The sequence below is a fragment of the Scandinavium sp. NPDC088450 genome, from assembly GCF_044900545.1.
Classification (GTDB): Bacteria; Pseudomonadota; Gammaproteobacteria; order Enterobacterales; family Enterobacteriaceae; genus Scandinavium.
This window is the reverse complement of record NZ_JBJDNI010000004.1, coordinates 1-57,671: the sequence shown is the minus strand read 5'-3', so window position 1 is coordinate 57,671 and position 57,671 is coordinate 1. Positions and strand designations below refer to the sequence as shown.

46 protein-coding genes (1 of these 46 running past the window's edge) are annotated in these 57,671 nt (G+C 52.9%); 32 read left to right on the top strand and 14 right to left on the bottom strand.

The annotated features are described in order from the left end of the window. The 8 genes from ACI2I2_RS05420 to ACI2I2_RS05385 all read left to right on the top strand — a co-directional run. Window positions 1–165, top strand: partial view of a DNA translocase FtsK 4TM domain-containing protein gene (locus ACI2I2_RS05420; protein ID WP_404656969.1) — the final stretch only. The gene continues 3,696 nt to the left of window position 1, outside the view; the window shows 165 of its 3,861 coding nt (coding positions 3,697–3,861); its start codon lies off the left edge, out of view; it ends in the stop codon at window positions 163–165. A gap of 129 nt (window positions 166–294) precedes the next feature. Beyond that, on the top strand, window positions 295–906 hold the full coding sequence (lolA, locus tag ACI2I2_RS05415) for an outer membrane lipoprotein chaperone LolA (RefSeq protein ID WP_330984293.1): 612 nt from the start codon (window positions 295–297) through the stop codon (window positions 904–906). A gap of 9 nt (window positions 907–915) precedes the next feature. Further along, entirely contained in the window at window positions 916–2,259 is a 1,344-nt protein-coding gene (gene rarA / locus ACI2I2_RS05410; RefSeq protein ID WP_404656968.1) for a replication-associated recombination protein RarA, read from the top strand. A gap of 89 nt (window positions 2,260–2,348) precedes the next feature. Next, a complete protein-coding gene (gene serS, locus ACI2I2_RS05405) occupies window positions 2,349–3,641 on the top strand; it encodes a serine--tRNA ligase (protein WP_404656967.1) in 1,293 nt (430 codons plus the stop codon). A 201-nt stretch (window positions 3,642–3,842) separates the two neighbouring features. Further along, a complete protein-coding gene (gene dmsA / locus ACI2I2_RS05400) occupies window positions 3,843–6,287 on the top strand; it encodes a dimethylsulfoxide reductase subunit A (protein WP_404656966.1) in 2,445 nt (814 codons plus the stop codon). A 10-nt stretch (window positions 6,288–6,297) separates the two neighbouring features. Beyond that, window positions 6,298–6,915, top strand: a complete 618-nt coding sequence (locus ACI2I2_RS05395; protein WP_404656965.1) for a DMSO/selenate family reductase complex B subunit — start codon at window positions 6,298–6,300, stop codon at window positions 6,913–6,915. Between the two features lies 1 nt (window position 6,916). Next, on the top strand, window positions 6,917–7,780 hold the full coding sequence (locus ACI2I2_RS05390) for a dimethyl sulfoxide reductase anchor subunit family protein (protein ID WP_404656964.1): 864 nt from the start codon (window positions 6,917–6,919) through the stop codon (window positions 7,778–7,780). A 275-nt stretch (window positions 7,781–8,055) separates the two neighbouring features. After that, window positions 8,056–9,204 carry an MFS transporter gene (locus ACI2I2_RS05385; RefSeq protein WP_330984300.1) on the top strand — a complete coding sequence of 383 codons (1,149 nt, stop codon included), beginning with the start codon at window positions 8,056–8,058 and terminating at the stop codon, window positions 9,202–9,204. A gap of 39 nt (window positions 9,205–9,243) precedes the next feature. Here ACI2I2_RS05385 and ACI2I2_RS05380 read toward each other — a convergent pair whose 3' ends face one another. From ACI2I2_RS05380 to ACI2I2_RS05360, 5 genes are read right to left on the bottom strand one after another with little or no spacing between them, the layout of a single operon-like run. Further along, window positions 9,244–9,675 carry a PTS sugar transporter subunit IIA gene (locus ACI2I2_RS05380; RefSeq protein WP_404656963.1) on the bottom strand — a complete coding sequence of 144 codons (432 nt, stop codon included), beginning with the start codon at window positions 9,673–9,675 and terminating at the stop codon, window positions 9,244–9,246. Continuing rightward, entirely contained in the window at window positions 9,676–10,593 is a 918-nt protein-coding gene (locus tag ACI2I2_RS05375) for a transketolase family protein (RefSeq protein ID WP_404657106.1), read from the bottom strand. It abuts the gene before it with no gap. Beyond that, window positions 10,593–11,390 (bottom strand): transketolase, encoded by a 798-nt coding sequence (locus tag ACI2I2_RS05370; RefSeq protein WP_404656962.1) that lies wholly within the window; start codon window positions 11,388–11,390, stop codon window positions 10,593–10,595. Before ACI2I2_RS05370 ends, ACI2I2_RS05375 begins: the two co-directional genes overlap by 1 nt. Before the next feature lie 12 nt (window positions 11,391–11,402). Then, window positions 11,403–12,668 (bottom strand): PTS ascorbate transporter subunit IIC, encoded by a 1,266-nt coding sequence (locus ACI2I2_RS05365; protein ID WP_404656961.1) that lies wholly within the window; start codon window positions 12,666–12,668, stop codon window positions 11,403–11,405. 17 nt (window positions 12,669–12,685) lie between these two features. Then, the gene (locus ACI2I2_RS05360) at window positions 12,686–12,961 is read right to left on the bottom strand and encodes a PTS sugar transporter subunit IIB (protein ID WP_404656960.1); all 276 of its coding nucleotides are present in this window, start codon (window positions 12,959–12,961) and stop codon (window positions 12,686–12,688) included. A gap of 123 nt (window positions 12,962–13,084) precedes the next feature. Here ACI2I2_RS05360 and ACI2I2_RS05355 point away from each other — a divergent pair, with 123 nt between their 5' ends. Together ACI2I2_RS05355 and ACI2I2_RS05350 are read left to right on the top strand one after the other, a co-directional pair. Next, window positions 13,085–13,933 (top strand): MurR/RpiR family transcriptional regulator, encoded by an 849-nt coding sequence (locus ACI2I2_RS05355; RefSeq protein WP_404656959.1) that lies wholly within the window; start codon window positions 13,085–13,087, stop codon window positions 13,931–13,933. A gap of 19 nt (window positions 13,934–13,952) precedes the next feature. Next, window positions 13,953–14,825: a LysR family transcriptional regulator gene (locus ACI2I2_RS05350; protein WP_404656958.1), complete on the top strand. Its 873-nt coding sequence runs from the start codon at window positions 13,953–13,955 to the stop codon at window positions 14,823–14,825. 37 nt (window positions 14,826–14,862) lie between these two features. Here the strand turns inward: ACI2I2_RS05350 and pflA are convergent, their stop codons facing one another. The 4 genes from pflA to ycaO all read right to left on the bottom strand — a co-directional run bounded on the left by pflA (window position 14,863) and on the right by ycaO (window position 21,178). Continuing rightward, on the bottom strand, window positions 14,863–15,603 hold the full coding sequence (pflA, locus tag ACI2I2_RS05345; RefSeq protein ID WP_404656957.1) for a pyruvate formate lyase 1-activating protein: 741 nt from the start codon (window positions 15,601–15,603) through the stop codon (window positions 14,863–14,865). 218 nt (window positions 15,604–15,821) lie between these two features. Continuing rightward, window positions 15,822–18,104 carry a formate C-acetyltransferase gene (gene pflB / locus ACI2I2_RS05340; RefSeq protein WP_404656956.1) on the bottom strand — a complete coding sequence of 761 codons (2,283 nt, stop codon included), beginning with the start codon at window positions 18,102–18,104 and terminating at the stop codon, window positions 15,822–15,824. Window positions 18,105–18,155: 51 nt separating this feature from the next. Continuing rightward, entirely contained in the window at window positions 18,156–19,013 is an 858-nt protein-coding gene (gene focA, locus ACI2I2_RS05335; RefSeq protein WP_404656955.1) for a formate transporter FocA, read from the bottom strand. A gap of 398 nt (window positions 19,014–19,411) precedes the next feature. After that, window positions 19,412–21,178, bottom strand: coding sequence for a 30S ribosomal protein S12 methylthiotransferase accessory factor YcaO (gene ycaO / locus ACI2I2_RS05330; protein WP_404656954.1), 1,767 nt, complete (start codon window positions 21,176–21,178; stop codon window positions 19,412–19,414). Between the two features lie 135 nt (window positions 21,179–21,313). Between ycaO and ACI2I2_RS05325 the strand changes: the two genes are divergently transcribed. The 14 genes from ACI2I2_RS05325 to ACI2I2_RS05260 all read left to right on the top strand — a co-directional run bounded on the left by ACI2I2_RS05325 (window position 21,314) and on the right by ACI2I2_RS05260 (window position 37,143). Beyond that, window positions 21,314–22,006: a DUF421 domain-containing protein gene (locus tag ACI2I2_RS05325; protein WP_404656953.1), complete on the top strand. Its 693-nt coding sequence runs from the start codon at window positions 21,314–21,316 to the stop codon at window positions 22,004–22,006. A gap of 178 nt (window positions 22,007–22,184) precedes the next feature. Then, the gene (gene serC / locus ACI2I2_RS05320; protein WP_404656952.1) at window positions 22,185–23,273 is read left to right on the top strand and encodes a 3-phosphoserine/phosphohydroxythreonine transaminase; all 1,089 of its coding nucleotides are present in this window, start codon (window positions 22,185–22,187) and stop codon (window positions 23,271–23,273) included. 69 nt (window positions 23,274–23,342) lie between these two features. Continuing rightward, window positions 23,343–24,626, top strand: a complete 1,284-nt coding sequence (gene aroA / locus ACI2I2_RS05315) for a 3-phosphoshikimate 1-carboxyvinyltransferase (protein WP_404656951.1) — start codon at window positions 23,343–23,345, stop codon at window positions 24,624–24,626. Between the two features lie 136 nt (window positions 24,627–24,762). Next, window positions 24,763–25,530 (top strand): M48 family metallopeptidase, encoded by a 768-nt coding sequence (locus ACI2I2_RS05310; protein ID WP_404656950.1) that lies wholly within the window; start codon window positions 24,763–24,765, stop codon window positions 25,528–25,530. 168 nt (window positions 25,531–25,698) lie between these two features. Beyond that, window positions 25,699–26,382, top strand: a complete 684-nt coding sequence (gene cmk, locus ACI2I2_RS05305; RefSeq protein ID WP_404656949.1) for a (d)CMP kinase — start codon at window positions 25,699–25,701, stop codon at window positions 26,380–26,382. A 123-nt stretch (window positions 26,383–26,505) separates the two neighbouring features. Next, the gene (gene rpsA / locus ACI2I2_RS05300) at window positions 26,506–28,179 is read left to right on the top strand and encodes a 30S ribosomal protein S1 (RefSeq protein WP_404656948.1); all 1,674 of its coding nucleotides are present in this window, start codon (window positions 26,506–26,508) and stop codon (window positions 28,177–28,179) included. Between the two features lie 129 nt (window positions 28,180–28,308). After that, window positions 28,309–28,593, top strand: a complete 285-nt coding sequence (gene ihfB / locus ACI2I2_RS05295; RefSeq protein ID WP_154158149.1) for an integration host factor subunit beta — start codon at window positions 28,309–28,311, stop codon at window positions 28,591–28,593. A 239-nt stretch (window positions 28,594–28,832) separates the two neighbouring features. Continuing rightward, entirely contained in the window at window positions 28,833–31,094 is a 2,262-nt protein-coding gene (locus tag ACI2I2_RS05290; protein WP_404656947.1) for a ComEC family protein, read from the top strand. Between the two features lie 36 nt (window positions 31,095–31,130). After that, complete coding sequence (gene msbA / locus ACI2I2_RS05285; protein ID WP_404656946.1) at window positions 31,131–32,879, top strand: lipid A ABC transporter ATP-binding protein/permease MsbA; 1,749 nt, start codon at window positions 31,131–31,133, stop codon at window positions 32,877–32,879. Next, window positions 32,876–33,856: a tetraacyldisaccharide 4'-kinase gene (gene lpxK, locus ACI2I2_RS05280; protein ID WP_404656945.1), complete on the top strand. Its 981-nt coding sequence runs from the start codon at window positions 32,876–32,878 to the stop codon at window positions 33,854–33,856. Before msbA ends, lpxK begins: the two co-directional genes overlap by 4 nt. 40 nt (window positions 33,857–33,896) lie before the next feature. After that, window positions 33,897–35,126, top strand: a complete 1,230-nt coding sequence (locus tag ACI2I2_RS05275) for a winged helix-turn-helix domain-containing protein (protein ID WP_404656944.1) — start codon at window positions 33,897–33,899, stop codon at window positions 35,124–35,126. A gap of 54 nt (window positions 35,127–35,180) precedes the next feature. Then, window positions 35,181–35,363 (top strand): protein YcaR, encoded by a 183-nt coding sequence (gene ycaR / locus ACI2I2_RS05270; RefSeq protein ID WP_330984319.1) that lies wholly within the window; start codon window positions 35,181–35,183, stop codon window positions 35,361–35,363. After that, window positions 35,360–36,106, top strand: a complete 747-nt coding sequence (gene kdsB, locus ACI2I2_RS05265; RefSeq protein ID WP_404656943.1) for a 3-deoxy-manno-octulosonate cytidylyltransferase — start codon at window positions 35,360–35,362, stop codon at window positions 36,104–36,106. The genes ycaR and kdsB overlap by 4 nt, the downstream gene beginning before the upstream one ends. A 143-nt stretch (window positions 36,107–36,249) precedes the next feature. Continuing rightward, window positions 36,250–37,143: a YcbJ family phosphotransferase gene (locus ACI2I2_RS05260; RefSeq protein WP_404656942.1), complete on the top strand. Its 894-nt coding sequence runs from the start codon at window positions 36,250–36,252 to the stop codon at window positions 37,141–37,143. Here the strand turns inward: ACI2I2_RS05260 and elyC are convergent. Next, window positions 37,120–37,899: an envelope biogenesis factor ElyC gene (gene elyC, locus ACI2I2_RS05255; protein WP_404656941.1), complete on the bottom strand. Its 780-nt coding sequence runs from the start codon at window positions 37,897–37,899 to the stop codon at window positions 37,120–37,122. The two genes, ACI2I2_RS05260 and elyC, sit on opposite strands and share 24 nt — an antisense overlap. 122 nt (window positions 37,900–38,021) lie before the next feature. On the opposite strand from elyC, the gene cmoM reads away from it, so the two are divergent. The 7 genes from cmoM to ACI2I2_RS05220 all read left to right on the top strand — a co-directional run bounded on the left by cmoM (window position 38,022) and on the right by ACI2I2_RS05220 (window position 48,654). Continuing rightward, window positions 38,022–38,816, top strand: a complete 795-nt coding sequence (cmoM, locus tag ACI2I2_RS05250) for a tRNA uridine 5-oxyacetic acid(34) methyltransferase CmoM (protein WP_404656940.1) — start codon at window positions 38,022–38,024, stop codon at window positions 38,814–38,816. Next, window positions 38,809–40,131 carry a chromosome partition protein MukF gene (gene mukF / locus ACI2I2_RS05245; protein ID WP_404656939.1) on the top strand — a complete coding sequence of 441 codons (1,323 nt, stop codon included), beginning with the start codon at window positions 38,809–38,811 and terminating at the stop codon, window positions 40,129–40,131. The genes cmoM and mukF overlap by 8 nt, the downstream gene beginning before the upstream one ends. Then, the gene (gene mukE, locus ACI2I2_RS05240; RefSeq protein ID WP_404656938.1) at window positions 40,112–40,822 is read left to right on the top strand and encodes a chromosome partition protein MukE; all 711 of its coding nucleotides are present in this window, start codon (window positions 40,112–40,114) and stop codon (window positions 40,820–40,822) included. Before mukF ends, mukE begins: the two co-directional genes overlap by 20 nt. Then, window positions 40,822–45,270, top strand: a complete 4,449-nt coding sequence (gene mukB / locus ACI2I2_RS05235; protein ID WP_404656937.1) for a chromosome partition protein MukB — start codon at window positions 40,822–40,824, stop codon at window positions 45,268–45,270. The genes mukE and mukB overlap by 1 nt, the downstream gene beginning before the upstream one ends. Window positions 45,271–45,454: 184 nt before the next feature. Continuing rightward, the gene (gene ldtD / locus ACI2I2_RS05230; RefSeq protein WP_404656936.1) at window positions 45,455–47,260 is read left to right on the top strand and encodes a L,D-transpeptidase; all 1,806 of its coding nucleotides are present in this window, start codon (window positions 45,455–45,457) and stop codon (window positions 47,258–47,260) included. A gap of 179 nt (window positions 47,261–47,439) precedes the next feature. Continuing rightward, window positions 47,440–47,991, top strand: coding sequence for a DUF882 domain-containing protein (locus ACI2I2_RS05225; protein WP_404657105.1), 552 nt, complete (start codon window positions 47,440–47,442; stop codon window positions 47,989–47,991). Between the two features lie 15 nt (window positions 47,992–48,006). Continuing rightward, complete coding sequence (locus ACI2I2_RS05220) at window positions 48,007–48,654, top strand: MBL fold metallo-hydrolase (RefSeq protein WP_404656935.1); 648 nt, start codon at window positions 48,007–48,009, stop codon at window positions 48,652–48,654. A gap of 55 nt (window positions 48,655–48,709) precedes the next feature. On the opposite strand, the gene ACI2I2_RS05215 is transcribed toward ACI2I2_RS05220, so the two are convergent. From ACI2I2_RS05215 to pncB, 4 genes are all read right to left on the bottom strand, one after another. Continuing rightward, complete coding sequence (locus ACI2I2_RS05215; protein WP_404656934.1) at window positions 48,710–49,900, bottom strand: amino acid aminotransferase; 1,191 nt, start codon at window positions 49,898–49,900, stop codon at window positions 48,710–48,712. 184 nt (window positions 49,901–50,084) lie between these two features. Beyond that, entirely contained in the window at window positions 50,085–51,278 is a 1,194-nt protein-coding gene (locus ACI2I2_RS05210) for a porin (RefSeq protein WP_404656933.1), read from the bottom strand. A 603-nt stretch (window positions 51,279–51,881) separates the two neighbouring features. Continuing rightward, window positions 51,882–53,282: an asparagine--tRNA ligase gene (gene asnS / locus ACI2I2_RS05205; RefSeq protein WP_330984332.1), complete on the bottom strand. Its 1,401-nt coding sequence runs from the start codon at window positions 53,280–53,282 to the stop codon at window positions 51,882–51,884. 172 nt (window positions 53,283–53,454) lie between these two features. Then, window positions 53,455–54,657 (bottom strand): nicotinate phosphoribosyltransferase, encoded by a 1,203-nt coding sequence (gene pncB, locus ACI2I2_RS05200; RefSeq protein ID WP_404656932.1) that lies wholly within the window; start codon window positions 54,655–54,657, stop codon window positions 53,455–53,457. A 264-nt stretch (window positions 54,658–54,921) separates the two neighbouring features. On the opposite strand from pncB, the gene pepN reads away from it, so the two are divergent. Then, window positions 54,922–57,534, top strand: coding sequence for an aminopeptidase N (gene pepN, locus ACI2I2_RS05195; protein WP_404656931.1), 2,613 nt, complete (start codon window positions 54,922–54,924; stop codon window positions 57,532–57,534). The last annotated feature ends 137 nt before the right edge of the window (window positions 57,535–57,671 follow it).

The window sequence follows — 57,671 nt, the reverse complement described above, 5'->3', positions numbered from 1 at the left end:
GTGACGGAAAAACGCAAAGCGTCCATTTCCGGCGTGCAGCGTCAGTTCCGTATCGGCTATAACCGTGCGGCTCGCATCATCGAACAGATGGAAGCACAGGGCATCGTCAGCGAAGCGGGGCATAACGGTAACCGTGAAGTGCTTGCCCCACCGCCGTTCGATTAAACGCCACGATTGAAAAGTTGCGTAAATAGCCAAAATTTAAGTATTTTCTCCTGTCCCGCTGTTGGCGAGAAGCCTACAGTGGGGGCAGAGAGACTCCCGCGTCGGGAGTGACGCATTTAAGGAATCAAGATGAAGAAAATTGCCATCACCTGTGCCTTACTGACCAGTTTTGTTGCAAGCCACGTCTGGGCGGATGCGGCGAGCGATCTCAAAAGCCGTCTGGATAAAGTGAGCAGCTTCAACGCCAGCTTCACGCAAAAAGTCACCGATGGTAGCGGCAATGCGGTACAGGATGGGCAGGGCGACCTTTCCGTCAAACGGCCCAATCTCTTCAACTGGCACATGACCCAGCCAGATGAAAGCATCCTGGTGTCCGACGGCAAAACCCTGTGGTTCTATAACCCGTTTGTTGAACAGGCCACCGCAACCTGGCTGAAAGATGCGACCAGCAATACGCCGTTTATGCTGATTGCCCGTAACCAGTCCAGCGACTGGCAGCAATACAATATCAAGCAGAATGGCGATGATTTCGTACTGACGCCGAAAGGCAGCAACGGCAACCTGAAGCAGTTCACCATCAATGTGAGCCGCGATGGCACCATCCATCAGTTCAGCGCCATTGAACAGGACGATCAGCGCAGCAGCTACCAGCTGAAATCCCAGCAAAACGGCGCTGTAGAGGCATCTAAATTTACCTTTACTCCGCCTAAGGGAGTAACTGTGGACGATCAGCGTAAATAAGAGGCGTGCGTGAGCAATCTGTCGCTCGATTTTTCTGATAATGCGTTTCAACCTCTGGCCGCCCGTATGCGGCCAGAAAATTTAGCGCAGTACATCGGCCAGCAGCATCTGCTGGCCCCAGGTAAACCTTTGCCACGGGCGATTGAAGCAGGCCATCTGCATTCAATGATCCTGTGGGGGCCGCCTGGAACAGGAAAAACAACGCTGGCAGAAGTGATTGCCCGTTATGCCAACGCTGATGTTGAGCGCATTTCTGCGGTAACGTCAGGCGTCAAAGAGATCCGCGAAGCTATCGAACGCGCTCGTCAGAATCGTAACGCCGGGCGGCGTACCATCTTGTTCGTCGACGAAGTTCACCGTTTCAATAAAAGCCAGCAGGATGCGTTTCTTCCGCATATTGAAGACGGCACCATTACCTTTATCGGTGCGACCACCGAGAACCCTTCCTTCGAACTGAATTCGGCATTGTTGTCGCGGGCCCGCGTTTATTTACTGAAATCACTGACCACTGAAGACATTGAAAAAGTGCTGACTCAGGCGATGACGGATAAGGCACGTGGCTATGGCGACCAGGATATTGTGTTGCCCGATGACACCCGAAAAGCCATTGCAGAACTGGTTAACGGTGATGCCCGCCGTGCGTTAAATACGCTGGAAATGATGGCGGATATGGCTGAGCTGGACGGCGCGGGGAAGCGAGTCCTTAAGCCTGAACTGTTGACAGAAATTGCCGGGGAACGCAGCGCTCGCTTTGATAATAAAGGCGACCGTTTTTACGATCTGATTTCGGCATTGCATAAATCAGTACGCGGCAGTTCACCCGATGCAGCACTTTACTGGTATGCACGCATCATCACGGCTGGCGGTGACCCGCTGTATGTCGCTCGCCGCTGTCTGGCTATTGCGTCAGAAGATGTGGGCAATGCCGATCCTCGTGCAATGCAGGTCGCTATCTCCGCGTGGGATTGTTTCACTCGCGTGGGGCCGGCAGAAGGGGAACGCGCGATTGCACAGGCCATCGTCTATCTTGCTTGTGCGCCGAAAAGTAACGCTGTTTATACCGCGTTTAAAGCCGCAATGGCGGATGCGCGCGAACGTCCTGATTACGATGTGCCTGAGCATTTACGTAATGCGCCGACCAAACTCATGAAAGAAATGGGCTACGGTCAGGAATATCGTTATGCGCATGACGAACCGAATGCGTACGCCGCCGGGGAAGTCTATTTTCCGCAAGAAATGTCGCAAACGCGCTATTATCAGCCGTCCTCTCGCGGCCTTGAAGGCAAGATTGGTGAAAAGCTCGCCTGGCTCGCCGAACAGGATCAAAATAGCCCCACAAAACGCTACCGCTAAACAGGGCGTTGCGGTAAGGTTGTCACTGTATCTCTATGACCGCAGGCTGCGGTCTTTCCTAATTTCAATTCGATAAGCACAGGATAAGCATGCTCGATCCCAATCTGCTGCGTACCGAGCCAGACGCAGTCGCTGAAAAACTGGCACGCCGGGGCTTTAAGCTGGATGTAGATAAGCTGGTCGCTCTTGAAGAGCGTCGTAAAGTTCTGCAGGTAAACACTGAAAATCTGCAGGCCGAACGTAACTCGCGATCGAAATCCATTGGCCAGGCGAAAGCGCGCGGGGAAGATATCGAGCCGTTACGCCTGGAAGTGAACAAACTGGGTGAAGAGCTTGATGCCGCGAAAGCTGAGCTCGACGAGCTGCAGGCTGAAATTCGCAACATCGCGCTGACCCTGCCGAACATCCCTGATGACTGTGTGCCTGATGGCAAAGACGACAGCGAAAACCAGGAAGTCAGCCGCTGGGGCGAACCGCGTAAATTCGATTTCGAAGTCCGTGATCACGTCACCCTGGGTGAAATGGCGAAAGGCCTGGATTTTGCCGCTGCGGTTAAACTGACCGGTTCTCGCTTCGTTGTGATGCAGGGGCAAATTGCGCGCATGCACCGTGCCCTGAGCCAGTTCATGCTGGATTTGCATACCGAACAGCACGGTTACATGGAAAACTATGTCCCGTACCTGGTGAACCAGGATACGCTGTATGGCACAGGCCAACTGCCTAAATTTGGCGGTGATCTGTTCCACACTCGCCCGCTGGAAGAAGAAGCGGACGCCAGTAACTATGCCCTGATCCCAACGGCTGAAGTTCCGCTGACTAACCTCGTGCGTGACGTTATCCTGGATGAAGATTCTCTGCCGCTGAAAATGACCGCCCATACCCCATGCTTCCGTTCCGAAGCGGGTTCTTACGGTCGTGACACTCGCGGTCTGATCCGTATGCACCAGTTCGACAAAGTTGAGATGGTGCAGATAGTGCGTCCGGAAGACTCTATGGAAGCACTGGAAGAAATGACTGGCCACGCGGAGAAAGTGCTGCAGTTGCTGGGCCTGCCATACCGTAAAGTCCTGCTGTGCAGCGGTGATATCGGGTTTGGTGCGCGTAAAACCTATGACCTCGAAGTCTGGTTGCCAGCGCAGGACACCTACCGTGAAATTTCTTCTATTTCCAACTGCTGGGATTTCCAGGCTCGCCGTATGCAAGCGCGTTGCCGCAGTAAAGCAGACAAGAAAACCCGTCTGGTTCATACCCTGAACGGTTCTGGTCTGGCTGTCGGCCGTACTCTGGTTGCGGTACTGGAAAACTATCAGCAAGCTGACGGCCGCATTGAAGTGCCGGAAGTGCTGCGTCCTTACATGAACGGTCTCGAGTTCATCGGCTGATCCCGTCAAAATCTTCTTCAAAAAGCGCCTTCGGGCGCTTTTTTTATGCCTGTCTTGATACTGAACAATAACCCTTCAGTCGAAAGCGGGGATACTCCTTCCGAATTATAAGCTGCATAAAACTCTAAAAAAGACTGATTTCGTTATATACACAACTATATAACGAATGATTCATTTCAATGAGCAATGAAGTGAGTATCCATGAAGATTAAAGCCCCCGACGCTTTGCTGAGCGCAGAAGTCAGCCGCCGAGGTTTAATGAAGACCTCTGCGATAGGTGGGCTGGCCATGGCCAGCAGCGCCTTCACATTACCCTTTACACGAATCGCTAATGCGGCTGAGGCTATCGCCCCCGCAGGTGTTGCAGAGAAAGTTATCTGGAGCGCCTGTACGGTCAACTGTGGTAGCCGTTGCCCGCTGCGTATGCACGTCGTGGACGGTGAAATCAAATATGTCGAAACGGACAACACCGGTGACGACAACTTTGATGGTTTGCATCAGGTTCGCGCCTGTTTGCGTGGGCGTTCTATGCGCCGCCGTGTCTACAACCCGGATCGCCTGAAATACCCGATGAAGCGTGTAGGTAAGCGTGGGGAAGGTAAATTCGAGCGCATCAGTTGGGAAGAAGCGTATGACACCATTGCCAACAACATGCAGCGTCTGATTAAAGATTACGGCAATGAATCCATCTACCTGAACTATGGCACCGGCACGCTCGGTGGCACCATGACGCGTTCCTGGCCACCAGGCAAGACGCTGATTGCGCGCCTGATGAACTGCTGTGGCGGCTACCTGAACCATTACGGTGACTACTCAACCGCGCAGATTGCGATGGGCCTGAACTACACCTATGGCGGTTGGGCCGACGGCAACAGTCCGTCAGATATCGAAAACAGTAAGCTTGTGGTGCTGTTTGGTAACAACCCAGGCGAAACACGTATGAGCGGCGGCGGGGTGACTTACTACCTCGAGCAAGCACGTGAGAAATCCAATGCCCGAATGATCATCATCGATCCACGCTACACCGACACCGGTGCAGGTCGTGAAGATGAGTGGATCCCCATTCGCCCAGGCACTGATGCAGCGCTGATTTCAGCGATTGCCTGGGTGATGATTAACGAAAACCTCGTTGATCAGCCCTTCCTCGATAAGTACTGCGTTGGCTACGACGAGAAAACCCTGCCAGCAGGCGCGCCAGCCAACGGTCACTATAAGGCTTATATTCTGGGGCAGGGCAATGATGGCATTGCTAAAACGCCAGAATGGGCTTCCGCGATCACCGGTATTCCTGTCACGCGTATTGTTCAGCTTGCTCGTGAAATTGGCACCGCCAAACCGGCCTTCATCAGCCAGGGTTGGGGTCCGCAGCGTCATGCGAATGGCGAACTGGTTTCCCGTGCGATTGCGATGCTCTCAATTCTCACCGGTAACGTTGGCATCAATGGCGGTAACTCAGGGGCTCGTGAAGGCTCTTACGATTTGCCGTTTGAACGCATGCCGACTCTGGATAACCCGGTTCAGACCAGCATCTCCATGTTTATGTGGACAGATGCAATTGAACGCGGCACAGAAATGACCGCATTGCGTGACGGTGTGCAGGGCAAAGATAAGCTTGATGTGCCGATTAAGATGGTCTGGAACTATGCAGGTAACTGCATTATCAACCAGCACTCTGATATCAACCGCACACACGACATCCTGCAGGATGACAAGAAGTGCGAGCTTATTGTGGTGGTGGATTGCCACATGACGTCCTCTGCGAAATACGCCGATATCATTCTGCCGGACTGCACAGCTTCCGAGCAGATGGACTTCGCGTTGGATGCCTCGTGCGGCAACATGTCGTACGTGATTTTTGCCGATCAGGCGATTAAACCACGCTTCGAATGCAAAACCATCTATGAGATGACCACCGAACTGGCGAAACGCATGGGCGTGGAGCAGAAGTTCACAGAAGGTCGTTCTCAGGAACAGTGGATGCGCCATCTGTATGAGCAGTCCCGCAAGGCTATCCCGGAGCTGCCTTCCTTCGACGAATTCCGCCAGCAGGGCATGTTCAAGCAACGTGATCCAGAAGGGCATCACGTGGCTTACAAAGCGTTCCGTGAAAACCCGGCGGCTAACCCATTAACAACGCCATCAGGGAAAATCGAGATTTACTCCGCTGAGCTAGCCAAAATTGCGGCTACCTGGGAGCTGGCACAGGGCGATGTTATCGACCCCCTGCCTATCTACGATCCTGGTTTCGAAAACTATAACGACCCGTTGACCAAACAGTATCCGTTGCAGTTAACCGGTTTCCACTACAAGGCGCGTGCGCACTCCACCTACGGCAACGTTGATGTGCTCAAAGCTTCTTGCCGTCAGGAAATGTGGATTAACCCAATGGACGCGAAACAGCGTGGTATCAGCAATGGCGACCGCGTGAAAATTTTCAACGGCCGTGGCGAAGTGCACATTGAAGCGAAAGTCACTCCGCGCATGATGCCGGGTGTTGTGGCTTTAGGTGAGGGGGCCTGGTATGCGCCGGATGCGAAAGGTATCGATCAAGCCGGTTGTATCAACGTGCTGACGACACAGCGTCCATCGCCATTAGCGAAGGGCAACCCGTCGCACACTAACCTCGTCCAGGTCGAAAAAGCGTAAGGAGTAACCGATGACCACTCAGTATGGATTTTTTATTGATTCCAGTCGCTGCACCGGTTGCAAAACCTGCGAGCTGGCTTGTAAAGACTACAAAAACCTGACGCCAGATGTCAGCTTCCGCCGTATTTACGAATATGCCGGTGGCGACTGGCAGGAAGACAACGGCACCTGGCATCAGAACGTTTTTGCCTATTACCTTTCCATCGCTTGTAACCATTGCGAAGATCCGGCCTGTACTAAGGTCTGCCCGAGCGGTGCGATGCATAAGCGCGAAGATGGTTTCGTGGTGGTGAATGAAGATGTTTGCATTGGCTGCCGCTACTGCCATATGGCGTGTCCGTACGGTGCGCCGCAGTATAACGAAGCCAAAGGTCACATGACCAAGTGCGACGGTTGCCATGACCGCGTAGCAGACGGCAAAAAACCGATTTGCGTTGAGTCTTGCCCACTGCGTGCACTGGACTTCGGCCCAATTGAAGAGCTGCGTAAAAAGCATGGTCAGTTAGCGGCTGTCGCACCGCTGCCGTCTGCGCACTTCACCAAACCAAGTATCGTAATCAAACCAAACGCCAACAGCCGCCCGACGGGAGATACCACCGGCTACCTGGCAAACCCGAAGGAGGTTTAAGATGGGAAGTGGATGGCATGAATGGCCGCTAATGATCTTCACGGTCCTCGGGCAGTGCGTGGCTGGCGGTTTTATTGTTCTGGCGCTGGCGCTTATCAAAGGCGGGCTCTCTCGTGAGCAGCAGCGTCTGGTGGTGCTGACGATGTTTGGTCTGTGGGTGTTAATGGGGCTTGGCTTTATCGCTTCTATTCTGCACCTTGGCTCACCGCTGCGCGCGTTTAACTCCCTGAATCGCATTGGCGCCTCTTCGCTGAGTAACGAAATTGCCAGTGGCTCCGTGTTCTTTGCGGTGGGGGGCATTGGCTGGTTGCTGGCTGTTATCAACAAGCTGCCTCAGGCGCTCCGTAACGTCTGGCTGGTGCTGACGATGGTGCTGGGCGTGGTGTTCGTGTGGATGATGGTACGCGTGTATAACACCATCGATACCGTACCGACCTGGTACAGTGTCTGGACGCCAATGAGCTTCTTCCTGACACTCTTTATTGGCGGGCCGCTGCTGGGTTATCTGCTGCTGCGTGTTGCCGGGGTTGAAGGTTGGGCGATGCGTCTGCTTCCGGCTATCTCGCTGGCAGGGCTGTTGGTCAGCGCGATTGTAGTGGTGATGCAAGGCAGCGAGCTGGCGACCATTCACAGCTCGATTCAACAGGCTTCGGCTTTAGTACCCGCCTATGGCTCGCTGATGGCCTGGCGTCTGGCCATTCTCGCGCTGGCGCTGGTGTGCTGGATTGCACCACAGGTGAAAGGGCGCTTGCCAGCGGTACCGCTGCTGAGCCTGGCCTTTGTGCTGGTCGTAGTGGGTGAGCTGATTGGTCGCGGTGTGTTCTACGGTCTGCATATGACGGTGGGCATGGCTGTCGCCAGTTAACGCAATGTATTGTCCCGGGCTGCAACGGCCCGGGGCAATAAAAAATGCTTTCTTTCCATGAAATTTTTCAACTGAAAATAAGTCGCTGTTTTTCTCCTTTCTTAATAAAAACAATGGAATAATTTAAAAATAAATTCCATTGCCGCTGCGCTGAATAAAAAACTTCAATTGTTCCTCTGAAAGCCGCGTCAGCACTGGCTTCGCGCCGATTGACTTTGCCGCAAAGAGTGGCATGATGCGCTCGAATTCTGATCATCCTCACGGTTTTTTAACTCATGTCCACGTATTCCCGCCCAGTGCTTTTATTGCTCTGTGGCTTACTTTTGCTGACTCTGGCTATCGCGGTGCTTAATACGCTGGTGCCATTGTGGTTGGCTCACGATCATCTGCCCACCTGGCAAGTCGGAATGGTGAGTTCGTCCTATTTCACGGGCAACCTGGTTGGCACGCTACTTTGTGGACGCCTGATTAAGCGCTTCGGCTTCAATCGCAGCTATTATGTCGCCTCACTGATCTTTGCTCTCGGGTGCGTAGGGCTTGGCTTTAGCATCGGCTTTGTCAGTTGGATGGGCTGGCGATTCCTGGCCGGCATCGGCTGCGCCATGATTTGGGTGGTGGTGGAAAGTGCGCTGATGTGCAGCGGCACGTCCCGCAATCGCGGACGTCTGCTGGCGGCTTACATGATGGTCTATTACGTGGGGACCGTGCTGGGGCAGTTGATGGTCAGTAAATTGCCGACAGATTTAATGAGCGTCCTGCCATGGGTCACTGGCATGGTGCTGGCGGCGATCCTGCCACTGCTGTTTACCCGCATCATGAATAACCAAAGCGAGCATGAGGCACCCACGCAGGTCTGGCCGATGCTGAAACTTCGCCAGGCACGTCTGGGCGTGAACGGTTGCATTGTTTCCGGGATTGCTCTCGGCTCATTATACGGCCTGATGCCACTGTGGCTGAACCATCAGGGTTACAGCGATTCAGGCATTGGCTTCTGGATGGCGGTGATGGTGAGCGCGGGGATCGTGGGGCAGTGGCCGATTGGTCGCCTGGCCGATCGCTATGGCCGTTTGCTGGTATTGCGAGTACAGGTGTTCGTTGTCATTCTGGGCAGTCTTGCGATGCTGAGTGGTGCGGCAATGGCACCGACTTTGTTTATCCTTGGTGCCGCGGGTTTCACACTGTATCCGGTAGCCATGGCCTGGGCGTGTGAAAAAGTTGAACATCATCAACTGGTCGCGATGAATCAGGCGTTGCTGTTGAGCTATACGATTGGCAGTCTGCTGGGCCCAACGTTTACCTCGATGTTGATGCAAAATTTCTCTGATAATTTGCTGTTCGTGATGATTGCCAGCGTCGCCTTTATCTATCTGTTGATGCTGCTGCGCAAAGCCGGGCATCACCCGACGCCAGTGGCACACGCCTGACGGCATATCCGGCCTGAATATCCAGGCCGGACGTTTTCCCTAATGAATGGCGTTCAGCAATGCTGTTTCGTTATCGGTTGCCAGAAGCTCCTCCAGTCGGTTTTCCTCATCCAGCCACTGTGTCAGTTGTTGAATTTTTGCCAGATGATCGCTGCCATTGCCTGCAGCCAGGACGATCAGCAAGCCTACGGCATCGTGGCCCTCAAAGAGCACGTTATCGCGAATGCGTAGCAGTGAAAGATGTGTTTCCTGACTCAGCACGCCTTGTTCGGGCCGGGCATGCGGCATTGCAAATCCTGATGTGAGGATATACCAGGGACCGCTTTCTTCCGTTTCCGCAATGATAGCTTCTGCATACTCCTGACTGACAAGACATTGCTCCTCAAGTGGCTTACAGGCCAGGCGCACAGCCTGTTGCCAGTTCGAACAGCGCTGAACAAATTGTACGGCGCGAAAGGCAAATATTGGCATTCAGGCCTCGCTTAACGCCTTAAACAACGCTTCTCCGCTTATGCCATATTTTGCCTTTAGTTGCCGACTGTTTCCGGATTCAGTGAAGGTATCCCGGGTGCCGAGACGGATGAGTCTTGCTCCGCTCCCAACGTCTGCCATAGCCTCTGCAATCTGACCTCCCAGCCCACCGTTAATGGTGTGGTTTTCAAGCGTCGCGATGAGCGGGCATGAGCCCGTGAGTTGTAAAAATGCCTCGCTGTTAAAGGGTTTCAGGCAGGCTACGTGAATGAGTTTGCCGTGCCGCCCGCTGGCTTCCAACTGCTCAAAACCATCACTGGCCTGTTCCAGCACCGTTCCCTCATACAAAATGGCAAAATCGTTACCGCTGTCGCGAACGGCAGCGATATCCGTGACGCGTGGAACCTGAGATTTGTCCCTTACAGGCATCGGTTCGCGGGCGACACGGATGTACACGGGCCCCTTTATGCTGGCTGCTTGCTCAAAAGCTGCTTCTATTTCTTCCGCATCTGCAGGGGAGAGAATGGTGATCCCCGGTAATACGCGAGTTAACGCCAAATCTTCCAGGGCATGATGCGATGCCCCATCCGGGCCGTCATCCATGCCAGGATGGCTGCCAACCAGTTTGATATTCGCTTTGGCGTAACAGGCTTGCCGCAACTGAGTCCAGGCGGTGCCGGTGACGAACATCGCAAAATTGACATAGAAGGCAATATTTCCTTCTAGCGCCTGGCCCACGGCGAAGCTCATTGCCGAACCTTCGGCGATGCCCATCTCAAAAAATGCTTCGGGAAACTGCGTCTGGAATTGATCTGTTCGGGTTGAGCTGGCCAGGTCGCTGTCGATGACCACGACGGGATAGCCTTTGTGTTTGAGGCTTATCAAAGCATGGCCGATTTCATCACGGGGGGCTTTCATCATTGCAATTCCTCCATTGCCTGCTGATACTGTTCTGTGGTCGGCGTTTTTGAATGCCAGTCGCCATTGTTCTCCATATAACTAACGCCACATCCTTTGGTTGTATGGGCCACAATTGCGACGGGTTTGTCCTTAAGATGGCGCGAAAGCATTAGCGCGTCGGCGACCTGATGCATATCGTTGCCGTTATGCAGTTCAAGAACATGCCAGCCAAAGCAGCGGATTTTGTCTGCCAGGGGTTCGAGGTTGATCACGCTGTTGACCGGGTCGTGTGAGGAAAAACCGTTGTAATCGATTATCGCTACCAGATTGTCCATTTTCATGTGGCCTGCTTGTTGCAGTGATTCCCAGATTTGCCCTTCATGCATCTCCCCATCGCCCAGGATGGCAAATACGCGATGGGGATCGCCTGCGAGTTTTTTTGCCGCCGCCATGCCCAGCGCAACGGATAGCCCTTGCCCCAATAATCCGGTTGTGGCATCGACTTCGGGGAGGGATTTGATGCTGGGATGGCCCTGCAGACGTGAATCTATCTGTCGAAAGGTGTTGAACTCAGTGCGGTCAATGACTCCCAACTGATGCAGAAAGGCATATTGCGCCGCAACGGCGTGACCCTTGCTCATCACCAGTCGTGCCCGGGGAGAGGCAGTCAGGTCGATTTCACGGTGATACAGCCAGGTCAGGATCTCCACAATGGAGAGCGCACCACCCGGATGCCCAATACCCGATTCATAAATCATGCTGACGATATCGCGCCGCGCCGTCAGCGCATGCAGTTTTAGTTGCTCAATAGTCATAGCCACTCCTGATTACGGCAGCATTTTGCCGATGTAGTACACAACGAGACCGAGGGCGACGAAGTCTGTTTCCGGGAAGCTGGTGCCCGAAAGACCAACAGACTCCATAATGGGATAGATAAGTGCCGGGCCAATCCCAATCAAAATGCCGGTGACAAAGCTGCCAGCCATGGCACCTTTCCAGCCGCCAGAGGCGTTACCGAATACCGCCGCGGTGGCACCAATAAAGAAGTAGGGGATAGCCACAGGGATAATGACTGTCTGACCAATCATCGCCAGTACGCCCATCACCACCAGGCCGCCAATAAACGACGAGATGAATCCCAGCACAGTCGCCGTTGGGGCATAAGGAAAGACCACCGGGCAATCAAGGGCTGGTTTGGCATTAGGAATGAAGCGCTCAGAGATACCGAGAAATGCCGGGACAATTTCTGAGAGCAGCAAGCGCACGCCGGTAATGATGATGTAGAGCGATGCCGTAAACGTCAGAGACTGGAACAGCGGATACACCAGCCAGTGCATGCCTCCGGCCGCCGCTGTCACGGCTGTTTTACCTGCAGCGAGCGCCGCAATGTAATAGAAGATACTGACCGAAATCGAGACTGAGACAATGTAGTCTTTGAAAATCCCAAGCCAGCCGGGAAGATTCAGCTTTTCGGTTGAATCCTTAGGGTCACCGACCTTCGAGCCAATCCAGCCAGAGGCCGCATAGGCTAGCGTCACATAATGCCCCATCGCAATTTCATCGTTGCCGGTTATTTTGCGCATCCAGGGCTGAGCAATCGCCGGATAGATACAGGCCGCCAGCCCCAGCAGGATTGACCCGGTAAGGATGGTCACCGCATCGCTATAGCCAAGGGCTTTTAAGGTGACGGTCAGCAGAGCAGAGAGATAGAGATTATGTTGCCCGGTCAGGAAGATATATTTAAACGGGGTGATGCGCGCAAAGACCAGATTCCAGCCAAACCCGACGACCATAATCAACGAGACGCACATCGCGAATTTGGTCTGTGCAAGACCGGTCAAGGCTTCTGCCAGCGGCATGACGCCCTTCAGGCCAAATCCTTGACTGAACAGCGTCTGAAAGTTGCCCAGAGAAGTGACTGCAAGCCCGGCGCCCCCGGCGAAGACCAGAAAACCGACGATAGTCTTGAAGGTACCTGACAGGACTTTCTCAATCGGCTTGCGCTGTGTGATTAAGCCGATAAGTGCAATAAAACCAACTAAAAGTGGGGTTACACCGAGAATGTCGAATACAATAAACCTGAGGAGTTCCATATTTCCTCCATGAGGAATTAGTGTGGTTGAACGACGCGGGTCAGCGCAGCTTCCATTTCATCACTGTTCATCAAATCGGTGATGCCGATAGCGTTAAACCCAGCGGCTTCAATTTCGTCGGTGAGGTCACGCATGGTCAGAACAAAATCGATGTCTCGCCAGGTATTGAGGCCGGAGAGGACGTCATGCTCAAGCTCAATATCCCAGCCGTGCTTATCGATAATCTTCTGGGCTTTGATTTTCAGCATCATCGAGCTGCCCATGCCGGTACGACAGACGATAAGACCTTTCATAGGGTGTTCTCCTGCGGTGTGAAAATAATTATTTTTATTTAAATTGCTTTGGAAAATAATTATTATCTCTACCAGTGTGGAAATGATGTGACGTTGATTGCATTTTGTGCAAAAAGGCTAAAAATGAGTCATCCTGATGTTAACTTGCTGATAAACATACGAAATAGTTCATCCGGCCTCAGTCCGATACTGGGGCGTGTGGGGCATTTCATTACTGAAAATCCCGATTATGTGATGCGTCATACGATTTCTGAGCTGGCGGATTCCATCGAAACCAGTGAAGGCAGCATCACGCGTTTTTGCCGCGCCTTTGGGTTTAAAGGCTTTTCTGACTTCCGCACGGCGCTGGCAATGGAGCAGGGGGCTGCACGTCCTGACCAGGACAATCAGGATGAAATGTCGGCCGTGATGTCCAGCATCCGCGACAGCAATGCCATTATTGACAGTAAAGAGCTCCAGAGCGCGGCTGTCTGGCTTAACCAATTGGACCAGGTTGCGTTGTATGCCGTGGGGACCGCAGTGCCTGTCGCCCTGTTTTTACAGATGAACTTGCTGCGAATGGGGAAAGCGGCCAGTTTCATCGATCGCTTCTACCCGACCACCTTGCCGCTCTACGGTACCGAGCAGAAAACCGGCATCATCGTGGTGCATACCGAACAGGCTTCGGCCGATCTTTTGCAGATGCTGGCACAGGCAAAACACCAGGGGGTAGAAATCCTGTCAATTACCCGCGGTACTTTTACGCCTCTGGGCCGCCTTTCGGATAGAAATCTTCAGGCTGCGGTTGCGCTGAAAGGGGAAGGTGAATTTGGGTTTGCCGAGGTGGCTGGCTCGATGATGGTGGCCGATCGTCTGCTGCTCGCCCTGGAAGAGCAAGATGAGCGTTATGCCGCCTGTCGAAAATCACAGCAGAAAAGTATTTTCTCGATTGAGAGCGTCGCGAATAAGCTGTCTGAATACTTTATGTCTTAGGTGAGGATGCGAAGTCACGATGGAGTTGTTGCGTTTTACCCTTGCCCAGATAGAAGCTTTTGCCTGTGTTTGCGAGAGCGGCACGCTGACAAAAGCGGCCAGGAAGCTCAACAAGGACCGTACAACGGTCAGTGAGTTGCTGGAATATCTGGAACTCGATCTGGGCTACAAACTGTTTGATCGTGCCACTCGTCCTTTAACGCTGACACCGCAGGGACAATTACTTTACCGACAGGCGAGGCTCTTTTTGCATGAGGCAGAAGCCTTTTCTCGCGTCGCGAAGCAAATCCCTGACAGCATCGAAACGCAGCTCACGCTGTGTTATGACTTGTTCACGCCCAGGGCGCTCTTACTGCGCCTCGCCCGGCAGCTTGAAGCCCAGCAAATTCAGCTCAATATGATTGCCTGCGAGCGTGCTCAGGCCGAATGCTGGCTTGATGAAGGGAGTGCAGATATCGGCCTTTTTCAGGCCATCAACCGTTCGGTAAACGATCATCTTCACTGGCGGGCGGTAAGCAGTGTCTCGTTGGCTGTTTATGCCCAAAAAGGCTACTTCCCGAAACAACCCGTGTCATTACTGCATTTGGCTTCTCAACCTCAGCTCATGCCGTTTCACGATCTTTCGCCTTCGCTGGCAGGGCGGTTACAGATAGCGGACCGGCTCATTAACGTGAATGAAATCGCGTTACTGAAAGGGTTGCTTCAACAGGGAAGCGGCTGGGCTTTCTTGCCTGAGCATTTTGCGGCAGAGCGACTCAATGGTGTAGAGAGAGTGGACACTGAAATGGGCACAAGAGGATTGACGCACCCGCTGGTGGCGCTCTGGAAACCGGGAATGATCAGTGCGCCGGTACTGGCGTTGCTTCTGAATGCGATGGAGGAAGAAGGGTAAAAACAGCCTCCTGAGAGGCTGTAGACGAGCAGGCCAGTTAGTACATCACTTTGTGACCATACTGCTCAAGAATGCCTTTTACGCGCTCCATGGTCTCTTTCTTCGGCGGATGCACGCCATCGAGTTTGTACTCTTCGCCCATCGCCACCCATTTGTGTTTACCAAGCTCATGGTAGGGCAGGAGTTCGATTTTCTCGACGTTACCCATATCGCGGGTAAATTCACCAAGACGGTGCGCAGAGTCGTCATCGTCAGACCAGCCTGGCACCACTACGTAGCGGATCCAGACGTTAATGTTTTTGTTCGCCAGGTAGCGGCAAAATTCCAGAGTACGGTGATTCGACACGCCGACCAGATTCTGGTGGATGTCGTCGTTCATCTGCTTGAGATCGAGCATGACCAAATCGGTTACTTCCAGCAGTTCGTCAATCACCGGGTCGTAGCGACGGACAAACCCGTTGGTATCCAGACAGGTGTGGATGCCTTCTTTGCGGCAGGCGCGGAACCAGTCGCGGACAAATTCAGCCTGAAGAATGGCTTCACCGCCTGATGCCGTAACGCCGCCACCGGACGCATTCATAAAGTGGCGATAGGTCACCACTTCTTTCATAAGCTCTTCAACCGTAATCTCTTTGCCGCCGTGGGTGTCCCATGTATCGCGGTTGTGGCAATACAGGCAGCGCATCAGGCAGCCCTGGAAGAAGGTAATAAAGCGGATACCTGGGCCATCGACGGTGCCACAGGATTCAAAGGAGTGGATGCGACCAATTGCAGACATTGCGGTGTTTTCTCCAGATACGGCCCATCCGGGGCCAGTGTATGCACAGCTCAATACCGGCTGTGTTAAGTCTGTTTTGACAGAAACCCAATACCCGATAGTCGAAGTATAGATGGCTGGCAAAGCAGGCTGGGGTTGGAGAGTAGTTGTTAAAAAGGCCCCACTTGCGTGGAGCCTTTATTGTACGCTTTTTACAACGTATTTTCAGTCAAAACCACTTACATGGTCTGAGTGAAGGTACGAGTGATAACGTCCTGCTGCTGTTCTTTCGTCAGGGAGTTAAAACGTACTGCGTAACCAGAAACGCGGATGGTCAGCTGAGGATATTTCTCAGGATGTTCCATCGCATCAAGCAGCATTTCACGGTTCATGACGTTGACGTTCAGGTGCTGACCACCTTCGATAGTCGCTTCGTGGTGGAAGTAACCATCCATCAGACCCGCCAGGTTGGTTTTACGTACTTCGTCGTCTTTACCCAGTGCATTCGGCACGATAGAGAAGGTGTAAGAGATACCATCTTTAGCGTAAGCGAACGGCAGTTTAGCAACGGAAGTCAGAGAGGCAACAGCACCTTTCTGGTCACGACCGTGCATTGGGTTAGCACCTGGGCCGAATGGCGCGCCAGCACGACGACCGTCTGGGGTGTTACCGGTTTTCTTACCATAAACCACGTTAGAGGTGATGGTCAGAACAGACTGAGTCGGGATAGCGTTGCGGTAGGTAGTGAGTTTCTGAATTTTCTTCATGAAACGTTCTACCAGGTCAACCGCCATGTCATCAACGCGAGAATCGTTGTTACCAAACTGCGGGTATTCGCCTTCGATTTCGAAGTCGATAGCCAGACCGTCTTCGTCACGAATTGGTTTAACTTTCGCATATTTGATGGCAGACAGGGAGTCAGCAGCAACAGACAGACCTGCGATACCACATGCCATGGTGCGAACCACGTCACGGTCATGCAGAGCCATCAGAGAGGCTTCGTAGCTGTACTTGTCGTGCATGTAGTGAATCACGTTCAGTGCAGTGACGTACTGTTTAGCCAGCCAGTCCATGAAGTGATCCATGCGATCCATCACTTCGTCGAAGTTCAGCACATCGCCTTTGATTGGTTCAGACTTAGGACCAACCTGCATTTTCAGTTTTTCATCAACGCCGCCGTTGATAGCGTACAGCATGGTTTTCGCCAGGTTAGCGCGAGCACCGAAGAACTGCATTTGCTTACCAACAACCATTGGGCTTACGCAGCATGCGATAGCGTAGTCGTCGTTGTTGAAGTCCGGACGCATCAGGTCATCGTTCTCATACTGCAGAGAAGAGGTATCGATAGATACTTTAGCGGCGAATTTCTTGAAGTTCAGTGGCAGTTTTTCAGACCACAGAACGGTGATGTTTGGCTCCGGAGAAGGACCCATGGTGTACAGGGTGTTCAGGAAGCGGAAGCTGCTTTTGGACACCAGAGTACGGCCGTCAACGCCCATACCACCGATGGACTCAGTTGCCCAGATTGGGTCACCAGAGAACAGCTCATCGTACTCAGGAGTACGCAGGAAGCGAACCATACGCAGTTTCATGACCAGGTGGTCAATCATTTCCTGAGCGTCGGTTTCAGTGATTTTGCCTGCTTTCAGGTCACGTTCGATGTACGCATCCAGGAAGGTGGATACGCGACCGAAGGACATTGCTGCACCGTTCTGAGACTTAACCGCAGCCAGGTAGCCGAAGTAAGTCCACTGGATAGCTTCCTGAGCGTTAGTCGCTGGGCCAGAAATATCGCAGCCGTATTTCGCTGCCATTTCTTTGATTTGACCCAGAGCACGATACTGCTCGGAGATTTCTTCACGTAGACGGATAGTCGCTTCCAGGTTTACGCCGTTTTCCAGGTCAGACTGCAGGGAAACGAACTGAGCGTATTTGTCTTTCATCAGGAAGTCGATACCGTACAGCGCAACGCGACGGTAGTCACCGATGATACGACCACGGCCGTAAGCATCTGGCAGACCAGTCAGAACACCGGATTTACGGCAGTTCAGAATGTCTTTGGTGTAAACATCGAAAACGCCCTGGTTGTGGGTTTTACGATATTCAGTGAAGATTTTTTTCAGCATTGGGTCCAGCTCGCGATCGTACGCTTTGCAAGAACCTTCAACCATTTTGATACCACCGAACGGGATAATCGCACGTTTCAGTGGTTTTTCAGTTTGCAGACCAACAATTTTCTCGAGCGCTTTGTTGATGTAGCCAGCGTCGTGAGAAGTGATGGTAGAAGCAACGGAAGTGTCGAAATCAACTGGCGCGTGAGTGCGGTTTTCCAGTTTTACGCCTTCCATGACGTTATCCCACAGGACGGTGGTCGCGTCAGTAGCGCCAGCCAGGAAGGACTCATCGCCTTCATACGGGGTGTAGTTTTTCTGGATGAAGTCACGGACGTTGACTTCGTTCTGCCAGTCACCTTTGGCAAAACCTTCCCAGGCTGTGGCTAACTTTTCATTAAGTTCGGACATGTAACACCTACCTTCTTAAGTGGATTTCTTATTTACTGCCTGAAACAACCCTTAGTGCTGATCGTTGCCACGCAGGTAAATGACCCAGTACGTCAACCCAACCAGCAGACCACCGCCAATAATGTTCCCGATAGTGACCGGAATCAGGTTATCAGTGATGAAGTTCATGACAGTCAGGTGAGAGAAATTGTCCGGAGAAGACCCAATTGCTGTCCAGAATTCCGGGCTGGCGAAGTTGCGAACCACGATACCCATTGGGATCATAAACATGTTCGCAATACTGTGTTCGAAGCCGCTGGCGACGAACATCGCGACAGGCAGAACCATGATCATGGCTTTATCCATCAGGCTGCGGCCAGAGTAGCTCATCCACACAGCGAGACAGACCATCAGGTTTGCCAGGATACCGAGGCAGACGGCCTCAATAAACGTATGATGCATTTTGTGGTCAGCGGTTTGCAGGACGTTGAGTCCCCAGCCGCCGTTGGCGGTCATATATTCGCCGGAAAGCCACATCAGCAAAACAAAGAGCAGACAGCCTACCAGGTTACCAACATAGACGTTGAACCAGTTCTTCGCCAGTTGAAGCCAGGTGATTTTGCCACTTGCTTTTGCGACCACGATAAGCACCGTGGAGGTGAAAAGGTCTGCGCCGCAAATCACACACAGGATAAGGCCCAGTGAGAAGCAGATACCACCAATCAGCTTGGCAATACCAAACGGCATACCCGCAGTGCCTGTCGTGGACGTGATGTAGAAGACGAAGGCAATGGAGATGAAGACACCCGCAGTAATCGCCAGGAAAAAGGTTTTAAGCGGTTGTTTCGTTGCTTTATAGACACCCGCTTCCTCGGCCACTTTGGCCATCTCAGCTGGGAGTAAAAGATCAAAAGGGTTGTCAGCTTTCACACTAACTCTCTCTTTATTAAGTCGGCGACGAGATACTAACAAAGCATTATAGAAGAGAAATTGATATAGATCATATCTCGCCTGGCTTATAGGCCCGCAAAACGCGTGGTTTTTCAACGAATGCGGCGTAACTTTTTGATTATCAAAATAAAAATAAATTTTAAAATTTGCAAATCGAGTTGAATTTTTTCAGTAACCCCCTTTTTAACGGTTAATTAAAATGGAGTAATATGCATTAAAATTAACATTTTTGGTAAGCTACTAATAATAGTGTTTACGCATAATTAACTTAATTATTACAAAATAAAGTTGACGCCGGGGAAAATAAAAACGGGGCCCACTTTGTGGCCCCGTAATATAGCGCAGGCGAATAATTTCGCCATAAATTTATTGTGGTTTTACTGCTGGGCAGACCAGAAGTGAGCTTTTGCTCGTTGCAGCTTCTCGTAAGCTTTTAACAGGCTCTGGTGCGCCGGGAAGGCTTCCAGATCGCTGTCAACAGGCTGCAGACCGTAGAAAGCCTCTTCGCTGCTGAGGGCTGCGCTGGCTGCTTCAACCGCCTCTGCGCCGTACATACGAACAAAGGCGTTCAGATACTGCAGAGGCTGACGCTCTTCTTCCTGTGACAGCAGCAGCAGGGTTTGCAGACAACGGTAATAGTTAGCTCGCTCAGCACTGAACACGGACGCGTTGAATTCCATGGTCCATTCAGTCCAAATCAGGGCTTGTTCCAGATCGCCACCGGCCAGCGCCAGCATTGCTTTCAGCTCGCCAACGCGCAGGGTATACCAGCCATTGTCTTTTCCGGTCGCCATGCCCAGCAGTTCGCGGACGCGGGTGAAATCGTCCAGACCTTCGTCGTCCATCTGCTCAATCAGCGCCAGGTAATCTTCTTTTTCCCAGTCACTGTTCGGCAGAGAAAGAATAGTTTCACGCAGATGGCTGCCCATGTTGTTATTTGCCAGCCACAGGTCTTCGGCTGGATAAATATCAGACATGCCTGGCACCAGAATACGACAAGCGTAAACACTCAGGTGCTCGTAATCGGCAATATAAACTTCTTTATCTTCTGCCTTGAAAATAGCCATCAGGGTGGCGAATTCTTCTTCGGTGGTGCCGGAGAAATTCCAGTCAACAAACGGATAATCTGCATCCTGTTTGAACATATCCCAGGAGATCAGACCGCTGGAATCGATGAAGTGGGTTTCGAGGTTCGCGTGTTCAGCGACTTCTTCATCATCGAAGGTTGGCGGGGTGAAGACGTCGAGATCTTTCAGGCCACGGCCCTGCAGCAGTTCTGTAACGGTACGCTCCAATGCCACGCCAAAATCAGGATGCGCGCCGAAAGAGGCGAAACAGGTGCCGTTTGCCGGGTTGAACAGAACTACGCAGATGACCGGATAGTTGCCGCCGAGTGAACCGTCGTAGGCAAAAATAGGGAAACCTTCCGCTTCAAGCTTGGCGATGGATTCCACGACGCCTGGGTAACGTGCCATCACTTCAGCCGGGATCTCTGGCAGGCTGATGCTTTCTGCGATGATGCGGTTCTTGATATGACGTTCAAAAACTTCTGACAGACCCTGAACACGGGCTTCGTTTGCCGTGTTACCTGCGGACATCCCGTTGGACACGTACAGGTTACCCACGATATTCATCGGAATATAAATGGTCTCGCCATCTGACTGACGAGTGAAAGGCAGGCCGCAAACGCCGCGATCCTCATTCCCAGACTGAAGATCGACCAGCAGGCTCGCGGTCAGTTGATCGTCAGGATCGTAGAAAGCGCGCAAACGAGTATCGAGCAGGCCTTCCGGCACTTCGTCATCGTCTGTCAGTGGGAACCACTTTTCGTTCGGATAATGAACAAATGGGCCGTTAGCGATGGTTTCGCCCAGCCAGAAATCCGCGAAGAAATAGTTGGTGGACAGACGCTCAAAGTATTCACCCAGCGCAGAGGCCAGCGCCGCTTTTTTGGTGGCTCCCTTGCCGTTGGTGAAGCACAGAGCACACTCTTTATCGCGGATATGGACTGACCAGACGTTTGGCACCGGGTTTAACCAGGAAGCCTCTTCAATCTGGAAGCCGAGATCGTTCAGTTTCTGCTGGAATCGGGCGATGGAGTCTTCCAGGGCGGCGTCTTTGCCGGGAATAAATGTTTGAGTCATGACAGTCACTTTTATCGTACGGAAAGCGCGCAATGATACGGGTTTTGCGTGTCATTCGCTATCAATCCGGCACCGGGGGCGAAAATAAAAAGCCCGGCTACGCTTACAAAGATAACTCACTGTTAAGGCCTGTAAATGCAAGCATTCGATCTGCATCGTATGGCACTGGACAAAGTGCCAGTGGATTTTCTTGGCGAAGTGGCGCTGCGCAGCCTCTATACCTTTGTGCTGGTGTTTCTGTTCTTAAAAATCACCGGGCGTCGCGGCGTGCGGCAAATGTCGCTGTTTGAAGTCTTGATTATCCTCACGCTGGGGTCCGCTGCAGGCGATGTGGCCTTTTATGATGATGTGCCGATGTTGCCGGTTCTGGTGGTCTTCATCACGCTTGCTGGCTTATATCGGCTGGTGATGTGGGCGATGGCACACAGTGAAAAACTGGAAGATCTTCTGGAAGGCAAGCCCGTGGTTATCGTCGAAGATGGGCAGTTGGCCTGGGAGAAGCTCCGCGCTGAAAACATGACTGAGTTTGAGTTCTTCATGGAACTCAGGCTGAACAGTATTGAACACTTGGGGCAGGTGAGGCTGGCGATTATGGAAACCAACGGTCAGGTGAGTCTCTATTATTTTGACGATGAAGAGACCAAACCCGGCCTTTCCATTCTTCCGGGCAAGCTCCTTGAACGGTTTACGACGGTGCCGGAAGAGAATGATTATGCCTGCACCTGTTGCAGCGCCATTGATCATTTGCAGGCTGGAGAGAGGAAGCTTTGTCCTCGTTGCGGACACCCGGAATGGTCAAAAGCGTGCAGGGCTAAACGGATCACCTGATAGCCAAATTGTCGGCTTTCTGCCGTCAAGCTGGCACATTCTGTTGTGTGAACCTCGCCACAATTTCTTCGCTGTGAGTATTTGCCATTGCGGGCTGTGTCACTGAATGGTAAAACCGATAGCCACAGGAATAACTTATGCCTGCGGGCTAATAACTTGTACAGCGTGGTGAGGGGAAATGACTCAGGTCTTTAATTTTAGTTCTGGTCCGGCAATGCTTCCGGCAGATGTTCTTAAACTGGCGCAACAGGAACTGTGCAACTGGCAGGGCCTGGGCACATCGGTAATGGAAATCAGCCACCGTGGCAAAGAGTTCATCCAGGTGGCAGAAGAAGCAGAAAAAGATTTCCGCGACCTGCTGAATATCCCTTCAAACTATAAAGTGCTGTTCTGCCATGGTGGCGGTCGCGGTCAATTTGCTGGCGTTCCACTTAACCTGCTGGGCGACAAAACCACCGCAGATTATGTCGACGCTGGCTACTGGGCGGCAAGCGCTGTTAAAGAAGCCAAAAAATACTGCGCACCGAACGTCATTGATGCCAAGGTGACGGTTGACGGTCTGCGTGCCGTGAAGCCAATGCGTGACTGGCAGCTTTCCGATAACGCGGCTTACCTGCATTATTGCCCGAACGAAACCATCGACGGCATTGCGATTGATGAGACGCCGAACTTTGGTCAAGACGTGGTTGTCACTGCCGATTTCTCTTCAACAATCCTTTCGAGCCCGATTGATGTGAGCCGCTTTGGTGTTATCTACGCGGGTGCGCAGAAAAACATCGGCCCGGCCGGGCTGACGCTGGTTATCGTTCGTGAAGACTTGCTGGGCAAAGCACACACTGCTTGTCCATCCATCCTTGATTACACCGTTCTCAACGAGAACGACTCCATGTTCAACACCCCGCCAACGTTTGCCTGGTACCTGGCAGGCCTGGTGTTCAAATGGCTGAAAGAGCAGGGCGGTGTGGCGGCGATGGACAAAATTAATCAGCAGAAAGCAGACCTGCTGTATGGCACCATCGATAACAGCGATTTCTACCGTAATGATGTGGCGAGTTCGAACCGCTCACGCATGAATATTCCTTTCCAGCTGGCAGACAGCGCGCTGGATAAGCTGTTCCTGGAAGAATCGTTCGCGGCTGGCTTGCACTCGTTGAAAGGCCACCGTGTTGTGGGTGGCATGCGTGCTTCTATCTATAACGCCATGCCGCTGGCAGGCGTTCAGGCACTCACGGACTTTATGAAAGAGTTCGAACGTCGCCACGGTTAATTGCCCAATGTTCATCCCCGTAGTCTGACTGCGGGGTTTTTTATTTTCTGTTGTTGAGAGTTAAGTTTCATGGAATCCCTGACGTTACAACCCATCGCGCGGGTGGATGGCACCATCAATTTACCTGGTTCTAAAAGTGTCTCTAACCGCGCCTTGTTGCTGGCGGCATTAGCCAATGGCACCACCACGCTGACCAACCTGCTGGACAGCGACGACGTGCGCCACATGCTCAATGCGCTGACTGCGTTAGGCGTTCAGTACACGCTTTCTGCCGATCGCACACGTTGTGAAGTGACCGGAAACGGTGGCCCGCTTAAGGCTGCTTCAGCACTGGAATTATTCCTTGGGAATGCCGGCACCGCGATGCGTCCACTGGCCGCCGCATTGTGCCTGGGCAGCAACGATATCGTCCTGACCGGCGAACCTCGAATGAAAGAGCGCCCGATTGGACATCTCGTTGACGCGCTTCGTCAGGGCGGCGCACAGATTGAGTATCTCGAGCAAGAAAACTACCCGCCGCTGCGCCTGAAAGGGGGTTTTGTTGGCGGTGAAGTCAGTGTAGACGGCAGCGTTTCCAGCCAGTTCCTGACAGCGTTATTAATGACAGCGCCACTGGCCGCGCAGGATACCGTTATCAGTATCAAAGGCGACCTGGTGTCGAAGCCTTACATCGACATTACCCTGCACCTGATGAACACGTTTGGGGTAAAAGTTGATAACCAGAATTATCAGCGTTTTGTGGTCAAAGGCGGGCAGCAGTACCAGTCTCCAGGCGCTTATCTGGTTGAAGGCGATGCGTCTTCTGCCTCTTACTTCCTTGCGGCTGGTGCCATTAAAGGCGGTACCGTGAAAGTCACCGGTATTGGCCGCAACAGCGTTCAGGGTGATATCCGCTTTGCTGATGTGCTGGAAAAAATGGGCGCTACGGTGACCTGGGGCGAAGATTTCATCGCCTGTACTCGTGGTGAACTGAACGCCATCGATATGGACATGAACCATATCCCTGATGCGGCAATGACCATCGCGACTGCCGCGCTGTTTGCGAAAGGCACCACCACGCTTCGCAACATCTACAACTGGCGTGTGAAAGAAACAGACCGCCTTTTCGCGATGGCGACCGAACTTCGCAAAGTCGGCGCTGAAGTGGAAGAGGGCGAAGATTACATTCGCGTCACTCCGCCTGCACACCTGACTTTCGCGGAAATTGGTACCTATAACGATCACCGCATGGCGATGTGTTTCTCGCTGGTGGCGTTATCCGACACGCCTGTCACCATCCTCGACCCGAAATGCACGGCGAAAACCTTCCCTGACTACTTCGAGCAATTAGCCCGAATCAGTACACCAGCCTGACCCTCTCTCGCCGACCTTGCGTCGGCGTTTTTTTGTCCGCTTTCTGACTTTTGACCGTGCATTTGCGGTGCTATCGTCCCTGCGCATTAAAAGATCACTTCATTGATTTTTACTCTCTTTATCAAAGGACGATATCATGGCGAAGAAACCTCTTCTGGTGGCAATGGCGTTGAGCGCCACGTTGCTGGCAGGCTGCCAACATACCGGCGGCATTAACACGGATTTGGCCGTAAGCTCGGGCTTATCTGCCTACAAAGCTGCCACGTTGAGTGATGCAGATGCGAAAGCCATCGCTGACAGTGGCTGTCAAGAAATGGACAGTCAGAATAAGATTGCACCGGCTTCAAGTCAGTACGCTAAGCGCCTTAAAACGATCGCCAAATCCCTGGGCGGCGATATTGATGGCACTAAAATCAACTACAAAGTTTATCTGACAAAGGACGTCAACGCGTGGGCAATGGCCAACGGCTGTGTTCGTGTATATAGCGGCCTGATGGACATGATGACCAATAATGAAGTTGAAGGCGTACTGGGTCACGAGTTGGGACATGTGTCGCTTGGACACAGCCGTAAAGCAATGCAAACAGCCTATGCGACCGTGGCTGCAAGGGATGCGGTATCCGCTACCAGTGGCGTCGCTTCTGTGCTGACGCAGTCGCAACTGGGCGACATTGCAGAAGGCGCGATTAACTCCGCCTTTTCCCGCAGCCAGGAGTCCGATGCGGATGATTTCTCTTACGATCTGCTGAAAAAACGCGGCATCACTACTCAAGGGCTGGTGGGCAGTTTCGATAAACTGGCCGCTTTGAGTGGTGCGGAGTCAAAATCGTTGTTTGATTCACATCCCCCTTCAACAGAACGTGCCCAGCATATTCGCGATCGCATCGCGACAGATAAGAAATAAATCAGGCCTTCCCGCCGGGCTGTTCATCACAGCCCGCTATAATTCCCCCATTATTCTTCTTGATCGCCGTACACGCGGTAATTTGAAAGCAGTATTAACGCTTCTCAGTAATGGCGCGTATAATGCGCGGCGTTTATGTAACTGACGCCTCTACTAAAGGAGAGAACGATGACGGCAATTGCCCCAGTAATCACCATTGACGGGCCAAGCGGTGCCGGGAAAGGCACTCTGTGCAAGGCAATGGCGGAAGCATTGCAGTGGCATCTGCTGGACTCAGGCGCGATTTATCGTGTGCTGGCCCTTGCGGCGTTACACCATCACGTTGATGTCACTTCAGAAGAGGCGCTGGTCCCATTGGCTGCTCATCTCGATGTTCGTTTCGTGTCAACTGACGGCAATCTTGAAGTGATTCTGGAAGGGGAAGACGTCAGCGGCGAAATCCGTACCCAGGAAGTGGCGAATGCGGCTTCTCAGGTTGCGGCCTTCCCACGTGTTCGCGAGGCTTTGTTGCGCCGCCAGCGCGCATTCCGTGAAGCTCCGGGCCTGATAGCAGATGGCCGTGACATGGGCACTGTCGTTTTCACAGACGCACCAGTCAAAATATTCCTTGATGCCTCGCCGGAAGAACGCGCACAGCGCCGTATGCTTCAGTTGCAGGAGAAGGGCTTTAGTGTTAACTTTGATCGCCTTTTGGCCGAGATCAAGGAACGAGACGATCGTGACCGCAACCGTGCGGTGGCCCCGTTAGTTCCGGCTGCTGATGCTTTAGTCCTGGATTCCACGCGATTAAGCATTGAGCAAGTGATTGAAAAAGCGCTACAATACGCGCGCCAAAAACTGGCTGCTGTCTGATTAAACGACAAGCGCCTCAGAATTTGTAGTACCCCCGCTGCAAGGGAATGTGAGCGGGTATGTGAAACAACCCCATCCGACAAGGTGTCAGGTGGACGTTAAATCTAACTTCGAAGATTAAACATGACTGAATCTTTTGCTCAACTATTTGAAGAATCTTTAAAAACAATCGAAACCCGTCCGGGTTCCATCGTTCGCGGCGTTGTTGTCTCTATCGACAAAGACGTTGTTCTGGTTGATGCGGGCCTGAAATCTGAATCTGCAATCCCTGCAGAGCAGTTCAAGAACGCAGCCGGCGAGCTGGAAATCCAGGTCGGTGACGAAGTTGACGTTGCACTGGACGCAGTGGAAGACGGCTTCGGCGAAACCCTGCTGTCCCGTGAGAAAGCTAAGCGTCACGAAGCTTGGATCACGCTGGAAAAAGCATACGAAGACGCTGAAACTGTTGTTGGTGTTATCAACGGCAAAGTTAAAGGTGGCTTCACTGTTGAGCTGAACGGTATTCGTGCGTTCCTGCCAGGTTCTCTGGTAGACGTTCGTCCAGTTCGCGATACTCTGCACCTCGAAGGCAAAGAACTCGAGTTCAAAGTTATCAAGCTGGACCAGAAGCGTAACAACGTTGTTGTTTCCCGCCGTGCTGTTATCGAATCTGAAAACAGCGCAGAACGTGATCAGCTGCTGGAAAACCTGCAGGAAGGCATGGAAGTTAAAGGTATCGTTAAGAACCTCACTGACTACGGTGCATTCGTTGATCTGGGCGGCGTAGACGGCCTGCTGCACATCACTGACATGGCCTGGAAACGCGTTAAGCACCCAAGCGAAATCGTGAACGTTGGCGACGAAATCACTGTTAAAGTGCTGAAGTTCGACCGCGAGCGTACCCGTGTTTCTCTGGGTCTGAAGCAGTTGGGCGAAGATCCATGGGTAGCTATCGCTAAGCGTTACCCAGAAGGGACCAAACTGACTGGTCGTGTGACCAACCTGACTGACTACGGCTGCTTCGTTGAAATCGAAGAAGGCGTTGAAGGCCTGGTACACGTTTCCGAAATGGACTGGACCAACAAAAACATCCACCCATCCAAAGTTGTTAACGTGGGTGATGTCGTGGAAGTGATGGTTCTGGACATCGACGAAGAACGTCGTCGTATCTCCCTGGGTCTGAAGCAGTGCAAAAACAACCCATGGCAGCAGTTCGCGGAAACCCACAACAAGGGCGACCGTGTTGAAGGTAAAATCAAGTCTATCACTGACTTCGGTATCTTCATCGGCCTGGACGGCGGCATCGACGGCCTGGTTCACCTGTCTGACATCTCCTGGAACGTTGCAGGCGAAGAAGCAGTTCGTGAATACAAGAAAGGCGACGAAATCGCAGCAGTTGTTCTGCAGGTTGACGCAGAGCGTGAGCGTATCTCCCTGGGCGTTAAACAGCTCGCAGAAGATCCGTTCAACAACTGGGTTGCTCTGAACAAGAAAGGCGCTATCGTTAACGGTAAAGTGACTGCAGTTGACGCGAAAGGCGCAACCGTAGAACTGGCTGACGGCGTTGAAGGTTACCTGCGTGCTTCTGAAGCATCCCGTGACCGCGTTGAAGATGCAACTCTGGTTCTGAGCGTAGGCGACGACGTTGAAGCTAAATTCACCGGTGTTGACCGTAAGAACCGTGCAATCAGCCTGTCTGTACGTGCTAAAGACGAAGCTGACGAGAAAGATGCTATCGCGACTGTTAACAACAAACAGGAAGAAGGCAACTTCTCTAACGCTATGGCTGAAGCATTCAAAGCAGCTAAAGGCGAGTAATCAAGTTACTCTTTACGAGTCACTTGACAGATTGCAGGATTCGTCCTGTAATCAATGACAAAGGGCGGCTACGGCCGCCCTTGTTCAAGCTGTCAGCTTACACTTTCCTTAATGGAAACCGGAGGAATCATGACCAAGTCAGAGCTCATCGAAAGACTTGCAACCCAGCAATCTCACATCCCTGCGAAAGCGGTTGAAGATGCTGTGAAAGAGATGCTGGAACATATGGCCTCTACGCTGGCCCAAGGCGAGCGCATTGAAATCCGCGGTTTCGGCAGCTTCTCTTTGCATTACCGTGCCCCACGTGTTGGGCGCAACCCAAAAACTGGCGATAAAGTCGAGCTGGAAGGTAAATACGTTCCGCACTTTAAGCCGGGTAAAGAACTGCGCGATCGCGCCAATATTTACGGTTGAGTTAGAGCGGTATCGCTGCGTAACTTGAACGAAAAAAAGCACCTGCGGGTGCTTTTTTTATGGCTGCGATACAGCGCAACGCGCACCCCCTTTACTGTTTATTTCGAGCTGACTCGCAGACTGAGTGAATCTCTTAAGCTCTCACAAAATTTCCCCTGAAAGACCCTCGCATTTCCTGCTTTTTACTGACGACAACCTGAAGCCTTGGCGTGACACTGCGGTGTCACAGGGAGATGTCGATGCGATTACCCACGTTAGCCTTTTGTACCCTCGTCGGTATGAGTCCACTGTTGTGGTTGCCAGAATTGCCGTCAATGCTGCACACCAGCGGTATGGCGATGATTGGCCTGGCATTATGTTTTCAGCGAGGCTATTTGAAAACGGCAGGGCTGGTGCTTTTGTTTTTCTGTTGGGGCGTCTTTTCTGCACTTCTTACGGTTTCACCAGCAAACACCCTGACGGGTAAGCCCATGCAGGTCGATTTATTGATAACTGGCACGGACGGGACAACAAAGCATGTCGCTAAATTAATCCGTATCAACGGCCACCGACAATTTCCGGCTGCTGGGATTGTGTTGTACGGACAGGAATTACCTGAAAAACCCTGTGTCGGCCAGCTCTGGCATATGATGTTGAGTGCGCGTGCTGTTCATGGTCAGCTCAATGACGGCATGTTCGACAGCCAGCGTCATGCCATGTCGCAACGATTGCCATTAACCGGGCGTTTTACCTCTGCGCAAATCATCGATGGACGGTGCAACTTGCGTTCCCGCATTGTGGAACCCCTGGCAGAAAGCATGGAAAAGTACCCCTGGCGTAGCGTGATGCTGGCTCTGGCTGTTGGGGAAAGATCTACCGTATCGGCAGAGATAAAAGCGCTGCTTCAGAAAACGGGAACGGCCCATTTGCTGGCAATCTCCGGCCTGCATATTTCGCTGATGGCTATGCTGGGTTGGGGGGTGATCCGAGGCGTACAGCGGGTTTTACCTTGTCGATGGATTGACTGGCGAATGCCGCTGTTTGGAGCGTTTATCGCCGCAGCACTTTACTCGTGGATCAGTGGCTTTCAGCCTCCGGCTCAACGAACGTTGATCGCTGCGGGATGCTGGTTACTGCTGAGGCTTAGCGGAAAACGCTGGCGTTCCTGGGAGGTCTGGGTGTGCTGCGTGGCGGCCATTTTGTTGATGGAGCCTCTGGCTATCCTGTCGCAAAGTCTATGGTTATCAGCATTTGCGGTGGCTGCCTTAATCTTCTGGTATCAGTGGGTACCGTGCCAGACGATATGCGGCAGCTCAATAGTGAATGCAGTCTGGAAGCTACTGCATTTGCAGTTGGGGCTGATGGCGCTACTGCTTCCCTTGCAAATTGCCAGCTTCCACGGACTGTCATGGACTTCAGTGCCAGCTAATATCCTTGCGGTTCCTTTGGTGACGTTATGCGTGATTCCTTTGCTGATGTTGGGAATGTTGATGCATTACGCAGGGGCAACAGCACTGAGTGATGTCATCTGGAGGCTGGCCGATCGCTTAGTAGCACTGCTGTTTTGGTTTTTGGATAAACTCCCTGACGGCTGGCTGGCGGTAGATTTTCGCTGGCAATATCTGGTGCTGCTTCCGTGGCTTGCCATCGTTTTTTACCGACTTAACGGTTGGCGAAACTGGCCCGCATTGGGCATAAGCTGCTGTGTCATTCTTGCTTATCCCTTGTGGAAAAAGCCATCACCCGGGAACTGGTCTTTGACGATGCTTGATGTGGGGCAAGGGCTATCGATGGTGATTGCCCGTAACGGCAAAGCGCTTTTGTACGATACCGGCCTTGCCTGGCCGGGCGGAGACAGCGCTCAGCAGCTCATCGTGCCGTGGTTGCGTTGGCACCATTTACAGCCACAAGGCATCATTCTTAGCCACGAGCATCTCGATCATCGCGGCGGATTGGACACCCTGCAGAAAACCTGGCCCACACTTTGGGTCAGAAGCCCACTGGGCTGGAAAGGCCATCAACCTTGTTTCAGGGGCGAAACCTGGCGCTGGCAACAACTCACCTTCAAGGTGATTTGGCCTTTAGTGGGCATACAGGAGACCGGGAACAATCACTCATGCGTGGTCAAAATTGATGACGGCCGTTATAGCGTTTTGCTGACGGGAGATATTGAATCACCAGCAGAATTATCAATGTTGAGCCATTACTGGCAGCATCTTCGGTCTACACTTGTTCAGGTGCCACATCATGGCAGTTCGACTTCCTCCTCGACGGCGCTGCTCAGTCGGGTGGAAGGCGAGGTGGCACTGGCCTCAGCGGCACGCTACAACGCATGGCATTTCCCTTCAGTGAAGGTGAAAAGCCGTTATCAAAAGCAAGGGTATCACTGGCTCGACACCCCGCATCAGGGGCAAATAACGGTTAACTTTTCGCCTGAAGGCTGGCAAATCCAGAGCTTACGCGATCAAATAATCCCCCGCTGGTATCATCAGTGGTTTGGCGATACCCGTGATAACGGGTAGAATGTGCGGCTATCTCAACATAAGCTGGTTTTTTGAATGCAGAACGACAAAGATCTCTCCACGTGGCAGACTTTCCGCCGACTTTGGCCAACGATTGCGCCTTTTAAAGCCGGACTGATTGTGTCTGGGGTTGCGTTAGTCCTTAACGCCGCCAGCGATACTTTTATGCTGTCGCTTCTCAAACCATTACTGGATGATGGTTTTGGTAAAACGGATCGCTCTGTGCTGCTGTGGATGCCGCTGGTCGTGATTGGCCTGATGATCCTGCGCGGTATCACCAGCTATATTTCGAGCTATTGCATTTCCTGGGTATCAGGCAAAGTGGTGATGACCATGCGCCGCCGCTTGTTTGGTCACATGATGGGCATGCCGGTCGCCTTCTTTGACAAACAGTCCACCGGTACGCTGCTGTCTCGTATCACTTACGATTCCGAGCAGGTTGCTTCTTCCTCTTCCAGTGCGCTGATTACCGTGGTGCGTGAAGGCGCGTCCATCATCGGCCTGTTTATTATGATGTTCTGGTACAGCTGGCAGCTGTCGCTGATCCTGATTGTGCTTGCGCCGATTGTCTCTTTTGCCATTCGTCTGGTGTCCAAGCGCTTCCGTAATATCAGTAAGAACATGCAAAACACGATGGGGCAGGTGACCACCAGTGCTGAGCAGATGTTGAAAGGCCACAAAGAAGTGCTGATGTTTGGTGGTCAGGCCGTCGAAACCAAGCGCTTTGACAAGGTTAGCAACAAGATGCGTCTGCAGGGCATGAAAATGGTGTCCGCGTCGTCCATCTCTGACCCAATTATTCAGCTCATTGCCTCACTGGCGCTGGCATTTGTCCTTTATGCTGCCAGCTTCCCAAGCGTCATGGATACCCTGACCGCCGGTACCATTACCGTCGTGTTCTCTTCCATGATTGCCCTGATGCGCCCGCTGAAATCTCTGACTAACGTCAACGCGCAGTTCCAGCGCGGGATGGCTGCTTGCCAGACGCTGTTTGCCATTCTTGATAGCGAGCAGGAAAAAGACGAAGGGACCCGCGTTGTTGAACGTGCAAAAGGTAACGTTGAATTCAACAACGTCACCTTTACCTATCCAGGCCGTGAAGTGCCAGCATTACGCGATATCAACCTGAGCATTCCAGAAGGCAAAACTGTAGCGCTGGTTGGGCGTTCAGGGTCTGGTAAGTCAACTATGGCAAGCCTGATTACTCGTTTCTATGACGTTGATTCCGGCGGCATTCTGCTTGATGGCCACGATATTCGTGAATATACCCTGGCCTCATTACGTGATCAGGTTGCTCTGGTTTCGCAAAACGTGCATCTGTTTAACGACACGGTGGCGAATAACATTGCCTACGCTCGTACGGATCTTTACAGCCGTGAAGATATCGAAAGAGCGGCCAAAATGGCGTACGCAATGGACTTCATCAATAAAATGGATCAGGGGCTGGATACGGTTATCGGCGAAAACGGCGTGCTGTTGTCCGGTGGTCAGCGTCAGCGTATTGCAATCGCACGTGCATTGCTGCGTGACAGCCCGATCCTGATCCTTGATGAAGCCACCTCAGCGCTGGATACCGAATCCGAACGTGCCATTCAGGCGGCGCTGGATGAATTGCAGAAAAACCGTACCTCACTGGTGATCGCCCACCGTCTGTCTACCATCGAAAAAGCCGACGAAATCGTGGTGGTGGAAGATGGGCGCATTGTTGAGCGCGGTAGCCACGAAGATCTGCTGGAACATCGCGGCGTTTACGCTCAGCTGCACAAGATGCAATTTGGGCAATGATCGCACGTATCTGGTCGGGGGAATCCCCGCTCTGGTTTCTGCTGTTACCGCTTTCCTGGCTGTATGGCCTGGTGAGCGGTGGTATCAGACTGAGCTACCGCCTGGGCATTAAAAAAGCCTGGCGGTCGCCGGTTCCGGTTGTTGTCGTCGGGAATCTCACTGCTGGCGGTAATGGTAAAACACCGGTCGCTATCTGGCTGGTGGAGCAACTCCAAAAGCAAGGGATCAAGGTCGGCGTAGTGTCTCGTGGTTACGGCGGCAAGGCGGAACACTATCCGTTGATTCTGACCAGTGAAACCACCACTGCACAAGCGGGTGATGAACCTGTTTTGATCTACCAACGTACGGGTGCGCCTGTTGCGGTTTCCCCTGAACGTAGTGACGCAGTCAAAGCGCTGCTGACTTCACATTCCCCTCAAATTATTATCACCGATGATGGCCTTCAGCATTATCGCCTGGCGCGTGATGTCGAAATCGTTGTCATTGATGGTGTTCGTCGTTTTGGCAATGGCTGGTGGCTTCCTGCGGGCCCGATGCGTGAACGCGCTTCTCGTTTGAAAAGTGTGGATGCCGTCATTGTAAATGGTGGCGTGCCGCGTGAAAGCGAAATCCCCATGCAGCTTCAGCCTGGTCTGGCCGTTAATCTGCTGACCGGTGAGAAACGTAATGTCGCTTCCTTGCCCAGCATCGTAGCCATGGCGGGTATCGGCCATCCTCCGCGCTTTTTTGCCACACTTGAACAGTGCGGCGCTCATCCGTTGAAGACTGTTGCACTTGCCGATCATCAGGCACTCACTGCCGCAAGCGTTGAGGCGCTGGCAGACGAAAATCACTCGCTGGTGATGACGGAAAAAGACGCCGTAAAATGCCGCAGTTTTGCACGAGATAACTGGTGGTATCTGCCAGTTGATGCTGTCTTTGACGACCAAAGAGCGTCACAGCTTATCCAACAATTGGTAAGTCTGACGCGGCGCTAGTCTACATGAGCGGCGTAGTGCAGGCTGACGGAGAACCTGAATGTCAGAACGGAAACTATCGCTATCGGCCGCTCGTTGTCTCCATCTTGCCGCTCAAGGGCTGCTCAAAAAGCCCCGTCGCCGCGCTCAAGCGAACGATGTTCTTTCGACCGTCCGGCAAATGTCACTGCTGCAAATCGATACTATCAATGTCGTGGCGCGTAGCCCTTATCTGGTACTGTTTAGCCGTCTTGGCAGTTATCCATCCCAATGGCTGGATGAGGCGTTAAGCCGAGGCGATCTCATGGAATACTGGGCTCATGAAGCCTGCTTTTTACCGCGAAGCGATTTTTCGCTGGTGCGCCATCGCATGCTTACGCCGCAGAATATGGGCTGGAAATACAAAGCAGAATGGATGGAAGAGCACGCGGCGGAGATAGAAGGGCTGATTGCGCACATCCAACAGAATGGCCCCGTACGTTCCTCTGATTTTGAGCACCCTCGCAAAGGGGCGAGCGGCTGGTGGGAATGGAAACCGCATAAACGCCATCTGGAAGGGTTGTTCACCGCCGGAAAAGTGATGGTTATCGGCCGCCATAACTTTCAGCGTATTTACGATTTAACCAGTCGGGTGATGCCGCTTTGGGATGATGAGCGCGATCTGCTAAAGCAGGATGAAGCTGAAGAGGTGATGTTACAAAACAGTGCCCGCAGCCTGGGGATATTCCGTCCGCAATGGCTGGCTGATTATTATCGCCTGCGCCAGCCTTCGCTTCCCGCATTGCTTGTGCGTTGGCAAGAAGAAGGGCTTGTGGTTCCCGTTGAAGTGGAAAGCCTTGGCGCTCTGTGGCTGCATACCGATTTGTTGCCTCTGGCAGAAGATGCCCTCAGCGGCAAACTCCGCGCGACGCACAGCGCGGTGTTATCTCCGTTTGATCCCGTCGTCTGGGATCGTAAACGCGCAGAGCAACTTTTTGATTTCAGTTACCGTCTTGAATGTTACACGCCCGCGCCAAAACGGCAGTACGGTTATTTCGTTTTGCCTCTGCTGCATCAGGGCAAACTGGTTGGCCGCATGGACAGTAAAATGCACCGTAAAACGGGTGTACTGGAAATTTTTGCTTTGTATTTACAGGACGGTGTGCGTGTCAGCGCCACGCTGGAAAAAGGCCTGCGTCAGGCCATAACAGACTTTGCAAGCTGGCAGGGCGCAAAACGGGTAGAAATACAGCATCGTCCCGCAGAACTTTTCGCCCAAACCCCAGTCGGCTGGGAAATTGACGTTGCCTGAACAGGCTCTGTGATATGCTTGACCGGATACTTTTTCGGTCCATCTGGAGGAATTATGGATCACCGCTTACTTGAAATCATCGCTTGTCCGGTTTGCAACGGGAAGCTCTATTACAGTCAGGATAAGCAAGAGCTTATCTGTAAACTCGACAGCCTGGCCTTCCCACTGCGTGACGGCATTCCTGTCCTGCTGGAAAATGAAGCCCGTCCATTGAGCACAGAAGAGAGCCATCCATGAGTTTTGTTGTCATTATTCCGGCGCGCTACGCCTCAACTCGTCTGCCGGGCAAACCGTTGCAGGACATCAACGGCAAACCGATGATTGTTCATGTGCTGGAAAGAGCGCGTGAATCCGGCGCTGACCGCATTATTATCGCCACAGATCACGATGAAGTGGCTCGTGCCGTTGAGGCCGCTGGTGGTGAAGTTTGCATGACCCGAGCCGATCATCAGTCGGGCACTGAGCGTCTGGCCGAAGTGGTGGAAAAGTGTGGTTTCAGTGATGACACGCTGATTGTGAACGTCCAGGGCGATGAACCGATGATCCCTCCGGCTATCATCCGTCAGGTGGCTGAAAACCTGGCCGCGAGCCAGTCTGGTATGGCTACGTTGGCAGTGCCGATTCACGATGCGGAAGAAGCTTTCAACCCCAATGCGGTGAAAGTAGTGATGGATGCCGAAGGGTACGCACTCTATTTCTCGCGCGCGACAATTCCCTGGGATCGTGATCGTTTCGCCCAAAGCCGCGACACCATTGGTGACACTTTGCTGCGTCACATCGGTATCTATGGCTATCGTGCTGGTTTCATTCGCCGTTACGTCAACTGGGCACCAAGTCCGCTGGAGCAAATCGAAATGCTCGAACAGCTGCGCGTGCTGTGGTACGGCGAAAAAATTCACGTCGCCGTGGCGAAAGAAGTGCCAGGCACTGGGGTTGATACGCCTGAAGACCTGGCTCGCGTACGCGCCGAACTGCGTTGATTTCTTCGACTCCTCCGCTCGGAGGGGTCGTCTTACCGCCTCGTTTCTCCTCGATTTTTTGCCACGCTTTTGATCTTGCCCGGTGACATCTCCCTCTGCGACGCTCATTATAAAAACAGTAGTCTTCACAGGGGTAACCGGAAATGGAACAACTGCGAGCTGAACTGAGCCACCTGCTGGGTGAAAAACTGAGTCGGGTGGAGTGCGTGAGTGAGAAAACGGACTCTTCACTGTGGTCACTGTACGATGCTCAGGGCCATCCGATGCCATTACTGGCAAGAAGTTTCACCACGCCGGGGCTTGCACAGCAACTGGCGTGGAAGATTTCAATGCTGGCGCGTAGCGGCACGGTACGAATGCCGGTGGTTTATGGCGTGATGACACATGAAGAGCATCCTGGCCCGGATGTCCTGCTGATCGAACGCTTACGTGGTGTGCCCGTTGAAGCGCCAGCCAGAACGCCGGAGCGCTGGGAACAGCTGAAAGATCAGATAGTCGAGGCGCTGCTGGCCTGGCATCGGCAGGACAGCAGCGGTTGCGTGGGTTTTGTTGACAGCACTCAGGAGAATCTGTGGCCGCTCTGGTATCGCCAGCGAATCGAAGTGCTGTGGGGAACGCTCAATTTATATGACAACACCGGACTGACAATGCAGGATAAACGGATTCTCTTCCGCACCCGCGAATGCCTGCCCGCGCTGTTTGAAGGCTTCAATGACAACTGCGTGCTCATCCACGGCAATTTCACCCTTCGTAGTATGCTCAAAGATCCTCGCAGCGATCAGTTGCTGGCGATGGTTGGCCCTGGCGTGATGCTCTGGGCTCCGCGTGAGTATGAACTCTTTCGCCTGGCTGATGGGGCGCTGTCTGAAGGGTTGATGTGGCACTATCTTCAGCGTGCGCCCGTTGCTGAAGCTTTTCTATGGCGACGCTGGCTTTATCTGTTGTGGGATGAAGTCGCCCAGCTTGTTAACACTGGGCGCTTCAACCGCAGCAACTTTGATTTAGCGGCGAAATCACTGCTCCCCTGGCTCGCCTGAACTGCCTTTTAACCACTGCCAGAGACGGCCCAGCGTTTCATAACCCACCCGGTCGCTGTGCATCAGCCAAACGGGTGAAGGCATCACTTTTTCCCAGGGTTGTAAGGGAGAGGTGATCGCCAATTGATTTGCAGGCGCAGGGAAAGGATGCAGGCCGACGTGCTGGAAGAAGATCATCGCTCGTGGCAGGTGAGAAGCCGAAGTGACCAGCAGGAACGGCGCATCGCCAATAGTCGCTTTAACCGCTGCAGCTTCCTCTTCGGTATCTTTTGGCATATCCAGAACGATGATGTCGCTACGAGGAACGCCCAGACTTTCCGCCACGCGCGCACCGGCTTCGCCCGTACTGACAGGATTTGTTTCAGCGGCGGCACCGGTAAAAATCATTTTTGCCCCGGGATTGGCCTGCCAAAGGCGAATACCTTCAGCCAGTCTGGGTAAACTATTGTTGATGAGGTTCGAACTTGGGGCCCATTCATCGTTCCAGGTATAACCCCCGCCGAGCACCACGACGTACTGCACTTGTTCGGTTCCTCGCCAGGTCGGGTATTTATCTTCGATAGGCTTTAACAAGCCATCAGCAACGGGCTGCAGGCTGAGTAACAGCAGCGCCAGCCAGCCAACGGTAAGACAAATCTTGCCGCTGCGCTGGAATCGGCTGAACCAGAGCAATCCCAGGCCCAGTGCCATTAAGAGCAGGAGTAACGGCAAAGGTAAAATCATGCCGCCAATATACTTCTTCAGCGTAAAAAGCATCCTTGTTGGTTCCTTTTTTAACCATCTGACAGGAGATCTGCAGGGATATTACACCAGATAGCTTCCCTCTCGCTGTGGGTATGACAAAATAGCGTCTTTGTGGCAATCAGGTGGAGTCCGGCGTGAAGGATCGCAATTTCGATGGTATCGCGGAACGCTTTTCGCGCAATATCTATGGCACCACCAAGGGCCAGCTTCGTCAGGCCATTCTGTGGCAGGATTTAGACCCTCTGTTGGCCACCTTCGGCGATAAACCGCTGCGCATTCTGGATGGTGGCGGTGGGGCCGGGCAAATGGCAATTCGGATGGCAGAGCGCGGGCATCATGTTACCCTATGTGATCTGTCAGCGGAGATGATAGCCCTGGCAAAACAGGCCGCCGATGAGAAAGGTGTGAGCCACAACATGCATTTTGTACAATGCCCGGTGCAGGACATTGCGCAGCATTTGGAAAGCCCGGTTGATCTGATATTGTGCCATGCAGTGCTCGAATGGGTCGGCGATCCGCAGACGGTGTTGCAGGCGCTGTGGTCGGTGCTGCGGGCAGACGGCGCGTTGTCGTTAATGTTCTACAATGCTAACGGTCTGCTGATGCATAACATGGTGGTGACCAACTTCGACTATGTCGCATTGGGCATGCCGAAAACCCGTAAGCGTAAGCTTTCGCCAGACTATCCACGCGATCCGCAGCAGGTTTACGCCTGGCTGGAAGAGGCGGGCTGGCAAATAACCGGCAAAACCGGTGTGCGGGTCTTTCATGATTATCTGCGTGAAAAACATAAGCAGCATGAGCGCTACGAGCAGCTGCTGGCATTAGAAACTCGCTATTGCCGTGAGGAACCCTGGGTGAGCCTGGGTCGCTATATTCATGTCACCGCGCGAAAACCGCAGGTAGATACAAGGACTAACGATGAGTGATTTTTCCCAGACAGTCCCCGAACTGGTTGCCTGGGCCAGAAAAAATGATTTTTCGATCTCGTTGCCGGTCGACAGACTGTCGTTCCTGATGGCCGTGGCGACGCTGAACGGCGAACGGCTTGAAGGCGAGCTTACCGAAGGTGAGCTGATTGACGCTTTCCGCCACGTCAGTGATGCGTTTGAGCAAACCAGCGAAACCATCAGCGTGCGCGCGAACAATGCGATCAACGATATGGTGCGTCAACGTCTGCTGAACCGCTTTACCAGCGAAATCACGGAAGGGAATGCTATCTACCGCCTGACGCCGCTTGGCATCGGGATAACCGACTATTACATTCGCCAGCGTGAATTTTCGACGCTGCGATTGTCTATGCAGCTGTCTATTGTCGGCGGCGAACTGAAGCGCGCTGCGGACGCGGCAGAAGAGGGCGGTGATGAGTTTCACTGGCACCGCAACGTTTATGCGCCGCTCAAGTACTCGGTCGCCGAGATTTTTGACAGTATCGATTTAACCCAGCGTCTGATGGACGAGCAGCAGCAAACGGTGAAAGATGACATCGCTCAGTTGCTGAATAAAGACTGGCGTGCGGCTATCTCAAGCTGTGAAATGCTGCTGTCTGAAACCTCAGGTACGCTGCGCGAACTGCAGGATACGCTGGAAGCGGCAGGCGACAAGCTCCAGGCAAACCTGTTGCGTATTCAGGATTCGACAATGACCCATGACGATCTGCACTTTGTCGATCGTCTGGTGTTCGACCTGCAAAGCAAGCTGGATCGTATTGTCAGTTGGGGACAGCAGGCCATCGATCTGTGGATCGGTTACGATCGCCACGTGCATAAATTTATCCGTACCGCGATCGACATGGATAAAAACCGCGTCTTTGCTCAACGTCTTCGCGTCTCCGTGCAGAACTATTTCGATGCGCCGTGGGCACTGACCTACGCCAATGCCGATCGCCTGTTCGACATGCGTGACGAAGAGATGGCGCTGAGCGAAGCCGAAGTGACCGGAGAACTTCCACCGGATCTGGAGTACGAAGAGTTTAATGAAATCCGCGAGCAGCTGGCGGCACTGATTGAAGCACAGCTCGTCATCTATAAAGATAAAGGACTGCCGTTGGATTTAGGCCTGGTGGTGCGCGAATATCTGGCGCAGTACCCACGTGCTCGTCATTTTGACGTGGCACGTATCGTGGTGGACCAGGCTGTCCGTCTGGGCGTTGCACAAGCAGATTTCACCGGACTGCCGCCGAAGTGGCAGCCGATTAATGATTACGGAGCCAAGGTACAGGCACATGTCATCGACAAATATTGAACACGTGATGCCAGTTAAACTGGCACAGGCCCTGGCCAACCCCTTATTTCCAGCGCTGGACAGCGCCTTGCGTTCTGGCCGTCACATTGGTCTGGACGAGCTGGATAACCACGCCTTTTTGATGGATTTTCAGGAATACCTGGAAGAGTTTTATACCCGCTATAACGTCGAGCTGATTCGTGCGCCGGAAGGTTTCTTCTATTTGCGCCCGCGTTCCACCACGCTTATTCCGCGTTCGGTGCTCTCCGAGCTGGATATGATGGTCGGTAAAATTCTTTGCTATCTGTACCTCAGCCCGGAACGTCTGGCGAATGAAGGGATCTTTACCCAGCAAGAACTGTATGACGAACTGCTAAGCCTGGCGGATGAAGGCAAGCTGCTGAAGCTGGTCAATAACCGCTCCACCGGCTCCGATCTCGACAGACAAAAGCTGCAGGAAAAAGTGCGTTCGTCCCTGAACCGCCTGCGCCGCCTTGGCATGGTGTGGTTTATGGGTCATGACAGCAGCAAATTCCGCATCACGGAATCGGTGTTTCGCTTTGGGGCGGACGTCCGCTCTGGCGACGACGCTCGCGAAGCGCAACTGCGTATGATCCGCGACGGTGAGGCAATGGCGATTGAAAATCATCTGCAACTCAATGACGAGAATGAAGACGCTCAGCCGGATATGGATAGCGGGGAGGAAGAGTAATGCTTGAACGCGGTAAGTTTCGTTCACTAACCCTGGTTAACTGGAACGGCTTCTTTGCCCGAACGTTTGATCTGGATGAACTGGTTACCACCTTGTCGGGCGGTAACGGGGCGGGTAAATCCACCACCATGGCGGCCTTCGTCACAGCGCTGATCCCCGATTTGACGCTGTTGCACTTCCGAAATACTACAGAAGCGGGCGCTACCAGTGGCTCACGCGATAAAGGCCTGCACGGTAAGCTGAAAGCGGGTGTCTGTTACTCGATGCTTGATGTGGTCAACTCCCGTCACCAGCGTGTGCTGGTGGGTGTTCGTCTGCAGCAGGTCGCTGGCCGTGACCGTAAAGTGGATATCAAACCGTTTGCGATTCAGGGCTTGCCGATGTCAGTGCAGCCAACGCAGCTGGTGACAGAAACGCTGAACGATCGTCAGGCTCGCGTGCTGAGCCTCCAAGAGCTGAAAGAGAAGCTCGATGAGATGGAAGGCGTGCAGTTCAAGCAATTTAACTCCATCACCGACTACCACTCTCTGATGTTTGATTTGGGCGTCGTGGCGCGTCGTCTGCGTTCTGCGTCTGACCGTAGCAAGTACTACCGCTTGATTGAAGCCTCGCTGTACGGCGGCATTTCCAGCGCGATCACCCGCTCGCTGCGCGACTACCTGCTGCCAGAAAACAGCGGGGTGCGTAAGGCGTTCCAGGATATGGAAGCCGCGTTGCGTGAAAACCGCATGACGCTGGAAGCCATTCGCGTCACCCAATCTGACCGTGACTTGTTCAAGCATCTGATTTCCGAAGCGACAGATTACGTGGCCGCCGACTACATGCGTCACTCCAACGAGCGTCGCGTGCATCTGGACAAAGCGCTCGAGTTCCGTCGTGAGCTGTACACTTCTCGCCAGCAGCTGGCTGCAGAGCAGTTTAAGCATGTCGATATGGCACGTGAACTGCAGGAACACAGTGGAGCGGAAGGCGATCTTGAGGCGGATTATCAGGCTGCAAGCGATCACCTGAACCTGGTGCAAACCGCGCTGCGTCAGCAGGAGAAAATCGAGCGCTATGAAGCGGATCTCGATGAGCTGCAAATCCGTCTGGAAGAACAAAACGAAGTCGTCGCGGAAGCCGCTGAGCAGCAGGAAGAAAACGAAGCCCGTGCTGAAGCAGCCGAGCTGGAAGTCGATGAGCTGAAAAGCCAACTGGCAGATTACCAGCAGGCGCTCGACGTACAGCAAACGCGTGCGATTCAGTACAGCCAGGCGTTACAGGCCTTACAACGTGCTAAAGAGCTTTGCCATCTGCCCGATCTGACGCCAGACAGCGCAGACGAGTGGCTGGAGACTTTCCAGGCGAAAGAGCAGGAAGCCACTGAAAAACTGCTGTCGCTGGAACAGAAAATGAGCGTGGCGCAAACGGCTCATAGCCAGTTTGAGCAAGCGTATCAGCTGGTGACTGCGATCAACGGCCCGGTTGCCCGTAGTGATGCATGGGATGTTGCCCGCGATTTATTGCGCGAAGGCGTCAATCATCGTCATCAGGCTGAACAAGCACAGTCGCTGCGCGGGCGTCTGAACGAACTCGAGCAACGTCTGCGCGAACAGCAGGACGGCGAACGCCTGCTGGCGGAATTCTGCAAGCGTCAGGGCAAGCATTACGATATCGATGAACTGGAGGATTTACACCAGGAGCTGGAAGAGCGCATTGCCGCGCTGTCCGATTCGGTATCGTCCGCGAGTGAACATCGCATGCAGCTGCGCCAGGAGCTGGAGCAACTGCAAGGGCGCACTCAGGCCTTGCTTCAGCGTGCACCTGTGTGGCTGGCGGCGCAAAGTAGCCTGACTCAGCTGTGTGAGCAGAGCGGCGAACAGTTTGAATCCAGCCAGGACGTCACCGAATATCTGCAGCAATTGCTGGAGCGTGAGCGTGAAGCCATTGTTGAACGAGACGAAGTGGGCACCCGCAAGCGGATCGTGGACGAAGAAATTGAGCGTCTCAGCCAACCTGGCGGTTCTGAAGATCAACGCCTGAATACGCTGGCGGAACGTTTCGGCGGTGTGCTGCTGTCTGAAATTTACGATGACGTCAGCCTGGACGATGCGCCTTACTTCTCTGCGCTTTATGGCCCGTCGCGTCATGCGATCGTGGTGCCAGATCTGTCGCAGATCGCCGAACAGCTTGAAGGGCTGGAAGATTGTCCGGAAGATCTCTATCTGATTGAAGGGGATCCGCAGTCTTTCGATGACAGCGTATTTACCGTCGATGAGCTGGAAAAAGCGGTGGTGGTCAAAGTCGCCGATCGTCAGTGGCGTTATTCCCGCTTCCCGTCAGTGCCGTTGTTTGGCCGTGCAGCGCGTGAAAACCGCATTGAAACGCTGCACGCCGAGCGTGAAACGCTGTCTGAGCGCTTCGCCACCCTGTCGTTCGATGTGCAGAAAACCCAACGTCTGCACCAGGCGTTCAGCCGCTTTATCGGCAGCCATCTGGCCGTAGCGTTTGAAGCCGACCCTGAAGCAGAAATTCGCAAACTCAATACCCGTCGCACAGAGCTGGAGCGTGCGCTGAGCAATCATGAAAATGATAATCAGCAGAGCCGCACCCAGTTTGAACAGGCGAAAGAGGGCGTAGCTCAGTTAAACCGCCTGCTGCCGCGCCTGAATTTGCTGGCAGATGAGACACTCGCCGATCGCGTCGATGAGATCCGGGAACGTCTGGATGAAGCGCAAGAAGCTGCGCGCTTTGTTCAACAGCACGGTAATCAGCTGGCAAAACTGGAGCCGATGGTCTCCGTGCTGCAAAGCGATCCGGAGCAGTTCGAACAGCTTAAAGAAGATTACGCTTACTCGCAGCAGGTTCAACGCGATGCCCGTCAGCAGGCCTTTGCGCTGACGGAAGTGGTTCAGCGCCGTGCTCACTTCGGTTACACCGATTCCGCGGACATGCTGAACGGCAATACCGATTTGAACGAAAAACTGCGCCAGCGTCTGGAGCAGGCAGAAACAGAACGTACTCGCGCTCGTGAAGCGTTGCGTAACCATGCCGCCCAGTTGAGCCAGTACAGTCAGGTGATGGCGTCGCTGAAGAGTTCCTTCGACACCAAGAAAGAACTGCTGACGGATTTGCACCGTGAACTGCAGGATATTGGCGTTCGTGCAGACAGCGGGGCGGAAGAGCGTGCGCGTTCCCGTCGCGATGAATTGCATACCCAGCTTTCCAATAACCGTAATCGTCGCAATCAGCTGGAAAAAGCGCTGACCTTCTGCGAAGCGGAGATGGATAACCTGACCCGTAAGCTGCGCAAACTGGAACGTGATTATCTGGAAATGCGCGAGCAGGTCGTCAGTGCGAAAGCGGGCTGGTGCGCGGTGATGCGTCTGGTGAAAGACAACAACGTCGAACGTCGTCTGCACCGTCGTGAACTGGCTTATCTCTCCGCCGATGATTTGCGTTCAATGTCGGATAAGGCATTGGGTGCGCTGCGTCTGGCGGTGGCGGATAACGAACATCTGCGCGATGTCCTGCGTATGTCCGAAGATCCTAAACGCCCGGAACGTAAAATTCAGTTCTTCGTGGCTGTTTATCAGCATCTGCGCGAACGTATCCGTCAGGATATTATTCGTACCGACGATCCGGTAGAAGCCATCGAGCAGATGGAAATCGAGCTGGGCCGTCTGACCGAAGAATTAACCGCCCGTGAACAGAAGCTGGCTATCAGCTCCCGCAGCGTGGCGAACATCATTCGGAAGACCATTCAGCGCGAACAGAACCGTATTCGTATGCTCAACCAGGGTTTGCAGAGCGTGTCGTTCGGGCAGGTGAACAGCGTACGTCTGAACGTGAATGTGCGTGAAACACACTCGACACTTTTGTCGGTGCTTTCAGAACAACACGAACAGCATCAGGACCTGTTTAACAGCAACCGCCTGACCTTCTCCGAAGCGCTGGCGAAACTGTATCAACGCCTGAATCCGCAAATTGACATGGGTCAGCGCACGCCGCAAACCATCGGTGAAGAGCTGCTGGACTACCGTAACTACCTGGAAATGGAAGTTGAGGTTAACCGTGGTTCGGATGGCTGGCTGCGTGCAGAATCGGGTGCGCTCTCAACCGGTGAAGCAATCGGAACGGGGATGTCCATTCTGGTGATGGTTGTCCAGAGCTGGGAAGACGAGTCTCGTCGCCTGCGCGGTAAAGACATTTCGCCTTGTCGACTGCTGTTCCTTGATGAAGCGGCGCGTCTTGATGCTCGCTCGATCGCCACGCTGTTTGAGCTCTGCGATCGTCTGGAAATGCAGCTCATCATCGCGGCGCCTGAAAACATCAGTCCGGAAAAAGGCACCACGTATAAACTGGTGCGTAAAGTGTTCCAGAATACTGAACACGTTCACGTGGTAGGATTGCGTGGATTTGCCGCTCAGCTCCCGGAAACACTGCCTGGAACGGCAGACGCTTCCTGACCGAAACGGCTTTTCTAAAAAGGGCACCTCAAAAGGGTGCCCTTTTTGTTATCCTGTTTTGCCTTCAAGGGGTGTATTATCTTTAATCTTCTTTACATTTGGTCAGGCAAAAGTATTTTTGTCTTTATATACTGAGAGTAAGCCCCGGTGGGTGTGGGCAGTATAAACAAACAGGGGGCAAGGGATGTCACTGGATAACGTATATGGTCGTCGGCTGTCAGCGCTGAGTTTGAGCCTGATGCTGACATTTGCTCCACTGTTTAGCGTTCAGGCGGACGAGCCTGAACTTGTGCCAATAGACGGCTCAGCCACGCTGGGTGACGCCTCACAGGTTCTGACGCAGGTCGATGGATTGTCACCTGCTGTGTCAATGATGGCGGGGGTGCAACCCTTGCCCGAAGGTGCGGCTGCAAAAAGTCGGGCCGATATTCAATCCCTTCTTCCGGGCAATGCTTCTCCGGTTTATCTCAATCAACTGTCTGCGCTGTATGCCGCCAGAGAGATGAAGCCGATGTGGGAAAACCGCGATGCCGTTCAGGCTTTTCAGCAGCAACTGGCCGAAGTCGCTATTGCCGGTTTTCAGCCCCAGTTCACTCGTTGGGTCGAGTTACTGACTGACCCGGCGGTCAGCGGATTAGCCCGCGATGTGGTGCTCTCTGATGCGATGATGGGGTATTTGCAGTTTGTCAGCAGTATTCCTGTGCAGGGCAACCGCTGGCTCTATAGCGATAAACCTTACACGCTGGCAACGCCTCCGCTTTCCGTGATTAACCAATGGCAACTGGCGCTGGATAAAGGCGCTGCCGCTCAGTTTATCGCTGGGCTTGTGCCTCAGCATCCTCAATACGCTGCGATGCACCAGGCGTTGCTCGCGCAGTTGACGGATTCCCGTCCCTGGCCTCAGTTGACCAGCACCGTCAAACTCTCCCCGGGGCAGTGGAGTAAAGATGTTCCTGCTTTGCGTGAAATCTTACAGCGCACTGGCATGATGGACGGCGGTCCGGACATTGCGCTGCCTGGTGATTCACCGGTGGTCAGCCCTTCAGCTGTTAACGTTAAGAAGAAAAACAGCAGTACGGCACCTGCGGTGTATGACCGTCAACTGGTCGAGGCGGTGAAGCGCTTCCAGACCTGGCAAGGTCTGGGTGCTGATGGCGTTATCGGGCAATCGACAAGGGATTGGCTGAATGTCAGCCCAGCCCAGCGTGCGGGCGTGCTGGCACTGAATATTCAGCGTTTGCGCTTGTTGCCGGGCAAACTTTCGACCGGAATTATGGTTAACATTCCTGCCTATTCTCTGGTGTATTACCTGGATGGCAATCAAGTGCTGGCCTCACGCGTTATCGTCGGACGCCCTGATCGTAAAACACCGATGATGAGCAGTGCGCTGAATAACGTGGTGGTGAACCCGCCATGGAATGTGCCGCCAACACTTGCGCGCAAAGACATTCTGCCAAAGGTACAGAATGACCCGGGTTACCTGGAACAGCATGGCTATACCGTCATTCGTGGCTGGAACAGCAAAGAAACGATTAACCCTTATCATGTTGACTGGTCAACGATCACGGCGTCAAACCTGCCGTTCCGTTTCCAGCAGGCTCCCGGAGCGCGTAACTCTCTGGGGCGCTATAAATTCAACATGCCAAGTTCGGACGCTATCTACCTGCATGACACGCCGAACCATAACCTGTTCCAGAAAGAAACTCGCGCACTGAGTTCAGGATGCGTGCGCGTCAATAAAGCATCTGAACTGGCGAATATGTTGTTGCAGGATGCTGGCTGGAATGACTCACGGATTTCGGACGCTCTGAAGCAAGGTGATACGCGTTACGTCAATATTCGGCAAAATATTCCAGTGAATCTGTATTATCTGACGGCCTTTGTCGGCGCGGATGGCCGCCCGCAATATCGTACAGATATTTACAATTATGATCTCACAGCGCGATCTGGCGCACAAATTCTGCCAAAAGCGGAACAATTAATCAGGTAAATGAAGAAGTTCAGATAATTCAGGTGTCGTATGTAATAGTCAATTCGGGTTCATCTTGCTGTAGAGCCCGAATTGACTGGGGTTAGGGTGCCTTGACGTCAGCGCTTTTGGCAGTTAAGGTGCCCTTCGTGCGCCAGAAGTGCATAAATAACGACCATTTACTTGTAGACCTGATTATCATGGACAAATTTGACGCTAATCGCCGCAAATTGCTGGCGTTGGGTGGTGTTGCGCTCGGCGCAGCGGCCATCCTTCCGACGCCAGCATTTGCCACCCTCTCGACACCTCGCCCGCGTATTTTGACGCTCAATAACCTGCACACCGGTGAATCGCTCAAAGCGGAGTTTTTCGATGGCAGAGGCTATATTCAGGATGAATTAGCAAGACTTAACCATTTTTTCCGTGATTTCCGCGCGAATAAAATAAAGTCCATCGACCCAAAATTGTTTGACCATCTTTACCGCCTTCAGGGACTGTTGGGGACCAACAAGCCTGTGCAGCTGATCTCGGGTTATCGCTCGTTAGATACCAATGATGAATTGCGTGCACATAGCCGTGGTGTCGCGAAGCACAGCTACCACACCAAAGGCCAGGCGATGGATTTTCATATTGAAGGTGTTTCGTTAAGCAATATTCGCAAAGCCGCGTTATCTATGCGCGCAGGTGGTGTAGGATATTACCCACGTAGCAACTTTGTGCATATTGATACCGGTCCGGTAAGGACCTGGTAACGAAACAGGAGCAACATGAACTATCGTATTATTCCGGTTACGGCTTTCGCCCAGAATTGTTCGCTCATCTGGTGTGAGCAGACGAAGCTCGCCGCGCTGGTGGACCCGGGCGGTGACGCTGAGCGTATCAAACAGGAAGTCGCCGCAGCAGGCGTCACGCTGATGCAAATCCTGTTAACTCACGGTCATCTTGATCACGTGGGGGCCGCCGCTGAACTGGCCGCGCACTATGGCGTACCGGTTATCGGCCCGGAAAAAGAAGATGAGTTCTGGCTCACGGGGCTGCCGGCACAAAGCCGGATGTTCGGCCTCGAAGATTGTCAGCCTTTGACGCCAGACCGCTGGTTAGCGGAAGGTGATAGCGTAAGCGTGGGCAATATCAGCCTGCAAGTCTTACACTGTCCGGGGCATACGCCAGGTCATATCGTGTTTTTCGACAAAGCATCAGAGCTGTTGATTTCCGGCGATGTGATTTTCAAAGGTGGAGTAGGGCGCAGTGATTTCCCGCGTGGTGACCATGGGCAGCTTATCGATTCGATTAAGCGCAAATTGTTGCCGTTAGGGGATAACGTAAGCTTTATTCCAGGCCATGGCCCAATGTCGACGCTCGGTTATGAGCGGCTGCACAATCCTTTCCTGCAGGATGAAATGCCTGTCTGGTAAACAAGAACACATTAAAAAGGCCGCTATTGTCAGCGGCCTTTTCTTTATGGCTGGCTTACAGCACAGCCACAATCGCTTCGCACAGCGGTGCCATGTTGTCTGGCGTCATGCCCGCAACGTTAATACGCCCGGAAGCGACGGCGTAAACGCCAAACTCTTCACGCAGACGCAGAACCTGTTCTTTCGTCAGGCCGCTGAAGGAGAACATGCCATTCTGTTTGGTGATGAAGCTGAAATCGCGATCCGCCCCTTTCTCCGCCAGAGTGTTCACAAACAGCAGACGCATACGCTGGATGCGCTGGCGCATGTCGGTCAGTTCTTGTTCCCAGATAGCGCGCAGTGCGTCGTTGCTGAGGATTGTTGCCACAACGGAAGCACCGTGAGCCGGTGGGTTAGAGTAGTTGGCGCGAATGACAGACTTCATCTGGCTGAACGCACGGTCAGCGGTGTCTGCGTCTGCAGAGACCAAAGTGCAGGCACCGACACGTTCGTTATACAGACCGAAGTTTTTGGAGAAGGAGCTCGCCACCAGCAGCTCTTTATGTACGGCTGCGAACGCGCGCAGGCCTTCAGCATCTTCTTCCAGGCCGCGAGCAAAGCCCTGATAAGCGAAGTCGAACAGCGGCAGCCACCCTTTTTCAACAGACAGTTTGGCAAGCTGTTGCCACTGTTCAAGCGTAGGGTCGATACCGGTTGGGTTATGGCAGCAGCCATGGAACAGCACCACATCACCCGCTTGCGCTTCATTCAGGCTTGCTACCAGGCCATCAAAATCAAGCGCATGCGCTGCTGAGTCATAATAAGTGTATTCACGCACTTCCAGACCCGCAGAATTGAACACGCCTTTGTGGTTCGGCCAGCTAGGGTTGCTGACCCAGATGCGTTTTACATCCGTGTTTTTCGCCAGAAAATCCGCTGCAACGCGCAGAGCACCGGTGCCGCCTGGCGTCTGTGCGGTACGTGCACGTTTGTCACTCACAATCGCGCTGCCTTTTCCGAACAGCAGTTCCTGGGTGCAGCGACCGAATTCAGGAATACCATCAATGCCGAGATAGTTCTTGGTGGTTTCATTTTCCAGCAAATAAAGCTCAGCTTTTTTTACGCTGGTCAGGACCGGGGTTTTACCGGTCTCATCTTTGTAAACACCAATCCCGAGGTTGATTTTCCCGGGGCGGTCATCGGCACGAAACAGATCGGCCAGGCCCAGAATGGGGTCGGCAGGGGCAGCGGTTATGTTCTCAAACATGACGAGGTTCCATTGTGGTTACTGAGGGGAAATCCGTTATCAGGTTAACGGTAGATGGATGAAATGCCAACCGTTTGCGACAAAAAGGGTAAGGCTTTTTTAAAGTCGGAATTTTTTCCTGACGGACATAAAAAAACAGGGCCGAAGCCCTGTTTCTTAAGCATATAACAAAGTGGCGTAGCGATTAGAACTGGTAAACGATACCCACAGCTGCCTGGTCGTCAGTGGCGTTGCCAGAAGCTTTAGAGTAGTCGTTGTCGTTCAGCAGGTTGAATTTGTACGCTGCATAGACGTTCATGTTCTTGTTGAAGTAGTACCAGGTACCCACTTCAATGTATTTAACCAGGTCAGCATCGCCGCCGTTGAAGGTCCCTTTGGTTGAAGTACGAGCCAGCAGGTCTTTACCTTTGGACTGAACGTAACCAATGGATGGGCGCAGACCGAAGTCGAACTGGTACTGAACCACAGCTTCGATGTTCTGAGTTTTGTTCGCGAAGTTGCTGTCTGGCTCACGAGTCATGTTGTAAGTCTGAGCATACATCACAGCAGCGTAGACGTTGTTCGCGTCGTATTTGCTCGCGATAGACCATGCTTCAGCGCGGTCACCACCAGCACTTGCGGTACCAACCAGCACGCCACCAGGAGTGGTGAAGGTAGCTGGGTTAACCTGAGCGTCGGTACGGTCAGCAGTCTCGTAACCAGCCGCAACGCTGAAGCCTTCCAGGAATTCGTACTGAACGGAGGAGCTTACGCCGTCGCCGTTTGCTTTCGCGCCGTTACCCGCCAGGTTTACGCTGTTAACGCTGCCGTTGTCATTGTAGTCAACGTCGATTGGGCTGTTACGCTCGTTTTTACCCTGATACTGCAGGGCGAAGCTCAGGCCATCAACCAGACCGAAGAAGTTGTTGTTACGGTAGGTCAGAACGCCAGTGGTACGGCCGTTCATGAAGTTGTCGGTTGCAGCCCAGGAATCGCCGCCCCACTCAACCAGCATATCGGTGTAAGCCGCTACGTCGTAGATGGCACCGTAGTTACGACCGTAGTCGATAGAACCCGCATCACCAAACTTCAGACCAGCGAAAGCCAGACGAGTTTTGGTGCCCTGAGCGCCTTCAGCATTGGAAGCATCCAGGTTGTATTCCCACTGACCGTAACCAGTGATCTGGTCGTTGATCTGAGTTTCACCTTTGAAGCCGATACGGGCATAGGTGGTGTCATCGCTGGAAGTGTCACCGTTGGTGGTCCATACGTGTTCACCTACAGCTTTACCGTAAAAGTCCAATTTGTTGGCATTTTTGTTATAGATTTCTGCTGCGTTTGCCGCACCAGCTGCCAACAGGGCAGGGATAACCACTGCCAGGATATTGCGCTTCATCATTATTTATTACCCTCATTAGGTTTTTTATGGACACTTGCCACTGCCGCCAATAAGTTTCGTCAATAAAAATTTACGGAACTATTGATGAGAGTTTGGTGTCTTTCTGTGTCTGAGAGGCATATTTCCATTCATGACAACGTTTCGCTAGCCTGAAAGTGCTACAAATATCGTAAATAAGTTACAAAAAGAAATAATGTGTAAATAAATGTGTAAATTCGGGAACTTTGTGAAGCATCTCAAATTTCCTGAGTCACCGCTGAATTAATCAACAACTCCTTATCTATCTATATGAAAAGCTTATTATTAATTTAAATAACGTCTTTTCTTATCTAAGAATGCTTCTCATCTCGCTTTTTCTTATGCGCCAAAGTTAGCTTTTCGTGCGCGTTGCTGGTGCTCAGTTTGTATGCTAAGCGCTAAGGTAATCCTTAAGTGCAAGAGAAGTGTTGGTGAGATTTTGTGCGGAAGTATTTCAGGACACGGGGTGTAACATTTCGCTTAAGGGAAGGGGTTGATGTTTATGTTTGTAGAAATTAACTAACAAATTCTGACAAAGACAAAAAAAGCCAGCAGGAGAGCTGCTGGCTTTTTGTGTTTCTTAAATTAGAAACTGGCGTTACGTGGAGTACGTGGGAAAGGAATCACGTCACGAACGTTTTGCACGCCGGTCACGTAAGCAATCAGGCGTTCAAAACCAAGACCGAAACCGGAATGTGGCACAGTGCCATAGCGGCGCAGATCACGATACCAGCCATAGTCTTCTTTGTTGAGACCCATTTCAGCCAGACGAGCATCCAGCACATCCAGACGCTCTTCACGCTGAGAGCCGCCGATGATCTCACCAATACCCGGCGCCAGAACGTCCATTGCAGCAACGGTCTTGCCGTCATCGTTAAGGCGCATATAGAAGGCCTTAATGTCTTTCGGGTAGTTTTTCACGACCACTGGCGCTTTGAAGTGTTTCTCGGCCAGATAGCGTTCGTGCTCGGAAGAGAGGTCAACGCCCCAGAACACAGGGTTCTCGAAGGTCTGACCGCAGTTTTCCAGGATGGTGATCGCGTCGGTGTAGTCCACCTGGGCAAAATCGGCTTTCACGAATTGCTCAAGGCGGGTGATGGCTTCTTTATCAACACGCTCAGCAAAGAACTTCATGTCATCCGCACGCTCTGTGAGCACGGCATTGAAAGCATATTTGAGCATGGCTTCAGCCAGCGCGGCGTTGTCTTCCAGATCGGCGAAGGCCACTTCCGGCTCCAGCATCCAGAATTCCGCCAGATGGCGGCTGGTGTTGGAGTTTTCAGCACGGAACGTTGGGCCAAAGGTATACACCTTAGACAGCGCACAGGCATACGTTTCAGCGTTCAGCTGGCCAGAAACGGTCAGGAAAGATTCGCGACCAAAGAAGTCTTTGTCGTAATCAATTTTGCCCTGATCGTTGCGAGGCAGGTTTTCCAGATCCAGGGTGGAAACACGGAACATCTCACCAGCACCTTCGGTATCAGATGCGGTGATAAGTGGAGTGGAAACCCAGAAGAAGCCTTCTTCGTGGAAGAAGCGATGCAGCGCCTGAGCCAGTGTGTGGCGTACGCGAGCAACGGCACCGATCAGGTTGGTGCGCGGGCGCAGGTGAGCCACTTCACGCAGATACTCGATGCTGTGACGTTTAGCCGCCATCGGGTACGTATCAGGATCTTCAACCCAGCCGGTGACTTCAATGTTCGTCGCCTGAATTTCGAAGCTCTGACCCTGACCCTGAGAAGCCACCACTTTACCAGTGACAATAACGGAACAGCCCGTGGTCAGGCGCAGGACTTCCTGATTGTAATTCGGCAGAGAATTATTGATGACGGCCTGTACTGGATCAAAGCAGGAACCGTCATAGACGGCGAGGAAGGAAAAGCCAGCTTTAGAATCTCGACGGGTACGCACCCATCCGCGCACGGTGACTTCGCTGTCAACGGCTACGCGGCCCTGGAGTACGTCGGCTACAGGCACAACGCTCATAGTTATCTCTCTGTTAGTAGTCCGGAATAAGGTTTTCATTTCGCCCCCTCTATCAAGGGGGGACACCTATGTTACCTGTCATCTTTGTACTGACAAGAAAATTTCGCAGCGAGACGGGAAGAAAGCAGTAATTAGTAGCGACAAGGGAGCCGTGAAGGCTCCCTTTTGTCGTTTAGCTGGCCTTTTTGACCTGAGGCAGGTCGAAGGCTTTACGCAAAGCCCGCACGAAGGCTTTGTCATGGCAGATGGTTTTACCTGGGCTGTCGGAGAGTTTCGCCACCGGCTTGCCGTTACATTCCACCAGTTTGATAACGATATTCAGCGGTTTCACCTGCGGGATATCACACGTCAAACGCGTGCCAATACCAAAGCTCAGGTTCACTCGGGAAGAGAAGTGGCGATACAGCTCAACCGCCTTATTCAAATCCAGGTTATCGGAGAACACCAGCACTTTGCTCATCGGGTCGATACCCAGCTTCTTATAATGAGCAATGGCCTTTTCACCCCACTCAACCGGATCGCCGGAATCGTGGCGCAGGCCCTGATAACGCTCAGCAAACTCGGGGCCGAAATCACGCAGGAAGGCATCCATGGTGATGCAATCGGTTAACGCGATACCCAACTGATCCGGATATTCATCAAGCCATGCCGCTAACGCCACTCGCTGGCTGGTCGCCAGATCCGGGCTAATTTGCTGATGCGCCTGGAACCATTCGTGCGCCTGCGTGCCCATCGGTGTGAGTGACAGGCGACGCGCTAGATCGTAATTGCTGGTGCCTATAAACCATGGCTCCTGCTGCAAACGCTCAACGATAGCCTGCTGGACTTCACGCGAGAAACGACGGCGAGTACCGAAATCCATCAGACGGAAGCCGGACATGTCCATCCCAGCCGTTAACTGCGCGAAATCAGCCAGTTTGTGTTCAAGATGGTCAAGCGCAATCTGCACGCTGGCTTCCGGTGAACGGTAGCGATGCACCAGCTCGCTGATAACAGCTAACAGCGGGACTTCCCACATGATCACTTCACGCCACGGGCCTTCAAGGCGGATGTTCAGCTTGCCGTTGTCATTGGTGACCGTGACCTGCTGTGGGTTATAGCGAAACTCGCGAAGCCACTCGAGGTAGTCTTCTTTGAAGAAAGGCAGCCCGGACAGCCACTGGAACTCGTCGTCCTGGAGCCGGAGCGATTGCATCGCTTCGACTTGTTCACGAATGTCTTCGGCATAAATACCGAGCAAATCGTCACCGCGGCAGCGAAATTCTGCAGCCACTTGCACATCATAATAATGATGGAAAACGGCCTGCTGCATGTGCAGCTTATAAGCATCTGTATCCAGCAGAGTCTGCAGAACAGGGGAAGCGAATGGTGTCATGGTGCGCAATAGCATCCTCATAAAGGAGCGTTTAGTACAATAAACAACGGCTGAAACCGCAGGAGTATACCTTGTTTATCGATTTATTGAACCCCGATCACACCACAAGGGCGTAACCGGGTGAAGGGCAAATCGTGCCGCCTGTTATCAAAATGTAGCAATTTGCGTGTTTGCCACTGAAAAGATGAACATTCTGCGTAGCGTGAAGGTGACAACAGGAATAGACTGAGGACGATACTTTACAAAAGATGCTAAAGGTTTTTTATGACACAACAGCCCCAAGCCAAATACCGCCACGACTACCGTGCGCCGGAATACCTGATCAGCGATATCGACCTGACCTTTGACCTGGATGCCGCAAAAACCGTCGTGACTGCCGTGAGCCAGGTTTCGCGTCACGCTGCGTCTGCCACGCCACTGCGCCTCAATGGTGAAGAGTTAACGCTGGTTTCGCTTCACGTGAATGATCAGCCGTGGAGTGACTATAAAGAAGAAGACAATCAACTGGTGATTAACGGTCTGCCGGAGCGTTTTACGCTGCGCATCGTTAACGAAATCAGCCCAGCGGCAAACACTGCGCTGGAAGGGCTGTACCAGTCAGGCGAAGCGCTTTGCACTCAGTGCGAAGCCGAAGGGTTCCGCCACATCACCTGGTATCTTGATCGCCCGGATGTGCTGGCGCGTTTTACCACTAAAATCATCGCCGATAAAACCAAATATCCGTTCCTGCTTTCTAACGGCAACCGCGTAGGGCAGGGCGAACTGGAAAATGGCCGTCACTGGATGCAGTGGCAGGACCCGTTCCCAAAACCGTGCTACCTGTTTGCGCTGGTAGCCGGTGATTTCGATGTGTTGAGCGATACCTATACGACGCGTTCTGGCCGTGAAGTGGCACTGGAACTGTATGTCGATCGTGGCAACCTCGATCGTGCGCCATGGGCGATGACCTCGCTGAAAAATTCCATGAAGTGGGACGAAGATCGTTTCGGCCTCGAATACGATCTCGACATCTATATGATCGTCGCCGTCGATTTCTTCAACATGGGTGCGATGGAGAACAAAGGCCTCAACGTCTTTAACTCCAAATACGTGCTGGCGCGTACCGATACCGCGACTGACAAAGACTATCTCGACATTGAACGAGTGATTGGTCACGAATATTTCCACAACTGGACCGGGAACCGCGTGACCTGCCGCGACTGGTTCCAGTTGAGCCTGAAAGAAGGCCTGACCGTGTTCCGCGATCAGGAGTTCAGCTCCGACCTGGGGTCACGCGCGGTTAACCGCATCAGCAACGTGCGTACCATGCGCGGTATGCAGTTTGCGGAAGATGCGAGCCCAATGGCACACCCGATTCGCCCGGACATGGTTATCGAAATGAACAACTTCTACACCCTGACGGTGTATGAGAAGGGTTCAGAAGTGATCCGCATGCTGCACACGCTGCTGGGGGAAGAGAATTTCCAGAAAGGGATGCAGCTCTATTTCGAACGCCATGATGGCAGCGCCGCGACCTGCGACGATTTCGTGCAGGCGATGGAAGATGCGTCTAACGTCGATCTCTCCCATTTCCGCCGCTGGTACAGCCAATCCGGCACGCCGGTTGTGGCTGTTCATGACGATTACAACCCGGAAACCGAGCAGTACACGCTGACCATCAAGCAGCACACACCGCCAACGTCTGAACAGCAGGAAAAACAGCCGCTGCACATTCCGTTCGACATTGAACTGTATGACAACGAAGGCAAAGTGATCCCGCTGCAGAAAGGCGGCCATCCGGTGCATAACGTCCTGAACGTGACCCAGGCGGAGCAGACGTTTATCTTTGATAATGTCTATTTCCAGCCCGTGCCTTCTCTGCTGCGCGAGTTTTCTGCGCCAGTGAAGCTGGAATATAAATGGAGCGATCAGCAACTGACGTTCCTGATGCGTCACGCACGCAACGATTTCTCCCGTTGGGATGCGGCACAGAGCCTGCTGGCGACGTATATCAAGCTGAACGTCGCTCGTCATCAGCAGCATCAACCGCTTTCTCTGCCAGTTCACGTTGCCGATGCGTTCCGTGCGATCTTGCTGGATGAGAAAATTGATCCTGCTCTGGCGGCAGAAATTCTGACGCTGCCTTCAGTGAACGAAATCGCCGAGCTGTTTGAGACCATTGACCCGGTGGCGATTGCTACTGTGCGTGAAGCACTGACCCGCACGCTGGCCACTGAACTGGCTGATGAATTCCTTGCTGTGTACAACGCCAATAAACTCGACGCATACCGCGTAGAACATGCCGACATCGGCAAGCGTTCTCTGCGCAATACCTGCCTGCGTTATCTGGCGTTTGGCGATGTAGAGCTAGCGGACAAACTGGTGAGCCTGCAGTATCACAATGCGGATAACATGACCGATGCGCTGGCCGCTCTGGCCGCCGCCGTGGCTGCACAACTGCCGTGCCGTGATGCGCTGATGCAAGAGTATGACGACAAATGGCATCACGACGGTCTGGTGATGGATAAATGGTTTATCCTGCAATCCACCAGCCCGGCAGATAACGTGCTTGAAACCGTTCGTAGCCTGCTGAAACACCGTTCATTCACCTTGAGCAACCCGAACCGCATTCGTTCGCTGATTGGTGCTTTTGCGATGAGCAACCCGGCGGCGTTCCACGCGGAAGACGGCAGCGGTTATCAGTTCCTGGCAGAAATGCTGACTGAGCTTAACAGCCGTAACCCGCAGGTGGCGTCACGCTTGATTGAGCCGCTGATTCGCCTGAAGCGTTACGATGCGAAGCGTCAGGAGAAAATGCGTGCAGCGCTGGAACAGTTAAAAGGACTGGAGAATCTCTCTGGCGATCTGTTCGAGAAGATCAGTAAAGCGTTGGCGTAAGTCTCCGCATTTCCCCCTCTCCCTAACCCTCTCCCTCAGGGAGAGGGATCCCCAGTAATATGGTCATTCGCCTGTGACCATATTACTGTACTCTTTCCCTAATAATTTCAGCGCATTAACTATATTCATTCGCCTCA

Bases quoted from the DNA above. Each gene is read 5' to 3' on its own strand.
- ACI2I2_RS05325 (WP_404656953.1), top strand. From the start codon at position 21,314: ATGCAAGCATTCGATCTGCATCGTATGGCACTGGACAAAGTGCCAGTG.
- ACI2I2_RS05310 (WP_404656950.1), top strand. From the start codon at position 24,763: ATGGCGAAGAAACCTCTTCTGGTGGCAATGGCGTTGAGCGCCACGTTG.
- kdsB (WP_404656943.1), top strand. From the start codon at position 35,360: ATGAGTTTTGTTGTCATTATTCCGGCGCGCTACGCCTCAACTCGTCTG.
- ACI2I2_RS05275 (WP_404656944.1), top strand. From the start codon at position 33,897: ATGTCAGAACGGAAACTATCGCTATCGGCCGCTCGTTGTCTCCATCTT.
- ycaR (WP_330984319.1), top strand. From the start codon at position 35,181: ATGGATCACCGCTTACTTGAAATCATCGCTTGTCCGGTTTGCAACGGG.
- cmk (WP_404656949.1), top strand. From the start codon at position 25,699: ATGACGGCAATTGCCCCAGTAATCACCATTGACGGGCCAAGCGGTGCC.
- ACI2I2_RS05365 (WP_404656961.1), bottom strand. From the start codon at position 12,668: ATGGAACTCCTCAGGTTTATTGTATTCGACATTCTCGGTGTAACCCCA.
- ACI2I2_RS05215 (WP_404656934.1), bottom strand. From the start codon at position 49,900: ATGTTTGAGAACATAACCGCTGCCCCTGCCGACCCCATTCTGGGCCTG.
- ACI2I2_RS05395 (WP_404656965.1), top strand. From the start codon at position 6,298: ATGACCACTCAGTATGGATTTTTTATTGATTCCAGTCGCTGCACCGGT.
- ACI2I2_RS05225 (WP_404657105.1), top strand. From the start codon at position 47,440: ATGGACAAATTTGACGCTAATCGCCGCAAATTGCTGGCGTTGGGTGGT.
- pflB (WP_404656956.1), bottom strand. From the start codon at position 18,104: ATGTCCGAACTTAATGAAAAGTTAGCCACAGCCTGGGAAGGTTTTGCC.
- lolA (WP_330984293.1), top strand. From the start codon at position 295: ATGAAGAAAATTGCCATCACCTGTGCCTTACTGACCAGTTTTGTTGCA.
- ACI2I2_RS05260 (WP_404656942.1), top strand. From the start codon at position 36,250: ATGGAACAACTGCGAGCTGAACTGAGCCACCTGCTGGGTGAAAAACTG.
- mukE (WP_404656938.1), top strand. From the start codon at position 40,112: ATGTCATCGACAAATATTGAACACGTGATGCCAGTTAAACTGGCACAG.
- mukF (WP_404656939.1), top strand. From the start codon at position 38,809: ATGAGTGATTTTTCCCAGACAGTCCCCGAACTGGTTGCCTGGGCCAGA.
- mukB (WP_404656937.1), top strand. From the start codon at position 40,822: ATGCTTGAACGCGGTAAGTTTCGTTCACTAACCCTGGTTAACTGGAAC.
- aroA (WP_404656951.1), top strand. From the start codon at position 23,343: ATGGAATCCCTGACGTTACAACCCATCGCGCGGGTGGATGGCACCATC.
- pepN (WP_404656931.1), top strand. From the start codon at position 54,922: ATGACACAACAGCCCCAAGCCAAATACCGCCACGACTACCGTGCGCCG.
- dmsA (WP_404656966.1), top strand. From the start codon at position 3,843: ATGAAGATTAAAGCCCCCGACGCTTTGCTGAGCGCAGAAGTCAGCCGC.
- elyC (WP_404656941.1), bottom strand. From the start codon at position 37,899: ATGCTTTTTACGCTGAAGAAGTATATTGGCGGCATGATTTTACCTTTG.
- ACI2I2_RS05380 (WP_404656963.1), bottom strand. From the start codon at position 9,675: ATGCCAATATTTGCCTTTCGCGCCGTACAATTTGTTCAGCGCTGTTCG.
- ACI2I2_RS05375 (WP_404657106.1), bottom strand. From the start codon at position 10,593: ATGAAAGCCCCCCGTGATGAAATCGGCCATGCTTTGATAAGCCTCAAA.
- ACI2I2_RS05390 (WP_404656964.1), top strand. From the start codon at position 6,917: ATGGGAAGTGGATGGCATGAATGGCCGCTAATGATCTTCACGGTCCTC.
- ACI2I2_RS05355 (WP_404656959.1), top strand. From the start codon at position 13,085: ATGAGTCATCCTGATGTTAACTTGCTGATAAACATACGAAATAGTTCA.
- ACI2I2_RS05220 (WP_404656935.1), top strand. From the start codon at position 48,007: ATGAACTATCGTATTATTCCGGTTACGGCTTTCGCCCAGAATTGTTCG.
- lpxK (WP_404656945.1), top strand. From the start codon at position 32,876: ATGATCGCACGTATCTGGTCGGGGGAATCCCCGCTCTGGTTTCTGCTG.
- rpsA (WP_404656948.1), top strand. From the start codon at position 26,506: ATGACTGAATCTTTTGCTCAACTATTTGAAGAATCTTTAAAAACAATC.
- ACI2I2_RS05290 (WP_404656947.1), top strand. From the start codon at position 28,833: ATGCGATTACCCACGTTAGCCTTTTGTACCCTCGTCGGTATGAGTCCA.
- serC (WP_404656952.1), top strand. From the start codon at position 22,185: ATGACTCAGGTCTTTAATTTTAGTTCTGGTCCGGCAATGCTTCCGGCA.
- ACI2I2_RS05350 (WP_404656958.1), top strand. From the start codon at position 13,953: ATGGAGTTGTTGCGTTTTACCCTTGCCCAGATAGAAGCTTTTGCCTGT.
- ACI2I2_RS05385 (WP_330984300.1), top strand. From the start codon at position 8,056: ATGTCCACGTATTCCCGCCCAGTGCTTTTATTGCTCTGTGGCTTACTT.
- ihfB (WP_154158149.1), top strand. From the start codon at position 28,309: ATGACCAAGTCAGAGCTCATCGAAAGACTTGCAACCCAGCAATCTCAC.
- serS (WP_404656967.1), top strand. From the start codon at position 2,349: ATGCTCGATCCCAATCTGCTGCGTACCGAGCCAGACGCAGTCGCTGAA.
- msbA (WP_404656946.1), top strand. From the start codon at position 31,131: ATGCAGAACGACAAAGATCTCTCCACGTGGCAGACTTTCCGCCGACTT.
- pncB (WP_404656932.1), bottom strand. From the start codon at position 54,657: ATGACACCATTCGCTTCCCCTGTTCTGCAGACTCTGCTGGATACAGAT.
- ACI2I2_RS05370 (WP_404656962.1), bottom strand. From the start codon at position 11,390: ATGACTATTGAGCAACTAAAACTGCATGCGCTGACGGCGCGGCGCGAT.
- ACI2I2_RS05360 (WP_404656960.1), bottom strand. From the start codon at position 12,961: ATGAAAGGTCTTATCGTCTGTCGTACCGGCATGGGCAGCTCGATGATG.
- ldtD (WP_404656936.1), top strand. From the start codon at position 45,455: ATGTCACTGGATAACGTATATGGTCGTCGGCTGTCAGCGCTGAGTTTG.
- asnS (WP_330984332.1), bottom strand. From the start codon at position 53,282: ATGAGCGTTGTGCCTGTAGCCGACGTACTCCAGGGCCGCGTAGCCGTT.
- ACI2I2_RS05210 (WP_404656933.1), bottom strand. From the start codon at position 51,278: ATGATGAAGCGCAATATCCTGGCAGTGGTTATCCCTGCCCTGTTGGCA.
- ycaO (WP_404656954.1), bottom strand. From the start codon at position 21,178: ATGACTCAAACATTTATTCCCGGCAAAGACGCCGCCCTGGAAGACTCC.
- pflA (WP_404656957.1), bottom strand. From the start codon at position 15,603: ATGTCTGCAATTGGTCGCATCCACTCCTTTGAATCCTGTGGCACCGTC.